Here is a 56,552-nt window from a genome sequence, read left to right on the forward strand (position 1 = left end):
CCGGAGCCGCGCCGATCCACCCCGGCGACCCGGGCTGGCAGTCCAAGTTCGACCGCGACGGCGACGGGATCGGCTGCGAGTAGCCGCCCCCTTCGCGAGAGTGCACTTTTGGCCCTTAAACCACCCGCTTAAGGGCCAAAAGTGCACTCTCGCGGAGTTCGCGAGGCGCGACTCAGAGGCGGGTGAGCTCGAAGAGGGCCGCCTGCTCGGGGGCGAGCAGCGGAGCGGGCAGGCCGACCTCGGCGAGCACGGTGCCGCTCAGGGTCTCCGACCCGTGCTGCAGCCAGGCCGGCGCGGCATCCTGGATCACGCGCGGCTCAATCGACGGCACGCCGGACTCCCCCGCCCCGGAAGGCTCAGCGCCCGGGTCGACTGCCCCGCCGATCGTCAGCGGCCGAACCGTGTACCGCGCGTCCGGGTCGAGCCCGGGGAACCGCAGCGAGGCAGGCAGTGCGGTCCGCGGCGCGGCGAGCGCGACGTACGCGAAGACAGCGGATGCCCCGTCCCCGGCCACGACGCCGTGCAGCTCGAGCGCGGGGTCCGACGCATCCGCGTGAACAACGACACCCGAGTGCAGCAGCGGACGAAGCCGTTTGTATTCCGCGATCCACCCGGCGACGGCCTCGAGCTCGCCGGCCGAGGCACGGGTGAGGTCCCACTCGATACCGGCGCTGCCGAAGAGCGCCGTCGCCAGCCGGAAGCCGAGCGACGCGGTGCGGCCCGTGGTGTGCGCGGTCGCGGCGCCGAGGTGCCCGCCGAGGTACTCCGGCGGCACGAGCACTCCGGTATACCGCTGGATCTGCTGCCGCTCGAGCGGATCGTTGGTGTCGCTCGTCCAGACCCGGTCGACGAGCGGAAGGATGCCGAGGTCGATCCGGGCCCCGCCCGAGGCGCAGGATTCGATCTCGAGTCCCGGGTGCGCGGCGCGCAGCGTGCCGAGCAGCCGGTAGACCGCCTCGGTCTGCCGGTGCGCCGAGCCTCCGAGGAGGTCACGGTTGTGGTCCCATTTCAGATAGGCGATCGGGTACTGGTCGAGCAGGGCCGTGAGGCGGGCGAGCACGTACGCGAAGGCATCCGGGTTGCCCAGGTCGAGCACCCGCTGGAACCGCCATTCGAGCGAGCCTGCTGCGCCGAGCACCCAGTCCGGATGCGCCCGCGCGAGCTCGGAGTCGAGGCTCACCATTTCCGGTTCGACCCAGAGCCCGAAGGAGAGACCCGCCGCGTGCACCCGCTCGACCAACGGGTGCAGGCCGCCCGGCCAGGTCACGGGGTCGACGAACCAGTCGCCGAGCGCGCGTTTGTCGTCGGTGCGGCCGGTGAACCAGCCGTCGTCGAGCACGAAGCGCTCGACCCCGACCCGCGCGGCCGCCTCGACGAGCCGGGTGAGCGTCGGCAGGTCGTGGTCGAAGTACACGGCCTCCCAGGTGTTGAGCACGACCGGGCGCGGGTCGTGGATCGTCGCCCACGACCGAATCCATGGATGCAGCCGCGCCGACAGCCCGTCGAGTCCGGTCGCCGAGTACGCGGCCACGGTCCAGGGTGAGGTGTAGCCGGCCCCGGCTGGCAGGGCCAGTTCCCCGGGGGCGAGCAGTTCGCCGCTGCCGAGGGTTGCGGCGCCGAGGGCCGAGCGCTCCGCCCAGACCCGCTTGTCGCCGCTCCAGGCGAGGTGCACCGCCCAGACCTCCCCGCGGCGGAACCCGAACCCGGCCACCCCGGCGACCGACAGGAACGGGTCGTCGTGGCCGGGCCGGCCGTGCCGGCTCTCGCGGCTCCAGACTCCGTGCGCGAGTCTCGTGCGCTGCGGACGGCGTTCGTGGCTCCACAGCCCGGTGAAATCGAGGAGTTCGCCGGCCCGGTCGGGTACGGGCAGGGTCATGTCGAGCGAGCCGAGTTCGAAGTCGGTGTCGCCCGTGTTGGTCAGGGTGTGCCGCACGCGCAGCACGCCCTCGACCGTGAGTTCAAGGTCGGTCGACACCGAGACGGATGCCGCGGCATCCGCCGTGTCGATCCGGAGCGAGCGCGCACCCCGGGGATGCACCGCCTCGAGCCGCAGCGCGAGATCCGCCGGCCGACCGGAACCGATCGAACCGGCAGAACCGGCAGAACCGGCGGAACCGGCGACGCCGCGCCGGAAGCCACTCAGCCCCGGCCGGCCGCTCCACCCTTCGGCGAACGTCGGCAGCAGCGAGAGCCGCAGGGGCACGTCGATCGAGCTCGGCGGGACCGCGGGAATCGCGGCATCGGCGAGCGCGGCCAGCTCGGGCCAGGAGAGGGCACCGAGGTCGGCGCCCCAGTGCACGATCGCGGGAACGGCCGTGCCGCGGGCGTCCAGCACAAGGCTGGTGCCCGCGGCACGGAGGTAGTACAGACCCGCCGGGGAGTCCGTCGACGGAGTGTGAGTCACGTGGATCGCTGCTAACTGCTCACACTGCGTGAACGGGTCGGTACGGATCGCTCCCGGGGAGCTGCTGGGAGAGCCCTACTTGTTGACGGGAATCGACTGCGCCGTCATGGCCGCAATCGTAGCCGTCTGGCCGGTCTTGAGGGCGTCGATCAGGGTGCCCTTCTTGGTGACCGCGGCCTTGAACCCGTCGGAGACGTCGTTGTACGTCTGCGTCATGGTCGGACCCCAGACGAAGTCGGGCGAGACCTGCGAGGACGCCTTCGAGAAGACGTCGTAGATGGCCTGGCCACCGTAGAAGTCGACTCCGGCCTTGAGCGCGGGCAGTTCCAGACCGGACTTGGCCGCCGGGTACAGGTTGGCGGACTTGTTCAGCAGGGTGAGCGCCTCATCGGAGGTGTTCAGCCAGAGCGCGAACTTCGCGGCCTCATAGGGGTGCTTCGATCCCTTGAAGACAGCAGTCGAGGAACCGCCCCAGTTACCGCTGGCCTTGTCGCCGGCGGCCCACTGCGGGGACTCGGCGACGGCCCACTTGCCGGCCGTGTCCGGTGCACCACTCGCGATGGAGTTGGCGCCCCAGGCGGCGGAGTTCCAGGTCCAGTCGCTGCCGGTGTTGTACGCGTTGTTCCACTCGTCGGTCCACGGCGGGTTGGTCGAGACGAGGTCCCGGTCGATCAGGTCCTGCCAGTACGCGGCGACCTTCGCCGTCGTCGGGTCGGTCAGGTTCACGGTCCAGTTGGTGCCGTCGTTCTTGAACCAGGTGCCACCGGCCTGCCAGACGAGTCCGGCGAACTGGTTGATGTCGCTCTGGGAGAAGTTGGTGATGTAGCCGCCGGTCGCGCGGATCTTCTCTGCGGCGGCGGTGTACTCGGCCCACGTGGTCGGGATGGCGATGTTGTTGGCCTTGAACAGGTCGGCGCGGTAGAACATGGCCATGGGGCCGGCGTCCTGCGGGATCGCGTACACCGCGTTGTCCTCGCCGAAGTTGACCTGTCCCCAGGTCCAGTCGACGAAGTCCTTCTTCGCGTCGAGCACGCCGGCACAGGAGGCGAGGTCGGTCAGGCCGTCCTGCACGCGGAAGTTCGGCAGCGCGTCATACTCGATCTGGCCGAGGTCGGGCGCGTTGCCGGCCTTGAGCTGGTTGAAGAAGTTCTGGTAGGTGCCGCCGTTGCCGTTGGGTCCGGTCTGCACCTTCACCTGGATGTCGGGGTTCGCCTTGTTCCACACGGCGACGGCGTCCTCCATGCCGGGGACCCAGGTGGTGAAGGTCAGGTCGACCTTGCCGGTCGACGGCGCACAGGCTGCGGCGGCGGTGCCGGAGCTTGTCGTCGAGGCGGAACAGCCGGTCAGCGCAACCGAAGCTGCGGCGAGCAAGGCAACGGCGACCGCTCTTTTCTTCATTCGCATGTGTCTTCTTCTTTTCTCTTGGGAAAGGAACCGTCCGGCATTCCGGGCGGGTGGTGCTGTGGGTGAAGCGGAGGTGAGGTGAGGGGGCTACTTGACCGAGCCGGCGCTGAGGCCGTTCCGCCAGAAGCGTTGGAGGAGCAGGAAGATGATGATCAGCGGGATGATCGACAGCAGCGCGCCGATCAGCACGTAGTCACGCAGCACGGGGATCTGGTTGACCTGCGAGTTCCAGCCGTAGAGCCCGAGCGTGACCGGGAACAGGGTCTCGTCGCGCAGCATGATCAACGGCAGGAAGAAGTTGTTCCAGATCGCGACGAACTGGAAGAGGAACACAGTGACCAGGGCGGGCACCATCATCCGCACCGAGACGGTGAAGAAGGTGCGCACCTCGCCGGCACCGTCGAGGCGGGCCGCCTCGATCAGTTCGTCCGGCACGCTCGCCGAGGCGTAGATGCGGGCGAGGTAGACCCCGAACGGGCTGACCAGGCTCGGCAGGAACACCGACCAGAACGTGTTGGTGAGGCTGATCTGGCTGAAGATCAGGAACAGCGGCAGCGCGAGCGCGGTTGCGGGCACGAGCACCCCGCCGAGCACGACGTTGAAGATCAGTTCGCGCCCGGGGAACCTGTACTTGGCGAGGGCGTACCCGCACATGCCGGCGATGATCGTTCCGACCAGGGCGCCGAGCCCGGCGTACAGCGCGCTGTTGAGCATCCACTTGAGGTAGACGCCGTCGCGGTAGCTGACCAGGGCGCCGATGTTCTGGAACAGGGAGAAGTCCGCGAACCAGAGCGGGTTCGTGCCGGTGAACTGGGCGCGATCCTTCGTGGCGGCGACCAGCAGCCACCAGACCGGCACCAGGAAGTAGAGCGTGAAGACGCCCATCACGATCATGGCGCTGGCCCGGGCGAACGGGTTCTCCCGCTGGGCACGTGGGGCCGAACCGGGGGTCGAGCGGATGCGACGGGCCGGCCGCACCGGGCCGGGGGTGGGGGTCAGGGTGCTCACTGGGCTTCCTTCCGCTGCGTGAACTTGAGGAATGTGAACGAGAGCACGAACGTGGCCAGGGCCAGCACCACCGAGAACGCGGCGGCGAGGTTGACGTTGGGGATCGACGACGTCGTGTACACGGTGAGGTTCGGCGTGAACGTGCTCGTCACGGCGGAGCTGAAGCTCCGGAACACCTGCGGCTCGGCGAGGAGCTGCAGGGTTCCGATGATGGAGAAGATCGCGGTGAGCACGATCGCGGGCATGATCAGTGGGATCTTCACCGACCAGGCGATCCGCAGCTGCCCGGCGCCGTCGAGACGGGCGGCCTCGTAGAGCTCGGTCGGGATGGCCAGGAGCGCCGAGTAGATGATGAGCATGTTGTAGCCGACGTAGACCCAGGTGACGACGTTCGCGATGGCCCAGAGCACGAGGTCCGCCGAGAGGAAGTTGATGTTCTGGGTGACCGCGCTGAACGGCGACAGGTTGGGTGAATAGAGGTAGCCCCACATGATCGCGGCGATGACGCCCGGTACCGCGTATGGCACGAAGAACGCGAGGCGGAAGAACTTCTTGCCGCGCACGAGCGGGGAGTCGAGCAGCAGCGCGAACAGCAGCGCGAGCCCGAGCATGATCGGCACCTGCACGGCGCCGAAGGCGAGCACCCGGCCGACGGACTGCCAGAACGGGCCGTTCTGGAAGACCAGGACGTACTGGCTGAGTCCGCCGAAGACCTCGGTCGCCGCGCCGAAGGTGCCCTCACGCTTGATCACGAGCAGGGATTCGTAGATCGCGTACCCGATCGGCACGAGGTAGAACAGGGAGAACAGGGCGCCGAAGGGGAGCACGAAGATCAGGATCGCGCGCTTGTGCTGCACCCGCGGCTTCGCCGGGCGGGGGCCGGGCCGGCCGGCGAGCCGGCGGGCCGTGCGGGTGTCGCCCGGGACATCCGTGAATCGGGCGGTGGAAGCACTCATGCTGCCGTGTCCTCTCTGATGACGCGCACGGCGCCGGCCGGTACGCGCACAATGCGGTCGACGGCGGCGTCGGTGACGAGTTCGTGCCCGCTGGCGGCGATCTCGATCTCGGCGTGGCCGTGGTTGATGACGAAAAGGTAGCTGTGCGTCGCATCGGCGCGACGCACGACCTCGATCGAGCCGTCCGATTCCGGGCCGAGCGCGGTGACCCGCGCGGCCTGGGCGACCGTGCGCATCACCCCGCGCAGGGCGTCGGGTTCGAGTGCGGTGGCGAGATACCAGGCGGTGCCCCGGCCGAAGCCGTTGCGGGTGATCGCCGGGACGCCGGGCAGGGGGCCGTCGCGGTAGCTCGCAACGGCGGTCGCGCCGTCGAGGCGCAGTCGCTCGGTCCAGAGGCCGGCAGTCGCCCCGGAGTCCAGGCTCAGCGTCCGGCCGGGGAGCAGCGGGGAGAACTCCTCGACACGGATGCCGAGCATCTCGCGGAACGCGCCGGGATAGCCGCCCGGGCGGACCCGGTCGTCCTCGTCGACGATGCCGCTGAAGAAGGTGACGAGCGCGTGCCCACCGTTCGCGACATAGTCGGCGAGACCGGCGGCATCCGCGTCGGTGACGAGGTAGAGGGTGGGCACGACGACGAGGCGGTAGCCGCTCAGGTCGGCGTCCGGGGCGATCACGTCGACCGTGATGCCGAGACGGTGCAGCGCGGTGTATGCGGCGTGCATCTGGCCGAGGTACTCGACCGACTGTGACGGCCGGGATTCGCCGTCCCCGGCCCACCAGGCCTCCCAGCTGAAGACGATCGCGGCATCGGCGATGACGCGGGTGCCTGCGATGTCGCCGAGCCGGTCCAGGATGCCGCCGAGGTCGACGACCTCGCGCCAGAGTTCGGTGTCGGTTCCGGCGTGGGGAACGAGCGCGGAGTGGAATTTCTCCGAGCCCTGCAGCGAGGCCCGCCACTGGAAGAAGCAGACCGCGTCCGCGCCGCGAGCGACGTGGGTGAGGGAGTTGCGGGTCAGCTCGCCCGGCGCCTTCGCGAGGTTGTGCGGCTGCCAGTTCACGGCACCGGTCGCCTGCTCCATCAGCAGCCACGGGGCCCCGCCGGCGAGCCCACGGGTGAGGTCCGCTGCGAAGGAGAGCTCGGTGACGGGGTCGCCGAGACGGTGGTCGAGGTAGTGGTCGTTGGCGACCACGTCGACCTCGGGCGCCCACTGCCAGTAGTCGAGGTTGCGGATGTGGGCAGTGACCATGAAGTTGGTGGTGACCGGCACCGCACTGTGGCGGCGGATGACGTCGCGTTCGCTGCGGTAGTAGTCGAGCAGCTCGTCGGAGCTGAACCGGTGGAAGTCGAGCACCTGGCCGGGGTTGCGGCTCGAGAGGGTGAGTCGCGGGGTGAGGATCTCGGACCAGTCGCCGTAGTGCTGGCTCCAGAACGAGGTACCCCAGGCTGCGTTCAGCGCGGCGATGGTGCCGTAGCGCGCCTGGAGCCAGCGCCGGAAGGCCAGCGTGCTGTCTTCGTCGTAGCAGAGCGCGTTGTGGCAGCCGAGTTCGTTGGACACGTGCCAGAGCGCGATCGCGGGGTGCCGGCCGTAGCGCTCGGCGACCTTCTCGACGAGGGCGAGGGCGTGCTCGCGGAACACCGGCGAACTCGGGCACCAGGCCTGGCGACCACCGGGGTAGCGGATGCTGCCGTCCTCGGTCTCCGGGAGGATCTCCGGGTGCAGCGTGGTCAGCCACGGCGGCGGCGAGGAGGTGCCGGTGCCGAGGTTGACCCGGATGCCGTTCGCGTGCAGGAGCTCGATGATCGTGTCGAGGTTGGCGAAGTCGTACTCCCCCGGCCTCGGCTCGATGTGTGACCAGCCGAAGATGTTGATCGCGACGAGGTCGACGCCGGCCGCGCGCATCAGCCGCATGTCCTCGGCCCAGGTCTCCGGGCCCCACTGCTCGGGGTTGTAGTCACACCCGTATGCGATGCCGTCGTGGGCGAACGGGACCGCGGATGCCGCCTCGTTCTGGACTGCTGCTCGCGCGTTCATCGGCTCCCTGACGTCGTTGGCACCGGCATCCGCCGGATGGTCTGTGAACGTGCACAGACCGGGTGGAAAAAAAGACCCTGCGGCCGATCTGTGAACGTACACAGAGTAAGTACGGATCGCGATCCGTGTCAAGGACCATTTCGCGAAACGGGCGATACAGTTATCGAATGGTGACCAATCCGGGGCGGCGCAAACGTGCCACGATCCACGATGTCGCCCTCGAGGCCGGGGTCTCCCGCGGCACGGTGAGCCGGGTCGTGAACGACGAACCCTACGTGTCCGCCGAGGCGCGGATCGCGATCGAGGCCGCCATCGAGAAGGTCGGCTACGTGCCGAACACCGCGGCCCGCAACCTCGTCATGCAGCGCTCGCAGGCGATCGGTTTCATCGTGCACGAACCGCACTCGCTCTTTCTGGAAGACCCCAATATCGGTGAGATCCTGCTCGGGGCCAACGCCGCGCTGTCCCTCGCCGACTTCCAGATGGTCTGCCTCATCATCGACTCCGAGAGGGACACCGACCGGGTCGCCCGGTACCTGAGCGGCGGCTTCGTCGACGGGGTCATCGTCGTGTCGGCCCGCAAGAATGACCCGATCACGCGCATTATCGAGAAGCTGGGACTGCCGTCGACGTTTGTCGGGCATCCGCCGGACCTGCGGCAATTGCCGTTCGTCGGCATCGACAACCGGAGCTCCGCACGCGCGATCACGGAGCGCCTGCTGGCCACCGGCCGCACGCGCGTGGGCATGATCGCCTCCGCCCTCGACCGCGACTCGGGAGCCGACCGGCTGGCCGGGTTCACGGATGCCCTCGGTCCCCTGTTCGACCCGGCCCTCGTGGCCCGGGTGCCGTTCTATGCGTATGCCGATGGTGTCGCGGGCATGCGCGCGCTGCTCGCCGCCGAGCCCGGACTCGATGGGGTGTTCGCGGCATCCGATGCCGTTGCTGCGGGCGCGCTCGAGGCGCTGCGCGAGGCCGGGCGCAGCGTGCCGGGGGACGTCGGCGTCGTCGGCTTCGACGACAGCGCCTGGGCGCTCCGGTGCCAGCCGTTGCTCTCGACCGTGCACCAACCGGCCGCCGGCCTCGGCGAGCGGGCTGCCGAATCGGTGCTGGCCCAGCTGCGCGGCGAGGAGCCAGAGCTCGGCGGCATCCTGCTCACCACCCCGATCGTCTGGCGCGACTCCGCCTGACCCGCCCTGCCCTGCCTTGCACCCGTCTGCCTCCCTCGCGAGAGTACGTTTTTGGCCCTTAACCCACGGGTTTAAGGGCCAAAAGTGTACTCTCGCGGGAGGTCATGGCCCGGTCCGTGGAGCGGGAGCGGGAGCGGGAGCGGGATCGGGAGCGGGATCGGGAGCGGGATCGGGAGCGGGAGGAGCGGGCGGCTAGCGACCGAGCCAGCCGCCGTCGACGGGGAGGATGATGCCGTTCACGTAGTCCGAGGCGGCGGAGGCGAGGAAGACCGTCGCTCCGGTGAGGTCGGCTGGGGTACCCCAGCGGGCGGCGGGGATCCGCTCGAGGATGGCCCCGGACCGGCCGGCGTCGTCCTGGAGGGCCTGGGTGTTGTCTGTTGCGAAATACCCGGGGGCGATGGCGTTGACGTTGACGCCGAGCGGCGCCCACTCGTTGGAGAGCGCCTTGGTGAGTCCGGCGATCGCAGACTTCGAAGCCGTGTACCCGGGCACGTTGAGCCCGCCCTGGAAGCTCAGCAGTGAGGCGGTGAAGATGATCTTGCCGTGGCCCTGCGCGATCATGGTGCGGCCGATCTCCCGGCTGAGCACGAACTGGCTCGAGAGGTTGACGGCGATCACGCGGTCCCACATCTCGTCCGAGTGTTCGGCGGCGGGGGCGCGCGCGATCGTGCCCGCGTTGTTGACGAGCACGTCGATCGGGCCGAGCGCGGTGATCTCGGCGGCGAGCGCGGCGACGGCGTCCCGGTCGGCGAAGTCGGCGTGCAGTGCGGTGAACCGGCGGCCGAGTGCGGTGACCGCGGTCTCGATCGCGCTGCCGCGCTCGGGCATTCTCGACGAAACGCCGACGATGTCCGCGCCGGCCTCGGCGAGTGCGACGGCCATGGCGAAGCCGATGCCGCGGCTCGCGCCGGTGACGACGGCGGTCTTGCCGCTGAGGTCGAAGAGGTTCAGAACACTCATGAGTGATTTCCTAACGTTGTGGTCGCGAATGCGCTTCCCTGGTAGCCGAGGGCCTGGGAGATGGCCGCCGCGGCCTTCAGTAGGGGGCCGAACATCGCCTCGATCTGCTCGTCGCTGTGCTCGATCGACAGCGTGGACACGCTGAGCCCGTAGCGGACGGTTCCGGTGTGGTCGAAGAGGGGCGCCGCGATGCAGGCGATTCCGGGCACGTTCTCGCCGCGGTCGCGGGCGGTGCCGCGCGAGCGCACGCCGGCGATCTCGCGGCGGAAGGCGTCCGGGTCGGTGATCGAGGCATCCGTGATGCGGGCGAGGCCGGCGCTCGCGATGATACGGTCGACGGTGTCGTCTGGGTAGCTCGCGAGGATGACCTTGCCGATGCCGGTGGTGTGCAGCGGGGCGGCATGGCCGACGCGGGAGGGCATTGTGTACGGTTTGCGGGAGTCGCTGCGCATCACGTAGACGATCGAGTCGCCGGCGAGGCAGCCGATGTGCACGGTGCAGTCCACGGTCGCGACGAGGTCGTCGACGAAGGGTTGGGCGATCGCGGAGATGTCGACGCCGGCGAGGGCGCGGCCGGCGATCGCCAGGATCGCCGGGCCCGGCAGATAGCTGCCGGCGGGGTCGGTCGCGAGGAACCTCTGGGTCACAAGGGTAGCGAGCAGGCGGTGCACGGTGGCCTTGGGCAGGCCTGTCGCGGCGACGACGTCCGAGAACCGCGGGTGCTCGAGGGCCGCCTCGAGCACGATGAGGGTGCGCTCGGCTGCGCCGGCAGGGGCGGCAGGGGCGGCAGGGGTGGCGACCCGGACGGCGGCGGGGGCCGACGGCATCCGCTCGCCGGCCAGGTCAGCAGTCATCAGGAAACGGCGGTGATGTCCACGGCGTCCATGTCGTCGAAGGACTGGTTCTCGCCGGCCATGGCCCAGATGAAGGAGTAGTTCGAGGTGCCGACGCCCGAGTGGATCGACCAGCTCGGCGCGATGGTCGCCTGGCGGTTGGCGACGATCAGGTGGCGGGTTTCGGTCGGCTCGCCCATCAGGTGCACGACGCGGGCGGCCTCGGGGAGGTCGAAGTAGAGGTAGGCCTCCATGCGGCGGTCGTGGGTGTGCGCGGGCATGGTGTTCCACATGCTGCCCTCGTGCAGGCTCGTCACGCCCATAACGACCTGGCAGCTGCGCACGCCGTTCTCGTGGATGTACTGGTTGAGCGTGCGGCGGTTCGAGGTCGACTGGTCGCCGAGCTCACGGACGATACCGGTTCCCGCGGGCACGAGCGTGGTCGGGTATTCGGTGTGGGCAGGCGCGGAGAAGATGTAGAACCGGGCGGAGTCTTCGGTCTCGGGCGCGGCGCTCGCACTGTCCGAGATGAATTCGACGACGGATGCCCCGCGGCCGATGTACAGGCACGATCCGTGTCCGAGGGCGAACGGCACGCCATCGACGACAACGGTTCCGGATCCGCCGACGTTGACGATCCCGGCCTCGCGGCGTTCGAAGAAGTGGTCGGTGCGCAGTTCGGGGAAGCTCTCGAGAGTGAGCGGGGCCGTGACGGGGCTGACCCCGACGAGGATGACCCGGTCTTCGTGGGAGTAGACGGCGCGCAGCTCGTCGTCGACGAAGAGGTCGGTGACGAGGAAGCGTTCGCGCAGCTCGGCGGTCGTCATTCCCCGGACTTCGGTCGGGCTGGTGGCATTGCGGATCTGCACGGAGACTCCTTGCGCTTCACGGCCCCAAAATGGAACTTAGTTCCATTCTGGGCGCTGGTGTGCCGTCAGTCAAACCGACCGCGGCCGTCAGACTGGTGCGACGAGCCTCGAACGGGGGCTCCGGCTGCGGCACGGCCAACCGATAGCCTGACGAGAGGTGCGCTGGTGAATCCCGTGGATGCCCAGCCGATGTCCCACGATCACCGATGAAGCGAGGACCGCATGCGCACCGGCGCAGGAACCGACACGACCTCCACTGCCGACGGGTCCACAGTGCGGTTCCCCGCGCGGTCCCGGAAACAGCGAACGTGGTTCTTCCTGACACTCGCTGTCGGTCTCGCGACTCTCCTTACCGCCGGGATCGGTATCCCGCTGACATCGGCCGAACACGATCGGGTCGTCGCCGAGAACACCAAGCGTGCGACCCTCGCGGGGACAGCCGCACGAGCCGTGAGCGAACTCGCGGCGCTGCGCACCGAAGTCGCCCTCTTCGTTCTCCCCTTGGATGACTTCGATAGGCGCCTGGTCGGTGTCGTCGACCCTGCCCTGATCGCACAGCTGAACGTCGCCCGAGACCGACTGGGGTTGGCCGCGCACGGCGGCTACCCCCGGGCGATCGCCGAAGCTCACTCCGTCGTCGTGCGACGGCTCCAGGCCATCGCGGAGGCGGAAGCCACCGCAGCGGAGACCGCGGTCGGCGTGCAGACCGCTGCCGATCAGAACGCCCGGGATGCTGTCACCGCGGCCGTTCTCAAACTGCGTGCCGCAGCAATCACCCACGGAGAACTGCCCAAGGCCTTCACCGCGGTCGTCGTCGCGAATGCCGCGCTGACGGCAAATCAGGCAGCCGCCGTGGCCGCGACCCAAGCCGCGGCCGAAGCCGCCGCCGCTGAAGCCGCGCGGGTCGCGGCAGCGACCGCCGCCCGGAATTCCGGTACTTCCCGGACTTCCGGTACTTCCCGGAGTTCCGGGTCGAGCGGAACCGGCAGTACCGGCGGCACGACGTCCGGCTCCCCTGGCATCCAGTTCCTGCCCCACCCCACCTTCCTGGACCCGCCCGTTGTCCACAACAACGCCAACTACCAATCCATGTGCCAGGGCGAGGCTTTCGACGACATCATGGTCGAGGGTGGCAGCTCGTACACCTTCGACTACGACTTCGCGTACTCATACATCGTCCAGATTGCCTTTGAGACGAAACAGTGGGACCTGACCGTCTTCGCCTGCCTCTGACACTGGCCGAAACGAGCCCGGAGTTACGCGGCCGCGGGTTCGCAACCGAAGAATTTGCAGGAGCCATGCCCACGCGTCAGGGGTGCAGCAGGGCGGCGAACTCGTGCTCGAGGAGCGCGCGGAGGGCGTCCAGGTCTGGGCAGGTGTCCGGGTCGGCGGCGAGGGTGACCTCGAGGCCGCCGGCGTAGGAGAGCACGGCGAACGACACCGTCACGTTTCCGGTGGGACCGGTCAGGGGCACGAGGCCGGTGACCGGGCACCCGAAGATCGCGAGAGGCTCCGCCGGCCCGCGCAGGTTGGTCACGAAGGTGTGGATCGCCCGCTGCCGGCTGATGAACCGCTGGAACAGTCCGAGCCGCGCGAGCAGCCGGAAGAACGGCCCGAGCAACGCCGTCGACGCGCCCGCGGGCGCGAGTTTCGCCGCCCTCGTGGCGGTGGCGACGGCATCCAGCCGAGTGAACGGATGCCCGACCCCGGGCACACGAATCGGAATCACCCCGCTCTGGTTCCCCAGTTCGCCCGCGGCAGCCTGGCGCCGACCCGAGAACGGCACCGACAACACGAAGGTCTCCTGCCGCTCCCCGCGCTGCTCGAGCAGCCCGTGCAGCGCGCCGCCGATCGCCGTGAGCACGACGTCGTTGACCGTGGCGTGGTGCGCGTGGCCGACCGCGAGCACACGCCCCAGGTCGAGCCGGATCGACACGAAGCGCCGCCGCGGCCCGGTCGGCACGTTGAGCGAGGTGCGGGCCAGGCGCGGGGCGCCGATCGATCCGCGCAAGGCGAGGAGGCCGCCGACCGCGCGCGCCAGCGAGGCCGGGAGGTGCGGCACCGCGCGAACCCTTCCCGCCCACGCGTCACGCGCGAGCGCCCCGACCGAGGGCATCCCACCAGAACCCTTTCGCGAAAGCGGGTGAATCGTCGTTATGGGCATCCCAGACCGACGATTCACCCGCTTTCGCGGCAGGGGATCCGCGGGGCGGTCGACGAGGCTCGCCATCACGGCGAGGCCGCCCATGCCGTCGGCGAGCACGTGGTGGAACACGATGATGAGCGCGGCGCGGTCGTCCGGTGAGGCCGGCGCACCCGCACCGACCCCGGTCACGAGCACCGCGACCCAGAGCGGCCGGGAACGCGACAGCCGCGTGCCGAGCAGCCCCGCGGCGATGTCGAGGACCGCCGCCTCTCCCCCGGGCGCCGGGCACACTCGCGAGGACAGATGCCGCGACACGTCGAAGTCGGGGTCGTCGACCCAGGCCGGCCGGCCGCATCCGATGGGCACGTCGATCAGACGTTGCCGCAGCCGCGGCACCCGGCGGATGCGGTCGGCGAGCACGCCGAGGGCCACCTCTGTGTCGAGGCCCGCACGAGTATCGAGAAACAGCACCGCTCCGACCTGCATGGGCGAGGATCCTCGTTCGGTGGCGAGCGACATCAGATCGTCCGCACTGACCCGATCGATGGGTGGCAGGGTGGGCATAGCGCCACGCTATACCCGCGGGGTCCGCAGCCCGAGCCGGATCAACGCGATCCCCGTCCAGACGAACCAGGCCCACATCAGCACGCCGAGGATGTCGGGCACGATCCAGTGGAGCGATGGCTGCCCTGGCAATACGGGCGCGGGCGAGGCGCGGGCGAGGCGCGGGCGAGGCGCTCCCGAACCGCCCCTAGGCTGGCGGGATGGCCGACTCCAGCTCCAGCCCAGCGCACAACGCCGGCCCACCGGCGCCGGCGGCACCACCGGCATCCGGTTTCGTCGCCGTATTCGGCCGGCGCCTGGAACGCCTCGATCGTTGGGCGGATGCGATCGGCATCGGTCGCAAGCGGCTGATCCTCCGCACGATGTGCCTGCTCCTCACCCTGGCCGGGCTGGCCATGCTGCTCGGCAAGGACCTCACCCCGCCCGACACCCTCGACGAGTACCTGCACCCGGCCAAGACCTCCGCAGACGAGTTCCTGATCCGCAACCTCTCCGTCGACTACACGCTCGACGCCGACGCGCAGGGCCACTCGCGGGCGAGCGTGCTCGAGACCGTCGATGGAATATTCGGCTCCGACTCAACGGCCACCGGCATCACCCGCTACCTGGTCGCCGAGAGCCGGGGCCATACCGTGCACACCACCGTGACCTCGGTGACGGATGCCGGGGGCACCGCCGTTCCGTTCACGGTCACCCGCAGCGGCGACACCTGGAAGATCTCCACCGACACCGGCGCGCGACTCGTCGGCGACCACCGATTCCTGATCCGTTACGTGCAGACCGAGCTGACCGATCATGTCCAGGACGCCCAGAACACCGCGTTCGAAGACAGCCTGAACTGGAGCGTGACGGGCGAACGCTGGTTGCAGGGAATAGGCGGCGTCGACGTGACCGTGCGCATGGACAAGGCCCTCGCGGCACACTTGACCGGAGAACCGAGCTGGGGCGTCGCCTGGGCGATCCTGGGCAGCACCGCCTCATTCGACCGGGTCGCCGACGACGATCCCCTCGCCCAGCCCGGGCAGGCGGTCTTCCACAACCGGGTGTTGTCCACGCTGCCACCGTTCGGCACGGTCTGGGTGGGGTTCCACTTCGCCGACGGCACCTTCATGCCCTCCGACCGCTCGCTACTCGAGTGGATGCGCCTGCTCGCGCCGTTCCTGCCGATCCTGGTGGGCGTCGGGCTGCTCCTGCTCGGGCTCCTCGCCCGGGCCACGGTGTGGCGGAATGCCTCCGGTCGCGGCATCGTCATCGCCGAGAGCACGCCCCAGGCGGGCGTCGACCTCATGCTCGCCTCACACATCCTGGGCCGGAGCCGCCGGTCGATCGTGGCTTCCCTGCTCGACCTGGCCGTGCGCGGCAACGTGCGACTGCTCCGGGTGAGCCCCGTGACCGACGGCAGGGTCGACGGCGGCAACGACGGCGCGAACTCCCCCGCCGGCCGGCACTGGTACGAGTTCGAATACGTGCATGAGGCGGCCCTGACCGACGCCGACAAGGACCTGCTCAACGCCGTCTTCGGCGACGCCCGCATCATCAGCACGAAGAGACGTCCCGCCAAACGCTCGATGCGACCCGTTCGCCTCGACGTGCGCGGCGGACTGCTGCGACCGGCATTCCGGCAACTGAGCCTGCGCGGCTGGCGCCGGTCCCTCGCGGAGGGCTACCGGCGGGTGCCGAACGGTTTCGTCAGGGACCTGCTGACCTGGGGCGTCATCGCGACGACCGCCCTGCAATGGGGTCTCTCCCGCCAACTCGCCTACGACGGCATCGAATCGCAGGCCTGGTTGCTGTTCTGGGTGAGCGTGGCGAGCGCCGCCGTCACCTTCAGCGCCTTCACGCTCGCCGTGACCCGCTACCCCCTGACCCGGAAGGGCGCCCTCGCCCGGGAGCACCTGCTCGGCCTGCGGGAGTACATCCGGGTCGCCGAGCAGCTCCGGATCAACTTCCTGCAAAGCCCGTCCGGCGCGCTGTACACCCAGCGCCGGGCATCCGTCGAGGTCGCCGACCTCAACGACCCGCTGCTCGCCTACGCCATTCTGTTCGGCCTGGAGCGTGGCTGGCGGCGCGAGCTCGACCTCGCGTCGGCCGGCGCGCTGCCCCGTGGCTGGTGGCTCCCGCGGGACCTTGACCGCACCCCCTGAACAGAGAGGCTCAGGGAATTCTGGCCGATCGGCGTGACAATTCCGCCGAAGAACCGTCTTACAGGTGACGGATGTCGCACGACGGTGACCGCCGAGCCTGCGGGGCGCTAGGCTTCCCGCACAGAACCCGGAGGACACCCCATGACAAACACAGAGCTGACGGATCCCGACGCGACCGGAAACGGAACCGCCCCGGACGCCCGGACCCGCCTGGCCGCGGTCGTCTACAACCCGATCAAGGTCGACCTTCCCGCGCTCAAGGCCTCCGTCGCCACCGAAGAGTCCGCCGCGGGCTGGCCGGAGACGCTCTGGTTCGAGACCTCGAAAGACGACCCGGGACAGGGCGCGGCCCGGCAAGCGATCGAGGCGGGCGCATCCGTCATCATCGTGGCGGGCGGCGACGGCACCGTGCGCGCGGTCGCCGAGGTCGTGCACGGCACCGATCGCGCGCTCGTCCTGCTGCCCTCCGGCACCGGGAACCTGCTCGCCCGCAACCTCAAACTCGCCCTCGACGATGCCGCAGGGTCGATCCGCTCGGCGTTCACCGGGACCGACCGCCCCATCGACGTGGGCATGATCGACATCCGGCGCGCCGACGGCACGGTCGACCGGCACGCCTACCTGGTGATGGCCGGTCTCGGCCTCGATGCCAAGATGCTCGCCAACACCGACGACGACCTCAAGGCGAAGGTCGGCTGGCTGGCCTACGTGAAGGCCCTCGTCGCCGTGGGGCAGGACCGGAATGACCTGCACTTCCGGTACAGCCTCGACAAGCAGCCCGCACAGTCCATGCGGGCCCACACGATCATGATCGGCAATTGCGGCCTGCTTCCGGCGGAGATCGTGTTGCTGCCCGACGCGGTCGTCGACGACGGTCATTTCGACATCGTCGTGCTCAAGCCGAAGGGCGTGCTCGGCTGGGTGCAGATCGTCTCCAAGGTGATCTGGGAGAACGGGGTGCTCAGCCGCACGCGCCTGGGGCGCCGGTTCCGGACAACGGATGTCGACGCCCTCAACTACGCGACCGGAACCGAGCTCGTGCTGCGCCTGCACCGGCAGGAGGAGATCGAGCTCGACGGCGACGAATTCGGCTCGGCCATCGCGTTCAAGACCTGGATCTCCCCGGGCGGCCTCACCGTGCGCGTGCCAGCCCCGGCTGCGTAGCCGTTACGGACGGAACCCGGCCTGCACCGGGTTCGCGGCCGCTGCGACGGAGACCGGAGCACCGGTGAAGCGCACCCGCACGGCGTCGCCGGGAGCGGGGTGCACGCGCACGCCGTGCTGCACCGAGACCTCGGCACCGTCGGCGAACCGCACCCGGGTGCGGCGAAGCGACCCGTGGAAGCTGGAAGCGGTGACGACGCCCGCCACCCCGTCCGCGGAGAGCTCGAGGTCTTCCGGCCGCACCGCGACGAGTACGGTCCCGTCCGCCTGCGACGGGTCGAGAAGGGGCAGCCGCGTGCCGTACAGCTCCGCGAATCCGTTGCGCACCATTCCGGTCAGCTGGTTGCTCAGGCCGACGAAATCGGCGATGAACGGCGAGACCGGCCGGGAGTAGAGGTCTTCGGGGGTACCGACCTGCTCGATCCGGCCGTCGCGCATGACTGCGACCCGGTCGGCGATCGCGAGCGCCTCATCCTGATCGTGCGTCACGAACAGGGTCGTGATGCCCAGCTCGGTCTGGATCCGCCGGATCTCCTCGCGCAGGGTCACCCGCACCTTGGCGTCGAGAGCGGAGAGCGGCTCGTCGAGCAGGAGCACCCGGGGTTCGGTGACCAGGGCGCGGGCCAGTGCGACCCGCTGCTGCTGACCGCCGGACAGCTGGTGGGCGAATCGGTCGTAGTGGTCCGCGAGGCCGACGAGGGCGAGGGCGTCCCCGGCTCGACGCCGGCGAGCCGCGGCGGCGACCCCGCGCATCCGCAGCCCGAATTCGACGTTCTCGCCCGCGCTCAGATGCGGGAACAGGGAGTAGGCCTGAAAGACCATGCCCATGTCGCGCCGGCTCGTCGGGAGGGTGGACACATCGACTCCGTCGACCAGGATGATGCCGGCATCCGTCGATTCGAGACCGGCGAGCGCCCGGAGTGCCGTGGTCTTGCCGCTTCCGCTCGGGCCGAGAAGCGCCACGAACTCGCCGGCGTGCAGGGTGAGGTCGAATCCGGCGAGGGCTCGGTGTCCCCCGAAATCCTTGGTGACGCCCGAGAATTCAACGACGGCTCCGTGGCGGTGCGTGGCTGCGCTCGACGACACCTCCGTCTGGGCAGCCTGACCGGAGGGAGCCGGCGCGGTGCTCCCGGTCGGCGTGTCCAGCGGGGTGTTGCTCGTGTTGCGGGTCATTGCCTGCCTCCGATGGGGCGGTGTCGTGGCGAGCGGGTGCGTTCGGCGCCCAGGCGGCCGATGAGAAGGAGCAGCAGGAACGCGAGGATCAGCGAAAGCAGGGACAGGATCACGGCCGTGTACGGGTCGGCCTTGCTGACCACGACGAGCGCGGTCTGCAGGTTCACCCGGCTCAGCAGCGACGCGATGGTGAATTCGCCGAGGACCACGGCGACCGCTATGAATGCGCCGGCCAGCAGGCCACGGCGCAGGTTGGGCAGAAGCACGCGGAACAGCACGCTCCCCCAGCCTGCTCCCAGGGTGCGGGCCGCCTCGCTCAGCGTGCGCACGTCAACGGCATCGAGGTTGGCCTGGATCGCCCGGTAGGCGTACGGCAGCACGATGATGCCGTATGCCAGGGACAGCGTCCAGACTCCGCTGCCGGCGAGCCGGGAGAGCACCGAGTAGACCGGCGCCAGTCCGACGACGAGGACGATCGCCGGGATGCTGATCGGCAGGATGCAGACGAATTCCAGCAGGCGTCGCAGCCGGGGAAAACGGATGTGCACCAGCAGCATCGTAGGCACGAGCAGCAGGAGCACGATCAGCACCGTTCCGACGGCCAGGCCGACCGAATTGCCGACGGCAACGAGCACCTGGCGGTACGGCCCGGTGAGACCGCCCTGGAACAGCGCGCTCCAGCGGGAGAAATCGTGGCCACCGGCCAGTCCCTTGCGGAGGGTGAACTCGACCATGGCCACGAACGGAATGACGAAGAGGAAACCGATCACACCCAGGATCAGGGCGCGCACGGCGCGCGAAGGAGCGTGCGCTACGCCCTCCCGCACGATCGGGCCGGTCACCGCTGCCACCGTGCGGCCCTCGATTGCAGGGCCGAATAGCCGGCCATGACGACCACCATCACCACGACCATCCCGAGGGCGAGCGCACCGGCCAGGTTCTCCCGGCCGAGCACCGTCTCGCTGGTCAGCGCCGACCGGATCTGCAGCGGCACGATCTGGGAGCCCTGGCTCGTGAGCGCCGCAGCGGTCGCATACGACGAGAACGCGTTCGCGAACAGCAAGAGGAGGCTGCCGAGGAAGGAGGGCGCGAGAACCGGGCCGGCGATCCTCAGCCAGTAGGAGGCGGTGCTCCCGCCCAGGGTGGCGTTGGCCTCGGCCCAGGTCGGTTTGAGGGCCTGGAGAGCGGGCATGAACGTGATGATCATCAGCGGCACCTGGAAGTAGAGGTAGGGCAGCACCAGCCCGGGCAATTCATAGAGCCAGACACCGCCCGCGAAGATGTCCAGGCCGAAGGTGTCGCGCAGGATGAGCGTGACCATGCCCTGGATGCCGATGGTGGCGACGAACGCGAAGGCCAGCATCACGCCGCCGAATTGGGCGAGGACTCCGCTGAGCGAATCGACCACCGTGCGGAGGGCCCCGTCCGGACGTGCGCCGAGCAGCCCGTAACACGCGATCGCGCCGACCAACGCGCCAAGCACCGCGGTGAGGGCGGACAACCACAGGGAATTGGCGAACGCGTTGAGCACCACGGGGTTACCGAGTGCCGCGACCGTCGCCAGGGTGAACGAGCCGGACTTGTCGAAGAATCCGGTACCGACGGCGATCAGCGTCGGCAGGGCGAGAAAGAGGAGCACGTAGACCGCGAACGGCAGCAGCCCGAAGGCTGCTGCCGTTGTGCGGGTGCTACTGGACAGCGGCGGCCCAGGTCGCGCCGAGCAGGGTAGCCGCGGCTGCGCTCTGCTCTTTGGTCGGGACCAGGGTCTCCGTGGGGGCCGTCGGAAGGGCGCCCAACAGTGCCGCGTCGATGGTGCCCGCGGCCGTCATCGCTTCGGCACGCGCAGGGCGTGCACCACCGGCGAGCCAGAGGTTCTGGCCTTCGTCGCTGTAGAGGAACTCCTGCCACAGCCGGGCTGCGGCGGGGTGCGGGGCGTCCTTGCTCACGGCCTGGTTGTAGTACCCGGCGTAGCCGGTGCCCGGGAACACGACGACCTTCCAGTTGCGCTGACCGGCGAGCTTGGTGCCGTAGCCGACATTGAGGTAGTCCCAGTCGAAGACGACAGGGGTCTCGCCGGAAGCGATCGTGGCCGGGGTCGGGTCGATCTTGACGAAGTTGCCCGCGGCGTTGAGCTTGGTGAAGAAGTCGATTCCGGGCTGGAAGTTGTCGACGGTGCCACCGTTCTGCACGGTCGCCATCCCGACGGCGGCGAACGCGGCCCCGGCCTGGGTCGGGTCGCCGTTGATGGCGACCTTGCCCTTGTAGGCTGCGCCGAGCAGGTCGCTCAGCTGCGTCGGCGCCGGGACGGCGTCGGGGTCATAGCCGACGGCCAGGTATCCGCCGTAGTCGCCGGTGTAGAGCCCGGTGGCTTCCTTGAGGGCGTCGGGGATATCGGCCCAGGTGGCCACCTTGTACGGGGCGAACCGGTCGGTACTGGACAGGGCGACGGCCAGGCCCAGGTCGAAGACGTCTGGCGCGGTGTCCTGCCCCTTCAGAGTGTCTGCCGCCTGGATTTCCTCGGCGCTCGAGCCGTCCGGGGAGGCTTCGTTGATCGTGATCTCGGGGTACTTCTTCGAGAACGCGTCGAGCACGGCGCCGTAGTTCGCCCAGTCGCGAGGGAGGGCGATGACGTTGAGGTTGCCTTCCGCCTTGGCTGCGTTCTCGAGGGCCGGCAGGTCGCCGAATGCGCTCAGGCTGGTGGCTGTTGCGGCATCGGTGGTGGCGGTTCCGCTCGCGGCCGTTCCGGAGCATCCGGTGAGGCCGATCGCAAGCACGGCCGTGGCAGCCAGGGATGTGATCAGGGTGCGTGGGGTGATCAATTTTCCTCCGTCTGACCAGCAGCGAGAGGCCGCACACGCATCGGCGCGCGCAGTTCGTTGCCGCGGTGCTGGTCACCGAGAGACTAAAAGTCGTTCTTGACGGGACTGCGAAACGCTCCTGAACAGCTCATGAATGCTCGGAGCCACGTTTCCCTCCGCACGGAACGACTCCCGCACTCACCGCCGCGAGCGCGCGAACACGGTGCGCAGCGAGACCCGCTTGGTGTATTCGACCGAGCCGTAGCGGAACAGCTGCACCGCGAGCCGGAGCACGATTCCGCCGAGCAGGAAGAGTTCCGCGATGACGATGCCGGACTCCAGGGGGCTCAGCGAGCCCAGTCCGTTCCGGAGCATCGCCGTCACCGGCGCGGAATACGGGAAGAACGTGAAGAGCTGCACGATCAGCGCGTGCGGATCGGACACCACGAGCGACACCGCGTAGAGGGGCACGAAAACGAGCGCCATCACGATGCCGAAGACCTGGCTGGCCTCCTTGGCGGTGGGCATGATCGCCCCGGCGGCGACGAGGGTGCCCATGAACAGGGTGAACCCACCGATCAGGAGCAGGGCGCCGACGACCATCTGGCCGGGGTTGACGATGAGCTGGGAGAGGTCGACGTCGGGCAGGCTCAGCGAGGTGCGGAAGAAGAGGTAGCCGACCAGCACCGGCAGGATGAACACGAGCATTTGCACGATCCCGATGACGAACAGGGAGATGATCTTGCCCATGATGAGGGTCGTCGGGTTGAGGGTGGTCAGGATCATCTCGGTGACCCGGTTCTCCTTCTCCTCGAGGGTGCTCGTGAGCATCTGGTTGCCGAGCATCACGATCACGACGTAGAAGATCAGCAGGAAGAGCAGGGGGGCGACGGCACCGAGGATACCGCCGGAGACCGCACCGTCCTTATAGGTGATCGCATCGACCTGGAAGGAGCCCCTCGCCAGCCCGGTCAGCGTCGGGTCACCGACCTTCGCCTGCGCGCTGGCGACCATCAACTGGGTCGCCACCGAGGAGTACTTGCCGTTGTCGAAGATGCCGACATCGGCGCCGTAGACCGTGGTGGCTTCCTTCGTCGGTTCGGCCGGGTAGGAGAAGTAGGCCGCCGATGTGCCCGACTTCACGTCCGTGATCGCCTGGTCGGGGTCGGCGGCGAGGGTGCCCCCGAACGCGGTGGCGATGGCCGGGTCGATGTAACCGGATGCGTCGCTGTAGGTGAACCGGAGGGTCGCGTCCTTCTGCGAGTCGACTTTGCTCTCCGTGGAGGTGTTGGACAGCACGATGAGCGCGATCACGATGCCGATCACCACCGGCACGAGCAGGGTCGTGAGCCAGAACTGCTTCTTCTTGAGCGTGCGGGTCACTTCGAACGAGACGACGGTGCCGAGATTGTGCCGAGCCATGGTCTACTCCCCCGCCGTTCCGTTACGTTCACCGGCAGTAGCGCCGGCGTTCTGGTCGCCGGGGTTCTGATCACCGGTGTTCTGGTCACCATAGACGGCGACGAAGATGTCGTCGAGGGAGGGACGACCGGCGGTGAACTCGCGAACGGTCACCCCCGCATCCATCAGTTCGCGCAGGATGACGGCCTCGTCGATCGGGCCGGTCACGGTCAGTTCGGCGTAGCTGCTCTCGCGCCGGGTGACCGTGTAGTGCGGAGAGTCGGGGATCTCGCCGGAGTAGCGGACCCGGACCACGGTTCCGCCGTACTGGTCCTGCACGTCCTCGACGGTGCCGTAGGCCTCGGCCTCACCGTTCTTCAGGAGCACGATCCGGTCGCAGAGGCGCTCGACCTCTTCCATCTGGTGGGTGACCATCAGCACGGTGGCGCCGGCGCGTTTCTGGTCTTCGATGATGTCCATCAGAAGTTTGCGGTTGACCGGGTCGAAGCCCTTGGTCGGCTCGTCGAGGATGAGCAGCTCCGGGTCGTTCATGATCGTGACGCCGAGCTGCACCTTCTGCTGCTGGCCGCCCGACAGTTTGTCGAGCCGCACCTTCGCCTTATCGGCCAGCGCGACCCGTTCGAGATACTGCAGCGACCAGGAGTGCGCGTTCGATCGGCTGAGTCCCTTGAGGCGCCCGAAATAGGTCATCACGTCGATGACGGATTCCTTCTTGTACAGGCCGCGTTCCTCGGGCAGGTAGCCGAGGGTGGCGCCGTCCTCGGGGCTGAACGGCTTCCCGTTGATGTGCAGCAGACCGGCGGTGGGCTGGTAGATCCCGAGCAGCGCGCGGATGGTGGTGGTCTTGCCGGATCCGTTGGACCCGAGGAACCCGAAGGTCTCGCCCCGGTTGATGTCGAAGGACAGGTCGCGGATCACGGTGGTGCGGCCGAAGTCCATCCGGAAGTTGCTGATGTGCACGAGCGGCTCAGTTTCCGACCGCGAGTCCTTCCGCGGAACAGCCTGCTGATCGGGCTTATCAAGTGAAGAAAGAAGTGAAGACGCCATGCCGAAGATCCCCCCAGTTTCGTTACCACGACGTTACACCGGAGGGGCCTGCGCGCGTCAGTGGCCGTGCGCTCCGGCCGGTGCGTCGGCATCCGCGCCCTCGACCGCCGGCGTGCGGCGGATGAAGAACGCCGCTGGGATCGCGAACAGCGAGATCACGGCGCCGCAGAGGAAGGCCGCGTGGATCCCTGCGCTCGTTGCGGTCACCGCGGTCACACCGGTGGCCAGCTGCGACGCGGCGACGGAGGCCATCACCGTCACGAACAGTGCGGTGCCGAACGCGCCCGCGAGTTGCTGAATTGTGCCGACCATGGCGCTGCCGTGCGAGTAGAGCTCGGGGCGCACAGCCGCCAGCCCCGCGGTGAACAGCGGAGTGAAGAGCAGGGCGAGGCCGAGGCTCAGGGTTACGTGCGCAGCGACGACCATCCAGGGCGCGCTGCGCTCGTTCAACAGGGTCATCCCCCAGAACACCGCGCTCACGATCACCGAGCCGGTGACGAGGAGCCGGGTGGGGCCCGACCGGTCGTAGAGCCGTCCCACGAGCGGCGCGAGCAGGCCCATCACGAGCCCCCCGGGCAGCAGCATCAGCCCGGTGGTGAGCGTGTCGAGGCCGAGCACGGTCTGAATGTAGATCGGCAGCAGGATGATGGTCCCGAAGAGGGCCATCATGCTGATCGCCATCATCACGATCGCGAAGGTGAAGGTGCGCGAGCGGAAGGTGCGCAGGTCGAGCAGGGCGCGGTTGCGCTTCTGCAGGGACAGCTGACGCAGGATGAACGCCGTGAGGCCGAGAGCGCCGACGGCGAGCGGCAGCCAGCCGGACACCGAGCCGATGCCGCCGCCCGCCGCGCCCAGGTTGCTCAGCCCGTAGACGAGCCCACCGAAGCCGAGCGCGGAGAGGATCACCGAGAGCACGTCGATCGGGGTCTTGGTCGGTGTCGTGACGTTCTTCATCAGGATGCCGCCGACGACGAGCGCGGTCAGGGCGATCGGCAGCACGAGGATGAACATCCAGCGCCAGTCGAGCACGCTCAGGATCGCGCCGGAAATGGTCGGACCGATCGCCGGTGCGACCGAGATCACGATGGAGATGTTGCCCATCATCCGGCCGAGGTGCGCCGCGGGCACGAGGGTCATCACGGTTGTGAGCAGCAGCGGGAACATGATCGCCGTTCCGGTCGCCTGCACCACCCGGGCGACGAGCAGCACGGTGAAGCCGGGCGCGAGCGCAGCGATGAGCGTTCCGGTGCTGAACAGGGTCATCGCGGCGATGAACACCGGCCGGGTGTTGTAGCGCTGCAGCAGGAACCCCGTGATCGGGATGACCACGGCCATCGTGAGCATGAACGCGCTCGTGAGCCACTGGGCTGCGCTCGCGGAGATGTTGAGGTCTTCCATCAGCCGCGGCAGGGCCACACCCATGATCGTCTCGTTCAGGATCACGACGAAGGTGGAGATGAGGAGCAGGGTGATGACGAGGCGGTTGCGCACGCCGAGGGCAGCCTCGGCCGCGGATGCCGCGGCATCCGCCCCCGGTGAACCGTGGTTCGTGTTCTCGTGTGTGGTGGTGGCGGTGGCGATTTCAGCCATGTGAAGGTCCCGTCGAGAAGTGCGGTCAAGATGTTGGGGCGGTGCAGCTATTGAAACTCAAACCACTGACACCGCCCGATTGTTCCGGTGAAGCGGAACTCCGTAGGACGGAGTTCCGTTTCACCGGTCACCGATAGGGCGTGGTCATCCGGTAGCGGAGCAGGTCCGCGTGCTGGCGCTCGAGAGCCCTCTCGCGTTCCTCGCGTACGAGCCGGACGGCCTCCCAGTCGACGGCGGCGACCGGGCGCTGCACCCGCGGCCGACGTCCCCACCGGATCAGGGCGACGCCGAGGTGCAGCGCCAGGCGATCGATTCGGCCGAGGGGACGCAGGTTGCGGTCAGCGGATGCGCGTTCGGATCCGGAGTGCGGGTCCGGTTCGGGCTGCGGGTGCAGCGGGTGGTCGTGGCGACCGGCAGTGGTCGACAGCGTTGTGGTCATGAGAGTGAGCCTCACTGTGGCGGTGCCCAGAACGGATGCGGAGGCATCCGTCGAGTGCACCGGCGGGGCCGCCGAGGCGGCGCAAAAAGGGACGTCGTCAGGAGTGCGACGTCAGGGAACGGGATTGATCCCGGGGCGCGGAAAGCGCTGGCTGCGTGCGCACATCGAGGGCGTCACCACCGCAGAACCGGTGGCGGAAACTCGCGCCGGTCAGGCGGTGAAGACGCCGACGAGGCCGACGGCGAGGCAGTTCACTGCGGGAATGTTGGACTGAATCATGGGACGGCTCCTCTCGTCGTGTGGCGTAGCTGCCACGGTACCCGTCTCCCGCACGATCGCGCAAGGGAATCGAGCAAGGTGACCTCAACCCGCGGCCTCAGTCCTCGGCAAGGCCCAGCTGCCGCAGAAGCCGGGGAAAGTCCGTGGCGAGCGCATTCCAGACGATCTGATAGTCGGTGTTCGCGTAGTCGTGGGCGAGATAGTTTCGCATTGCACGCAACTCTGCCCAGGCCACCTCCGGGTGTTTCTCCCGGTACTCAGCCGGGAGCCGCTCGACCGCGGTTTGCAGGTCGATCACTATGGCCTTGGCCGCGAGCTGCTGGGTGCGGTCCGCCCGGTCGAAGAAGACGTCTCGTCCGCGAGCAGTGATGAGGCGCGCGTGACGCACAAGGTCGCGGATGTCCGCGAGCAGCGCATCCGTTCGGTCGAATTCGTGGGTCATCGGGTCACGCTCACAGCGGCACCGCCTCGGCGACGGCACGATCGCGGATGCTGCCCTCGGCCCGGTCGCTCATGACGTCCACCCGCACGCCGAGAAGGTGTTCAAGATCGAGGACCAGGCCCGCCGCATCGAGGATTGAGGCCTCGGGCGCGAATGCGACGAGGAGGTCGATGTCGCTGCCGACGGCATCCGTGCCCCGGGCGATGCTCCCGAAGACCCGCACATTGCCGGCGCGGCGGCGTGCGGCCAGCTCGATCACGCGCTCGCGCCCCCGCTGCAGAACGACCGATGGTCGCTCGGCGGTCGCGGCCATGATGCGGGCGAGGGTTTCGGGGCGCGGCTGCACCCGACCGGACTCATAGGCGGAGAGATTCGGCTGCGGCACGTCGGCGCGCACGGCGAGCTGGCTCTGCGAGAGCCCGGCGCGCGTGCGTGCCTCGAGAATGCTCTCCGCTGTGTTCATGCACGGATTATAGCTCGCAGCTATACGACCTCCGCGAGCCCGGTCCCGTCGCCTCCCCGATTCAGCCCTTGGCGAGCCGGCCGCTATAGCCTGCGTCAGCCCTGCGGGTCCGCGCCCTTCCGCTTTCGGAACGCGATCATGTTCATCCGGCTGCCGCAGCGCGCACTGCAGAAGCGCTTGGACCCGTTGCGCGAGAGGTCGAGGATCAGGCCGGCGCAGTCATCCGCTTCGCAGGTGCGCAGCCGCTGCATCTCGTCCATCCGGATCACGTCCATCAGGGCCAGCGAGGCTTCCACGCGCAGGCGTTCGCCGAGCGGGGCGTCGGGCGTGGTCGCGTGCAGGTGCCAGTCGGACGCGTCGTGCCGGGCGAGGTACGGCAGGGCCCGGGCCTCGGCGAGCATGGCGTTGACCTGGAGCGCGGCGGTGTCGCGGTCGCGGGTCCAGACGAGCCGCACCTCGTCGCGGGCGCGCAGCACGTCGAGTCGCTCGCGCTCGTCGCCGTCGATGCGGCCGGAGAAGGGATACCCGGCGAGGAAGTCCGCGAGCTGGTCGAGGGTCGCGAGCTCATCCGTGCCGCTCCGGGAGGCCGCGGGATCGGTGTTGCCAAGGTCGACCGCGAACTCGAGCGACTCCACGGTGTCATGGGCAAACTGCATGTTGACTCCTTACCCGACCATCGCCTAACGTTATGGTCATACCCAATAGTAGACCGTAACGCTGTGCGCGCAGCGGTGCGCGTGACAGAAGTCGGAAGCCGAGCCGGCAGCAGAAGGAGCCCCCATGAAGATCTCGTCCCCCTCCGCGGGTCTCGTCGTGGCGGTCATCGGCTCGCTCTCCTTCGGCACCTCCGGCGCGTTCATCAAGCCCCTGCTCGAGGCCGGCTGGTCCCCGAGCGCCGCCGTCACCGCACGCGTGCTCGTCGGCGGGCTCGTGCTGCTGCCACTCGCCCTGGTCTCGCTGCGCGGATCCTGGCCCGCCCTGTGGCGCGCACGGTGGCGCGTGCTCGCGATGGCCCTCGCCGGCGTCTCGGCCACCCAATTCTTCTACTTCGCCGCGATCCAGACCATTCCCGTGGCCACGGCCGCGCTCATCGAACTCCTCGCGCCGCTGCTCCTGGTCGGCGTCGTGTGGGTGATGACCCGGCGCATCCCGCACGCCCTGGTCCTGGTCGGGTCGCTGTTCGCCGTCGGCGGGCTCGTGCTCGTGGTCGGCCCCGGCGCGATTCGCGCGGTCGACCCGCTCGGCCTCGCCTTCGCCGCCTGTGCCATGGTCGGCTGCGCGATCTACTTCGTGATCGCCGCCCGCCCGAGCGACGGGCTGCCTCCGGTCGGGTTCGCGGCCGCGGGACTCGTGCTCGGCGGCCTCGTACTCGGCGGGTTGGGCGTCACCGGCGTTCTCCCCCTCTCCGCGACGTTCGGCCCGGTGCCGCTCGCGGGCACCGCCCTGCCGTGGTGGGTGCCGCTCGTCATCGTCGCGGTCGTCAGCACCGCGCTCGCCTACGTCGCCGGCATCACCTCGGCCGAGGTCCTCGGGTCGCGGCTCGCCTCCTTCGTCTCGCTGCTCGAGGTCGTCTTCGCGGCCCTGTTCGCCTGGCTGCTGCTCGGCGAACAGCTCACGCCCCTCCAGCTCCTCGGCGGCGCGCTCATCCTCGGCGGCATCGCGGCCGTGCGTGCGGCCGGCTCCGAAAACGCCGTTCCCGCCACGCTCGAACCGCTCATCCCGGTACCCCTCATGGACGCCGGGGTCGTCGAGCCGGCGACGGCCCTCGACAGGTAGGTCCCCGCAGCGCCCGCTCTGCGGGCACCGCCCGTCGGGCCTAGAGTTCCTTCCGCCGGAAGGCGGCGACCGCGAGCGCGACCAGGGCTGCGGCCAGCAGCAGCGCCGTGCACACCGGCCAGAACGTTTCGACGGACTTGCCGAGCGCGAGCGACGTCGGCACGCCGGTCAGCGCCGCCGGTGAATAGGTGCCGAGGGGCGTCCACAGTGCGGCGATCGACACGAGCGCATACGCGCCCAGCCCGGCACCGGCGGCCCCGGCCGTGGGGCTGATCACCACGGAGAGCAGCGTCATCAGGGCGACGAACAGGATGCCGAACACCAGCCAGGCGAGCGACGCCGACCAGAGCGCCCCGCCGGGCGCCTCCCCGAACACGATCGCCGTCCCGCCCCAGGTGACGAGCGTGCCCGCGACTACGAGCATCGCGAGGAACGCCGAATGGACGGTCGCCTTCGCGAGGATGAACGCGCCACGCGACACCGGTTTGGTCAGCACGAGCACCGCAGTGCCGCTCCGTCGCTCCGACGACACGATGCCGCCGTAGACGATGATCAGCGCGAACAGCACGATCTGGGACAGGTTCTTGATCCAGCCCGTGTAGGCGTCGGCATACGTCGGGTCCGGGAGCGTGAACTGCCCGAGCTGGTCCGAGGCGACCGCCCGCAGGATCTCCGGCGTGAACCGGGCCATCACCGGACCGGTCAGCGCGAAGAACAGCACGATGCCCGGGAGCACCCAGAGTCGCCAGGTCCGCACGATCTCGAGGACCTCCTTGCGCGCGAACGCTGCGAATCCCCTCATCGGGTCCCCCCTCCGACCAGGCTGACGAAGACGTCCTCGAGGCCGAGCTCACCGGCATCCATGCGGCACAGACCGGTGTGCCGGTTGGCGACCAGCACCGGGATGGCCCGGCGGGCCGCGTCCATGTCGGTGACGGTGATTTCGAGGGCGCCGGTGGGCCCCACGGCAACGGATGTCGCCCACGGCTCGCGGGAGATGTCTTCCGCGAGGCCGCCCGCGGCATCCGTGACCTCGAGGATCACCTTGCGCTCGGCGTAGCGGGACGTGAGCTCCTGGATCGGACCGTGCGCGACCACACGCCCGTGGTCGAGAATGGCGACGGTGTCGCAGACCCGCTCGACGTCGGCGAGGATATGCGTCGAGAAGAATACGGTGGTCCGCCCGCGCAGTGAGCTGAGCATCTCGAGCACGTCGCGGCGTCCCATCGGGTCGAGGGCGCTCGTCGGCTCGTCGAGGAGCAGCAGCTGCGGCGCGTTGATCAACGCCTGGGCGACCCCGAGGCGCTGCTTCATGCCGCGGGAGTACCCGCCGATCGCGATGGTCACGTCGGTCAGTCCGGCGAGTCCGAGAAGCATGCCGACACGTTCATCCAGGGTGCGCCGGTCGATCGCGAAGAGCCGGCCGACGAACCGGAGGAATTCCTCGGCGGTCATCCAGTCGTAGAAGCCGGGCACGTCGGGCAGGAAGCCGATCCGAGCGCGGATCGAGTCGTCGACCGCCGTGACGTCGCGGCCGAGGATCTGCACGCCGCCGCTCGTCGGCCGGGCGAGCCCGGTCAGCATCCGGAGCAGCGTCGTCTTGCCGGCTCCGTTCGGGCCGAGAAACCCGAAGATCGAGCCTTCCTCGACCTCGAGGTCGACGTTGTCCAGCGCCCGGTGCTCGCCGTAGGTCTTGGTCAGGCCGCTGGTGCGGATCGCGAGACTCATCGCGGGCCGGCTTCACTCCGTGGCTCGGTGCCCGGCTGCCCGGCGGCGTCGTTGCGTGACCCGTACAAGGAGTCGGCAACCGCGTCGGGGCTGATCGCGGGCGGCCGGGGTGCCGACGCTGCCGCGTCCAGCACGGCCGGCTTCCGGCCCACGACCAGGTAGAGGATGGCGCCGAGCAGGTTGGCGAGCAGGATCACGGCCAGCCACACCCACTTGTTGCCGGTGAGAACCCGGTCGGCGGGCCGCCGGTACAGGTCGACGAGCGCGATGACGTCGAGGGTGACCTGCACGACCCCCATCACCGCGATGACGATCCACACCCACCCGGGGAGTGACGACAAAGGCATATTCATGACACGGAACCCTTCTTCGAGGCCGACGCGAAGTCGCGGCGCTGTTCAGCGGCGCGACCGCTCCGGGAAACACCCACGAGCAACCCCAACGGCAGCACGAGCACGAGGAACAGTCCGATCCAGGTCGGCCACATTCCGGCGCCGCCCTGCACCGCGAAGAGGGTCTGCACGAGGCAGACGAGCGCGACGAGCGCAAGCGCGAAGCTCCCGGCGGATGCGGCGACCCGGCTCCACGCGGCACGCCGGGCGAGGTGCACCCAGGCTGCGACGAGAAGCGGCAGCAGCACGAACCCGCTCAGAAGCAGGAGGTTGGCGGTGCGGCTCGAGTAGCCGTCCGGCTCGCCGGTGAGTCCCCAGTGCGAGGGGACGGTTTCGGGCAGGTGGGCCCAGGTCACGGCCGCGAGGGTTGCGAACGCGACCCCGGCGAGAACTGGTGCGGCGAGCGTCGCCGTGATCACCCACGCGGGCGCCTCGGCGAACGGCTCGTCCTCGTCGTCCGGCCGGATCAGGTGCGCCCGCACGGCGAGCGCGGCGAAGTTGACCGTCCAGCCGATGCCGAGCGCCTTCGGCACGAGGATGCTCGGGTCGCTCGGGTCCCACGACCGGCTCGCGAAGCGCTCCGATGTGGGCTGCCGGGTGTCGTAGGGGACGCCGAGGAACCGGCCCGCCCGGTGGGTGCGCGGCAGTCCCCCGTTGGTGAGGTCCCGGGGACCGCGAGTGGCGGCATCCGTGCCCCCGTCGTCGTCGACGCCGGAGTCGAAACCACGGTCGGTGTCGAAGTCGGAGTCGGGATCGTCGGCCGCATAGGCGCCCGCGAGCGCCTCGGGCTCGCCCAGCTCGGCGAGCACCCGGCGCACCGCGTCGTCGCTACGATCGGTCCCGTCGAGGCGATGCTCGACGTGGGCTAGCAGCTCGGCGAGGGAGTCCGCGTCGATGTCGATGCGCAGTCGCGCCGCCGCGGCGCGCAGGTGGTCGAAGTAGGCGTCGACCAGCGCGGTTGCCCCGGCGGGCGGGAGCCCGTCGCCGGGCAGCGCTTCGGAGTGGTCACGCATGGGTCGCGTCCTTTCCCAGGAGGTCGGTCATGTCGGCGCTCATCGCGGTCCACACCTTCGTCATCGCTACGAAGGCCCGCTCGCCCGCGGGCGACAGCCGGTAGTACTTGCGCGGCGGGCCGACGGGCGATTCCTGCCACTCCGAGGTGATCAGGCCGGTCTTCTTCAGCCGATTCAGCAGCGGGTACGCTGTGCCGGCGCTGATGGCGAGGCCCGGGTACTGGACGAGCCGGTCGACGATCTCGGCGCCGTAGGCCTCGCCCCGGTGCAGCAGGGCGAGCACGGCGAGCTCGACCACGCCCTTGCGCAGTTGAGACGGAATCGCCTCGCCCTCGATCGCCATGGTCCCGCCTCGCGTCCTGTACCGTGTCACACCCGGTTGCTTGTTATGCCAACTACAAGGTAACACACGTTACCGCCGCGAGCGGATGCCGGCCGACAGCTGGGTCTCGACGCCCGGCGGATGCGACCACTCCCGCCGGCCTCGCCCTGCGCCCCTAGCTCTCCGGGTCGTACCCGAACGCGCGGAGCTCCTGCGCGCACCGGCAGGCCACCGCGATCCTCCGCGCCCACTCGACCGCATCCTCCCGCGTCGGCAGTTCCAGCACGGTGAACCCGCCCGTGAGGTCGGAGCCCGGATAGAGCTCAGCGCTCAAGACGCCATCGGCGGCAACGAGCACCGGAGCGACGCCCTCGTCGATCCCCCCGCCGAAGACCCAGACGCCGGCGGCCTTCGCCTCCGCGACGACGGCATGGGAGTCGACGACAACGACCGGGAACTCCTCATCCGTGACTACCATCGCGTCGCTCGGGAAGGAGATGAGGTACTTGGTCATGAATCGGCGACCTCATCGGCGTCGTCCAGCCGGAAGCCGACCTTGAGCGTCACCTGGAAGTGGTGGATCACGCCGTCCTCCACATGCCCGCGGGTGCCCACCACCTCGAACCAGTCCACGTTGCGCAGCGTGCGGGTCGCGCGCTCGAGTCCGCTGCGGATGGCCGCATCCGTTCCGTCCGGCGACGTCCCGACAATCTCCGTGACGCGGTACGTGTGATTCGTCATCGCTTGTTCCCTCCACCTTCGTGCCGAACCCGCGGCGTCCTCGCCTCAGGTTCTCCGACCATAGCCCGCGAGCAACGAGCCTTCAACGGCGTGGCCACGGGCATCCCCCGACGCCACCGCGAACGCACCCGACCCACACCACGCCCGCCCAGCACAGACCACGAGCGCCGCGTCGTGCGGAGCATCGGCCCGGGTGTTCAGATACTCGACACTCTCCGCGACCGGCCGTTCGTGCGCTCTAGCATCGGTCTCGATAGTTCGGACCAAGGCGTGACGGGTTGTTCTGGCGCCCAGACCGCAGCGGATCCACCGAGTGAGGTATCGAGAGAGGCAACGACCATGCGCGAAGAAATCTACTGGCTAGTGACCTGCGACGTGAAGCCGGGCAAGTTCCAGGACTTCACCGAAGCAATCGAGCCGCTCGTGGCAGCGACGAAGGCCGAAGAGGGCTCGCTCATCTACGACTACAGCGTCAACGACGACGAGACCGTGGTGCACATTCTTGAAATGTATCGAGACTCAGAGGCTGTCGTCAGCCACGTCACGACGGTCTTCCCCCAGTTCGCCGAGCGCTTCCTCGACGGCGTCGACATCACGGGCTTCGTCGTGTTCGGCACACCGGATGCCGCGGCGAAGGAAATCCTCGACGGCTTCGGCTCGACCTACATGCGACCCTTCTCCGGTTTCACGCGCAAGGAGTCGCTCGTCAGCTAGCCACGGGCCATGGCCTTCGCCAGTGACTCCCGGCAGAATGGAGGCGAGATGAGCGACTCCCACACCGACTCATACCGCGTCCTCACCTCCGGCGCCTACGGGCAGCGCGCCAGCGAGTCCGCCGGAGAGAGTCCGACCTAGGCGCGGGGCAGGGTCTTCACGAACCCGAGAACGACGGCGGCGGTGATGTCCGGCTGCTGGGCCTGGGGGTAGTGGCCGGCGTCGGCGACCATCACGACCGAGCCGTGGAGGGCATCCGCTACGAATCGCGCTTCGGCGGCCGGGTCCTTGAAGTCGGGGTCCTTGTCGCCCATGATGACGAGCGTGGGGGCGGTCACCGCACTGAGCTTCGCCTCGGCGGGGTCGTGGGTGGTCTGCTGGGTGGTGAGCGAGAAGGCCTTTCCGTACGACTTGCGCTTCAGGCTGGCGATGACCGCCGTGCGGTACTCCTCGAAGTCGGCGGGCTTGCGGCCGGCGTAGAGGGTGGGCATGTAGCTCTTCCACATCGGCGCGATCCAGAGCGGGGCCATCATCACGCGGAACAGCCCGCGGGTGAACACGTTCGATGGCGGGTTCCGCACGAAGGGGCCGACCAGGACCAGACCGTCGACCTGGGCGGGATGCTCCGCGGCGACGATCACGGCGGCCCCGGCGGCCAGGGAGTTACCGACGATCACCGCCGGCCGGCCGAGCTGTGCGATCAGGGCCTGGATGTCGCTCGCGGTTTCGATGTCTCCGTAGCCGGAGAAGGTGGTGTCGCTGTCGCCGTGCCCACGGAGGTCGGTGGTGACCACCGTGTAGCCTGCGGCGACGAGCGCCGGGGTCAGGAAGCGATAGGAGGACCGCAACTCACCCATGCCGGGCACGAGTACGAGAAGTGGTCCGGCGCCCTGGAGGTCATAGGCGATGCGCCCCTCGGGGCGGGCGAGGTACTGAGTCGACGAGGCAGAAGCTGCAGTGGAGGAGGTCATGCAGCTACTATGCATCCCCTTTTGGCTAGTGTCAATAGCCAAATCAGAAAAGCGGATGCTTCACGCATGCCGGTCAGGGCGCGTCGCCTACGCCTCGGGTTGGCTATTGACACTAGCCAAAAGGCAGGTCATCCTTAGCCCTATGGAAACAGCATCCGCTTTCGTTCGACGACCTCTCAGCGCCAGGGCCGGAGCACGGACCCGTGCCTAGGGTCGGGCTCACCCGCGACCGGGTGGCGGAAGAGGCGGCCGTGATGGCCGATGAAGTCGGCCTCAACTCGCTCACCCTCGCCGCACTGGCCGCGCGCCTCGGCGTTCGCCAGCCATCCCTCTACAAGCACATCGACTCGATGGCCGGCCTCCACCGCGACATCGCCGTGCACGCCAAACGCGACATGGGCGAGGTGCTCGCGCGGGCCTCCGTCGGTCGCTCCGGCCCCGACGCCATTTCCGCCATGTCCCGGGCGTATCGGCAGTGGGCGCTGCAGCACCCCGCCCGCTATGAGGCCGCCAACCGGATGCCCGCCCCGGGCGACCTCGAGGACGAAGCCGTGTCGCTCGCGGTCATTCAGCTGATAACCGACGTGCTCACCGCGTACCACCTCGAGGGCGACGACGCCATCGATGCGATCCGCGCCTTCCGTTCCACCCTGCACGGGTTCATCTCGTTCGAAACCGGCGGGTCCTTCGCCATGAGCGCAGACATCAACCGGAGCTTCGAACGCCTGATCCACGGCTTCATCGTCGCCCTCACCCAGTGGACGGACACCAGCACCCCGCAGCCCGGCCGGTAAAGCACTGTACGACCACACGGACGCCTGTCGCACGCGCGACCGTCGGCGCCAACTGATCGACTCGTCGCTCCCCAGGCCCGCACCGATCTCCTTAGCCCTAGCCCGATCAGGTGGTCCTGCATGATTCGGGTACGCCCGAATCAGACGTCCACAGATCAGCCGTCCGCTGAGTAGTTCGGCTGCGGTTAGGCTCGTCGGCATGGTCCGTGTCGTCTTTATGTGTGGCCCGGCCGGTTCAGGTAAGTCCACGGTTGCACGCGCGCTCGAGGCCGACGGTATGGCAAGGCTGAGTTTCGATGAGGAGGCCTGGCGTCGTGGCATTCACTCCCAGCCCCTGGCCGAGGAAGTCCGGCTCGAGATCGAAAGCCACCTGCGCCAGCGACTTCTCGACCTGGTGAGGTCGCAGGCGGATGTGGTGCTGGACTACTCCTTCTGGTCCCGACGGATGCGCGACGACTATCGCGCCCTCCTCCGGCCGCTGGGTGTCGAGCCGGAGACGATCTACTTGGCGACGCCGCGAAAACTGGCCCTGGCTCGTGTCCGTGCGCGGGCGGGACACGAAGCGAATTGCGTTCAGCTGACAGACGACCTGGCTGCCGCCTACTTCGATAACTTCGAGGTCCCCACCTCCGACGAGGGACCCTTGACCGTCGTCGCATAGGCTCGACGCCGCGACGCTTACCGCGCGCGATAGCCGTCCGCGCGCTGATCCACCCTGAGGATTATGACCCGGGCCTCATCCTCGTGGATGTCGTTAAGCACCCGGTACGGACCTCGGCGGGCACTCCACGAACCGGTGAGCTCGCGCTCAAGTGGTTTCCCGACGCGGCGGGGGGATTTAGCGAGATGACCGTAGCTGAACTCGACGATCGCCGGCACGATACGCGGAGGAAAGGTCGGCATATCGCAACACGGCCGTGCGTACGAGCACATCCGCGTCCAGGCCGGTGTGGGAGCCACGCCCGCGCCGGTTTCCGCAGCCCGCGCCCGCCGTTTCGGGCGCGGCCCGCCGAAACGGGCGCCGGCGCCAGCGCGCACGGATGCGTCCGCGAGCCGGACCTCCCCCGGTCGCGCCCCAGCCCGCTCACGGCCAGGTCGGGAGCGGCGCGGGGACTCCCCGCGCATGGATGTCCGACCGGGCTATCGAGACGTGGCCGCGTTCCGTGCGGCGAGGCGTGCGAAGGCTTCGGTCAGTTCCGGCGGGCCGACCACGTCGATGTCGGTGTCGAAACGGTTGAGGGAGGCGGCGAGGGCGACCCAGGACCAGGATCCGGCGGTGAACCGGCACTGGTCGGGGCCGAGGGACTCGACGACGCCATCGCCGGCGAACGGGAGAACGGCACGAGCGTCAAGGTGCAGCACGACCGTTCCTGTGCACGGCCACGCGTTCGCCTCGGCGGAGCCTTTGAAGCGGGCGGAGACGTAGCCCTTCGCGTCGCCGCCCGGGAGCTCGCGCGGGCTGAAGCGGGGTGCCGTCGGGGTGCGCGGGGTGACGCGGTCGGCGCGGAAGATCCGCCAGTCGTCGCGCTCGAGGTCCCACGCGACGAGGTACCACCGGCCGTGGGAGGTGACGAGGTGGTGCGGCTCGACCCGGCGAGGGTGCCTCGGTTCGGTGCCGTCGGCGCCCGGCTCCGCGCTCGCGTAGTCGAACCGGAGCACCTCGCGGGCGCGGACCGCCGCGGAGAGGGCGATGAGGACATCCGCTGAGACCTCAACAGCGGGGCCGTCGCCCGGGCGCGGGACGGTCGTGAAGTCGAGGGCGTCCAGGCGGTGGCGCAGCCGGGACGGGATCACCTGCCGCACCGTGGTGAGCGCCCGCAGGGCCGCCTCTTCGATCCCCGCTCCAGTGACGGTGGCCATCTGGAGGGCCACGGCCAGCGCGACGACCTGGTCGTCGTCGAAGAGGAGTGGCGGCAGCTCGCTTCCGGCGTCGAGCCGGTAGCCGCCGTCCGGGCCCATGGTCGCCTGGATGCGGTAGCCCAGCTGGCGCAGGCGGTCGACGTCGCGGCGCACCGTGCGGTGGCTGATGCCCAGCCGTTCGGCGAGCAGGGCGCCGGGCCAGTCGCGCCGGGTCTGCAGCAGCGACAGCAGATTCAGCAGCCGCGCGGTGGTCGTCGTCATGCGTCGATCGTAGTTCGAGTTGAGGACCGAAACTGTCCTAGACGGATGCCAGAGTGACCGTTGTCGGGACCCGCCCGGCACCGTTCACTAGGAGCAGACATGAGCATCACGACCACCACCCACCTCAACTTCCACGGCGACGCCCGAGCCGCGCTCGGCTTCTACCAGTCCGTCTTCGGCGGCCAGGTCACCATCGCGACCTACGGCGACTTCGGGATGCCCCAGGACGCCCCCGGGGCCGCGAACGTCGTCTTCGGGCAGGTCGAAACTGAGGCTGGCTTCCGGGTGATGGCGTACGACATCCCCGGCCAGACGGCCGGCTCGGCCGGCACGGCGAGCGCGGCCGGCTCGACCCGCCGCGAGAACGGCGTCACCCTCACCAACCAGCCGTTCTTCGTCTCCGTCCGCGGCGACACCCTCGACGAAGTACAGGGGTACTGGGCTGCGCTCTCCGCCGGCGCGTCGATCGTGGAGCCGCTCGCGGCATCCGCCTGGAGCCCCGGATTCGGCATGCTCACCGACGCGTTCGGCGTGACCTGGATCCTCGACGTGGCCGCCGCGTACACCGCCTACACCGCCTAACCGCCGGTAGCGCAGCTGCGGTGCGGTTTGGTCCGTGCCGCCCCGCGCGACCTGGGGCGATCGACAGCACCATGAAGACACTCCTCAACGTCATCCCGCTCGTCACGCCGAATCGCGCATCTCCCCCTATGCTTCAATCAACCGTCTTCTACGGTTCCAGGGCCCTCGTCCTTTAAGGCGAGGCCAAGTGTGGATATGTGCCACGCGAGCAATCTTTCCTACAAGGAGCTCGCCGTGACGGCCGTCTGCACCAAGATCAAGTACCCAACTCAAGGAGCCGCGGCTCACAGTCTTCGAGCCATCGTTGCGCGCGATGCCGGGGTCAAGCCCAAGATTCCGGTCGCCGTCTACATCTGTGCGGCCTGCCAGGCCTGGCATCTCACCTCGAAGAGGCCGTCGGGAGCCAAGCGAAAGTGGCTCGTCGCCGTGAATTGCGGGGTCGTGTCTGGTGTGCCCCGGGCGGGAAACTGCCAGTGAACTCGCGCTTTCGCATTTGCCATAGGCTGACATCAAGACGGTACTCGGGGGTCGAGCACTGCAATCGGGGGACGTCATGAGAGTCATCACACGATCAGCAATTAGCGCAGCGGCAATCCTTCTGGTTCTCACGGGGTGCGCGGCAACCGACGGCGAATCGCCTGGCGCGAGCCCAACGCCGACTGTGGAGTCTGCACCCAAGATCGACCCGGGTCCTGTGGCGTTGACGAATGACACGGCCGCCACCCGCTACCGGTCCATCGTTTGCCCGAATAATGTGGCTTCCGGCGCATTGACGGACGCCTTCACTGCTGGCAAGGACGAGTACTTCGCCGGCGGGGCTCCAGACGTAGCAGCTGTCGTCGCTGCCGCCAGTACCGGAGTGGCAACTCATCGCCAAGCGATGGAGCAGCTGGACGACACCTACTTCACGTGGCCAAAGCTCGTGGCGCCGCAGATCGCATACGTCCGATCAAGCTACATGGCAGAACTCGCTTGGCTCGCGGCGGTTGCCGGCGCTGGCACCTACGAGGCTGCATACTCGAGCACCTACCCGGCGGCAACGCCAGAACAACAGGCAGCCGGCCAGGAGATCCGCTATCAGCTAGGTCTGGCCGCAGACACGAACGGTAGCTGCGTCGGTTACGAAGATGGACTGACTAAGCTCACCACGGAGAAGAGCGAGCGCGACGCAGCACTCGCAGAGCAAGGGTAGGCGCCCCCCAAGTTGGCACAGCAGTGCCTGCCATCAGCGCACGGATGTCGGTCGCACCCGACACTGTCGCCGCAGGTGTTCGAGAGACACCGACCGATCGAGCTATCAGAGCGTGTGGCGAGCCGGGCGGCTCCGGGCGATTCCGACCAGCACGAGGGCGCCCGCCACAGCCGTGAGGGTGACCCCGGCGACGGTGACGCCGGTTTGGAACGCGGCCGCCTGGTCCGCGCTCCAGTTCGACGCCGAGATGTTGCCGGTGAAGAGCGCCGCGAGGATGGTGCCGGTCACGGCGATCCCGACCCCGGTGGCGACCTGGCTCGACGTGTCCACGAGGGCAGCGCCGATCGTGGTGCGGTTCTTCGGCAGGCCCCGCATGACGTTCGTGCCGGCGACCACGCCGACCACGCGCATCCCGGCTGCGACGAGCGCGAGGGAGAGGGCGACCCAGACGTAGCCGAAGCGACTCCCTGCCGCGAAGACGGCGAGGCCCAGCACCACGGCTGCCGCGCTCATCCAGGCTGCGCGGTCCATCCCGAACTTGTTCACGAAGGGCCCGACGAGGCGGCCGCCGCCGAGCAGCACGATGACCTGGGGAAGCATGCCGATTGCGGCCAGGGCCGGCGGCCAGCCCCAGGCGAACTGGAGCTGCAGGGTCACCATGTAGCTGAGGCCGGAGATCGCGAGGCCCGAAGCGGCTTTGTAAACGAGTCCGCTGGAGACGAGGGGCAAGGCAATGAGCTTCAAGTCCAGAAGGGGGTACCGGGCTGTTCGCTCGCGGACGACGAAGAGGATCGCAGCGATTACGGCACCGGCGGTCGCCGCCCAGGGGGTCCAGGAGCCGCCGCCCTCCCCCACGAACAGCGTCGGAGCCACGAGCGCCAGCACGATTGTGGCGGTGCCGAGAAGGGCCCCCGCGATGTCCAGCGGGTCGCGGTGGAGTTCGGCGGGAAGGTCCCGGGCGATGCCGATCCGGATGCCGATGAACGCGAGCACAGCAATGGGAGCGTTGATCAGCAACAGCACCTGCCACGGAGCGACGGCGAGGATGAAGCCGCCGACGGTCGGGCCGAACGCCAGACCCACCAGCCCGACCGTGGAGATGAGGGTGATCGCCCGGACGCGCAGGTGTTCATCGTCGAAGAGCCGGAACGCCAGGGCCATGGAGCCCGGGGTAGTCATGGCGGCGGCGATGCCCATGGCGACCCGCACGGCGATGAGCTGTTCGGTCGTCGTGACGAGGGCGGTGGCCAGACTCGCGAGACCCAGCACCGCCAGGCCGATCAGCATCACCCGTCGGCGGCCGAACCGGTCGGCGATGGCGCTGAACAGCAGCATCAGCCCGCCGAAGACGACCGCATACGCGCCCGTGACCCACTGCAGTGCGGTGGTCGACGCGTCCAGTTCACGCCCGATGGTGGGGAGCGCGACGTTGAGGATCGAGTTGTCGAGCATCTCGAACAGGAACACCGCGGACAACCCGGCGAGCGCCACGGCTGCGGCCCTGAGGGTCTGGGGGCGATGGCGATCCGACGACACTCGAGAATCACCGGTCGGGTTCGGTAGCTCGTTCTGGTTGCTCATATCCATCTCTCCACGTGGGGAGAAGTGGCTGCTCGATGAGCAACGTATGAGCGCGGGCAGAGCCCCGCGGTTTTACTTCCGGTGCAGCCACACTAGCGACCCGGGTTCTGGAATGGCAACTCGACGCGTCAGCGGTGACGTCCCGCCGGCACGACCTTCCGCCTCGCCGCGCCGAGCTTACGATTCGCGAAGGGGCGAGCGCCGAACGTGAGCACAAAGTGGTCGATGAGAGCCGCCTCGACCTCCTCGGGGTCCTCGTCTCCCGTCTCCAGCCAGGCGACGAGCAGCTCAGCGCTGCCGGCGAGCTGCCACACGTAGCGGCCTCCCCAGTGCCCCACCTTCTCGCCCGCGCCGTGGCGCCGATACTCGGTCAGCCGCTTCCGCAGACCCCGTTTGCCCTTCGCCCCGGCGCCGGCCTTCCCGATATAGAGCACGGATGCCGCGTCGAGCCACGCCTCCGCCAGGAGCGCGTTCGACACGGTCGGGTTTCGTTCCTTGAATCTCCCGGCCGGGCTCGTCTCGAGGAAGTCCGGGCTGCGATCGTCCTCACGGAGAACCAGGTAGACGCCCGGCGATGCGGGCAGGCTCGCAGCGGCCAGATCAGCGAACCGCACGAAGCCCGTGAAGCCCGCGTTTTCGAGCCCGAGTCGCGTCCAGTCCATCTCCCCAGTCTGGCGCATCGGTCACCGAGCGCCCGCCGGGCGTGGCCTGGTCGCCGGCACGCCCGCGCGCCGCAGCCCCCGAAACAACCGAGCTCACCGGCACACAGTGTGCGCGACCTGAGAGACTTGAACGATCATGAGGACTCTCCTGAACATCATCTGGTTCGTGCTCTCGGGCTTCTGGCTGTTCCTCGGCTACATGCTGGCCGCACTGATCATGTTCGTGCTCATCATCACCATCCCCTGGGGAATCGCCGCCGCCCGCATCGGCGTCTACGCCCTCTGGCCGTTCGGCAAGACCGTCGTCTCCACGCCGAACGCCGGCCTCGGGTCCTTCCTCGGCAACGTGCTCTGGGTGGTGCTGGTCGGCTGGTGGATCGCCCTGACCCACCTCACCACCGGCATCGCGCTCTGCATTACGATCATCGGCATCCCGATGGGAATCGCCAACTTCAAGCTGATCCCGGTCGCGCTCCTGCCCCTCGGCAAGGCGATCGTCGACCTGCCGTAGGTCTCGCCGGTTGCCCGGGAGAAACCGCGCCTCTCGAGCGGTTGCGCCCTTCGAAGCGTCGCCTATACGGGCACAGCCGGCATCAGGAATGCTACCGGCAGCACGGTCGAAGGTTCCCCGATACCCACCGTCAAAAGCCTCAGCTCAAACGCGAGGAAGACGCGCGCTGATCTGAAAGCACCCGGGGAGACGTGTAAGGGGCGATGTCGCCTCGGAATTCACCGATCTACATATATCACGAGCGGAACGTATCCAGCGCGAGCACCTAGCGCTTCTTCGCGGCGGCCTTCTCGTTCTGGGCGGCAAACCGGGCGGCATGCGCGGCCTTGCGGGCGCGCTCGGCGTCGCGGTCCTTGACGCGGATCTGCTCCTCGCGCACCTCGAACTGGGTGGCGCGCTCGGTGACGAGCCACGCCGGCGGCTGCTGCAGCAACGCGAGGATCTCGGCGCTTGTCAGCGGCTCGGTGACCTTGCCGCGCGCGAGCCCGGAGATCGAGACGCCGAGCTTCGCAGCGACGACCTGCTTGGGGTGCGGGCCGTTGGCGCGCAACAGGGCGAGCCACTCCGGCGGGTTCGTGTCGAGTTCGGTGAGCTCGGTGCGCGAGATCAGGGTGTTCTGGAACTCCTCGGGGGCTGCCTCGAGCAGAATCCCGAGCTTCTGGGCCGCCGTTGCGGGCTTCATGGTCTGGGTCTTCTTCTCGCTCATCAGTCCAGCCTACTCGTCAACGCACAGTCCTTTCGATCCGACCAAGACTCGTGGGTCCGCCTTTCATCGGGCCGACAAAACGAGTTCCAACAGATAGCGTCGAGCGAGCAGAACTGGAGGGCGATTTTAGCTGGACACGTTTGACCACCGATAGGCTTCGGAAAGTCACAGCATTTGGCCATTCGCGAAAGATCAAGAGCCGAACGGCCATCTGCCATCGAACAACAAATCTGGGAGTTTAGTCTTGACCGCGTCCGTTGCACAGATCATCCAAGTTCTCCGCAGCTACTCGAATGTCGTGCTGGAAGGTCCCCCGGGAACTGGCAAGACTCGAATGGTTTCCCAGATCGCTGAAACATGGAGTGCGAATACTGGTCGGAGCCTGGGGGGCGACGCCTCCGGCGAATGGGCCACCGTTTTCCACCCGAGCACGAGTTATGAGGATTTCATCGAAGGCGTGCGGGCTACCGCAAAAAACGACGGAGAACTCGGTGACTTCGAGCTTGTGGATGGATTTCTCAAAAATATCGCCGCCCTGGCCTATTTATCACCAGGCCTTGATTTTCTGGTCCTTCTTGACGAATTGAATCGCGCAAACGTGTCCCGCGTTTTGGGAGACGCCATGCTTCCGATGGAATCTGAGCGACGCGACCGCTGGAACCCGACCGAGGAAGTTTGGGAGGGTGGCGCTAAAGTGACTCTTCCTTATTCGCGCGAGCTTTTCTCTCTTCCTTCAAACTTGTATTTTCTTGCGACGATGAATACCACGGATCGTTCAGTTGCGGGTCTTGACGCGGCTCTGCGGAGACGTTTCGCATTCATTCCTATGGCGCCTCTGCCATCGAAGGATCTCCTCGAGGCAATCGCCGAAATTCACGGCCAGGAGCTTGCGAACTTGATGGCACCAACCGTCGAGATCGTCTCCGCCGTGAATGAGTCTCTCTTGAGCCCTTTCTTAGGCGCAGACTTCCTCGTCGGGCAGTCGTTCTTGTTCGCCGCCGCAAAGAACGCAAATGTTGACCTCAACATCGCACTTTCCGACGAACTCTTGGAACTCAAGGAAGAGCTCAACGACGCACAGACCCTCGATGGGCGTGCGATACTCGATGCATTTTGGGTGGAAATGGGTGCCGGGACTGGCGGTTCGCGAAACCAAATCGACCTCTCGCTTGCCGGACGGGCCGATCCCAACCACGGCTCTGCCGCTCTTTTCTTCCAAGACATGATCCCGGTGAATTCGAGTTTCACAATCGAATGGGACGGTCAAGACTACTTAGACAATGACTTCACGCTCTATAAAGGACAGAATTCGAACGGAACGTGGCGACTCAATTTGACCGGCAAGTCATCGTCCGGGGCTAAATTGAGCGCTCTGTCTAGGTCAAATTTTCCGCGGCGCGCCTTGGTCTTCTTGCGCACGGGAGAAGCTACCTTCACAATGAAGTCGTTCCCACTCCCAGACATGGAATACCTGGCGACTTGGGGTGCAGCAGACACAGCCAAGGCATCAACCCGCCGTTTCGGGCATCTAGATCTGAATCATGATGTTCCCGAGGTTAATGTCCTTCCGAGGCTCGCAACGTCATGGTTGTACTCAATCGGACCTCAACTAATAGAGCTAGCCGGTTTCCACGGATCTGAGGCGATCCTGGTCAGCGAAGAACGTGAGGCTTGGGTCCGAAGCCGACCGACCCTCAATGAGGCCGTCCTGGAGAGCGCGATATCTGTTGGAATTAGATTTGACGTATATCTAGCGACACTTGGTTTGCGCTTTACTTCATCAGGACTTGGGCTTGCTCGAGTAGTGCGATTGGAGGAAGTGGCGGGAATTGGGATCGGAAAAAGCTCGGTGGGTGTGGCCACCATGGCGGCTTAGATGTCTATCATGGGCTCTCGGAGCGTCACATTGCAGGCGTCGGCTTCAGGTATTCGATCCGGGGTGTGTGTATCAAGCCGGAAAGGTCTCAGTGTCGTAGTCGTCGTTCTTCCCAAACTATGGCGCCACCGGCCGCCAGTCGTGCATACGGCAAGCTGGCCGGAGTCCAAAGGCCTGTATGTAGCGACTCTTCACGAAGGCGACTATTTGACGGTGGCTTCGCATGAGCGGGTGGCATCTCTCCTGCAAGAGATGACTGTACGAAGTTCCTTGTCAGCCGTGGCAGACATTTCGTCTACCCTAATCTCGCCGAGTGTTGCTCCGGAGAAGCTCTTGCGCGTCCCGAGTACCGGGGATCTATCGAATCTAGGGGCACTGCTTCGGCTAGGTGCAAAGTCGATCCGGATACGACCGGGGTCCTTGAAAGATGTAAGCGAGAGTTCGCCCCTCTTCAAAGCATTTGCCATGCAGCAACTTGTTCATCAGATTGAACAACTTGCTTCGAACGTCACGAGGTCCTACTCGGAGGCGTCTGAGTTCAGCGCAGTCCTGCGAGGCCGGTTGGATATCGCAAAGTTGCCACGATTGCAGGCTTCGGGAATTGCTGTCCTGCCAGTCGTTTACGACGAGCTAGAGGCGGGAACCCCCACTCAACGGATTGTGATGTCTGCTCTAGAACTTTGCGCCGGGGCTAGCGATCCCCTAACAGAGATGCTGCGGCTTTCTCTGGGTAATGTGGCGGAAAAGGCGGCGACTTTGCGACGTGCATTGTCGGATATCCCTTCATACACCCGGAAAGAAGCGGTACAACGTCTCAACCGCCATCGTCTTGGTAGGAGTGAGCGCCTATGGAAGGACGCCGCACACACCGCTGGAATTGTGCTCCAAGAGAAAGATATGTATTTCGCGCATTCCACAGAATCAACAGAATCGCTCGAGCTATCGTTCCTCACCAATCATCTCTGGGAAGACATCCTGGAGACTGCGATGACGCAGAAGTGGAATGATGCAACCATAGTTCGGCCAGGGGCCGTGTCGGCAGATTCAGTCACGGTTGTCGCGCCTTGGAAGAGCCTAAAAGGGGGACGCGATGATTCATTGCCGGATTACGTAGTAAGTAGTGAGTCCAGCGTCTGGTGCGGAGACGCAAAGTACAAAGTGCTTCGTGGTCCTCCCGACCGTAGCGACCAGTATCAGATCTATTCCTATAGTCACCTTGTGCAATTGCAGGCTAGTTTGACAGACGCTACGCCTGTTGCCGTCCCAAGCCGGGTCGCTCTACTCTTTCCCACGAACGGAGATCCAAGCCTTGATACATACGAAAGACAGGCGGCCGGCAAAAATTCATCCGATATGACGTTGCTCGATATCGTAAAACTCCCCTTTCCAATGCCTCGCGACCTAGAAGACTCGCGTTGTTGGATGGTTTACATGAATTCTGTCTGTAGCGCACTTCCCGCGAGGTCCTAGATATTCGCAACACTCTTTCCCATCGCCAAGGACGGCAATTCTTCAACGCGACCAAACCCACCATGTATGAGAGTTTCAATTTCTTCTTCAGGAATGTCGTTGGGGAGTGACCGAGCGAATCCGGCAAGGTCCTCAGGCCGAAATCCGTATGCCCAGGCAACCAACACGTCAAGTTCGCGAAGCACCCGGCGCCTTTCAACGGACGGAAGGACTCCTCCTCCCGATTCAAAACCCAGGGTTGAGAATAAGCTGTCGAACCGCGCATCTTGCCGGTATAGAGATTGAACGCGTCGAGTGACGTGTGCTGCCGCCGAGCCGAGTTCACCTGAGAAGATGACTTCGACCCGCCATCTGTCTCGATCGGGAACGTTCATCTGCTTCACCACTGTTGGCGTCACGTCGATACCTGGAATCTTGAGCCTAAGAAGCCAGTCAAAAGTAATGCTGTTGAAGACAGCAAGGACCAGGGGCAAAAGCTTCAAGTCGTCCGGGAATTGCACTATTTGGATCGATTGGATTGTAGGAATTGTCGGCAACAAAGTCGCCAGCATTGTTCTACGATTCGATCGAGACGTTGCATTTCGCCATGCAACCGAAAAGGGCTCCGAATACGAGGCGGACACTCGTTTCCATTCCGAAACATCTGCCCACCATCTAGGTTCGACTTCAAAATCCGGGCTGAGTTCGTCTGTGGTGGAGACCAGGTTTGCACGCGTCTTCGCGGACCATCGTGTCTCCCCGGCAACGCCGGACCACGTCGAGAATCGAGCACTGTATTGCTCAATCATCCGGCCCTCCCACACACCTAGCCGGCCCACACCTTCGTCACGGTGAATGCTCTCGCTATGGTTGGTCAGGTGTAGCAACCTACCGAACCTAGCTTCTGGGTATGTGTCGTCGAAAGAAGGATTCCGGCCCGATACAAATTCCACGCGTGCCATGTCGTCCGCTGCAAGCACTGGCAGAGCTCCAGTTATGGGATTTAGCTGCATTCGGACTTTGTCAGTAACCTCCAACAACCTCCAATCCTCTGCGAGATCACCGGCTTGGGTCAAGTCCGCGGCGACCCTGGGCAGGCCTGCGCCAGCAGCCGTTATCAAGAGGCCAAATCGCTCTCTACCGTCAATCGGAAAGATTCGACGAGTATTGGTGAATTCCCAATATTGCTTTAGACGGCGACTTGCAATCATGTCCTGGTACAGCTTTGAATGGCCAGGGGTAGTGACTAGGGAACTCTTGACGAGTAACGCAACTGTCCCCAGACGCAGCACCCTAGATTCAGCAAGTTCGGTAAACAAAGCGTGGGTATATAACTCACCTGTCGCAGATTTTGCAAACCGTTGGTCGGCACGTATTAAACGCGAGGCCACAGCAATGGACTTCTTATGCTCCTCATATAGCGCCATCAGCGACGGATGAGTCGCCTCGAGAGAATCCATCGCCAGGGCGCGTTGTGCTGCTCGTTGCTGGCCAGCGATTTCGGGTGCCAAACCGGCAAAGAACGCACGTTGCTCGAGACGAAGCCGCTCCCATGGTGGATTTCCAACCACGATGTCCAAAGGCGAACCATCGGGCACCGAGAACGCCTCATCCCAAACCAGTCCCTTGATAAAGAGATCGAGCTTCCGGCCCCGTGGTTCTTGAAGGGCATCTGACCGTTCCAATAGAGAATTCCCCCAGCGAACCACAGGCGATACCAGGTGTGCCTCATGGGCCGGGACTCGGCACAGAATCATGGCTCGCGAAACCGCGAGCGCCAGAGGATTGACGTCTGTCAGTTCAAGGCCATTTATGGCTCGGAGGAGGTGCTCACCGCCACGTTCGCCGGAATACAAGACCTCACGTTCGATCATTGCGATCCATTCAGAGGCAAACACGCCTCCGCCCACCGAAAGATCAGCGACGCGCGCTTTGGAGAGCTCACCCAGACGAGTAGGGTCACCTTCCTTCGGAAGAACGCCAAGGGTTGATACGAGGTATTGATTCGCCGCACGGACCACGACTTGTCGTGCCAGTGCAGGAGGCGTGAACCAAGCTCCGCTGGCGCGTCGGCCGTATTCCCTTTGTGAAAGCGATTTGTCTCGCCAATCAATTGCCGCGAGGGCCTCGAAAAGAGTCATGAGCGGAATGTTCGTCGCGCCGACAAAGCCAACGAGTTCATCAAGTTCGCGCACAGATTCGCCGTTCACTGGGTGAACGAAGAGGGGATCCTCGGGCTCGAAGACGTCTTCAAGGTCACGAAGTATCCCACTCAACGAAGTCCGGCAAGGCCATCCTTGATGCCGGCGTAGCTGCCGGTGGATACCTGCGGCCGTCGCTGCAGCCACGACCTCAAAAGTCAGAGCGGCAGACTCAAATGGTGTCTCCCTGGGTTCGAATACTCCAGACGTACGACGACTGGCGAGGTCAACGACCTGTCCAACCGCAGAAAGGACAGCTGCAAGCTCAGAGTTACCTCTCACGACGGGAGCAAGCGACGTGACAACGCAAGATCGCTAGCCGTGAGACTAACGATTGGTCGGCGGAGGAATACTTGGTTATGAATTGTTGGAAACCTTCCCGTCAGCCAATCGCGCAGGAACACACCTAAATAGTCCCGCGCGCGATCTGCATCGCAGACCGCTTCCAGTTGAGCCAAGACCTCTGAGATCGACACCATCGTTGGCGACCATTGGCGGTCCACCCTAAAGCCCGCTTGAGTAACGATTTCGGAGTGTAGCTCGTATTCGATGTATTTTCGCATCGTAAATTTGGCGTAGGGAAGAGCGGCAAGTAGACGTGCGCTGACGACCTCTGGATGCACCTGATATTTCTGCGCAATCGCCTCGATGGGCCCCTCGACGGCGATGCGAGATCTAATCCGTCCTGCATAGTCAAGCGCCGGAGAGATCAACAGTGAGTATTCATAGTCCAGTTGATCGTCCGACAAAGCGAATGGCAGCTTGGGCATCCATGCCGCAGGAACTCCGACAAATCTCCGCAATGAATCGTTGACGGAATTGGACACGAGAAGGAGCTGTCGCACCCGAGTTTCCACCATGCCTTCGACTACAAGGCGTTCCGTCTCATTCTCAACGTCGAGCCTCATGGCAAGGATCGCTCTCTGGACGAGATCAGTCCTCGGAGACGAAGAGAGGAAGCTTGACGAGGTAATGGATCGAGTCTCCTTCTTCCTCTTTTGACCGACAGCCACGGCAGCTAGTTGGGCCAATTGGGGATCATCCGCTAGTGCTTTCGAGAACGGCAATTTACCCAGGTAGCCGGCCGCCAACGTCAACTTCGGGTTGGTAGACGCGAGAACCGCGCTTGCCAGGCGGCTGTTCAATACGGCCAAATGCGACATGGGGTCACCGTCTGTGACGAGAATGCCGGGGCCAGCGGCCATGAATACAGCCTCAGAACGCTTGAGACGTACGTTCAGTCCGCGCGTGCCGGTGTCGGACCACACTAATTGGGCGGAACGAGCGAACTGAGGGTTTCTTAGTGCGGAACCACTTTGGGATCTGATTCTGGACCCATCTATTCCCCAATTGACCATGTAGTAGTTCAAACCCCACCATTTGCAATAGCCCCCTCCCTTGCTCGCAGGAACCCATCCTTCTTGGCCGGCCGGCACTTCCCATGCAAACCGCACCAGGGTGCTGTTGTCTCCTGTCGAGGTGCCCTGCATCGGCCGGCCGTGGGCCGAATAGATTGAGGAACTCTGTACATCGAGTAGGCCATTGAATTCATGGGAGCGTCCGCCACGATCACGAGTCTCACCAGGATGCAACTTCACTGCGCCATCACGATCGCCACGAAGCGCGGCGATCTTCTCGGCGCGCTTGAATAAGTCCAGGCTTAGCTCCGGCCGTCTCCAATGACCGGTCGTCGATTGCTGAACCGCGCGAAGTATTGTCAAGTGAACGCGAGTCTTATCTCCGCTGATCGCACGGAATGCTTGAGAGCCAAGGTTCACTGAATCTTCAACAATGCACCGCTTCATTACCTCGTGCCTAAGCTGCGAAAATAGACTTAGATGAACGATCGTAGCCTGATGAACCAGACCGATGACGTCGCCGTACTGAGTGTTTTCGCTTAGCGCCAATACGAACGCGGCACATAGATCAGTTCCCGCGCTCGGCCACCAATTCGCCAGGTTGATTCGCATTTCCTCGCCCATCAACCTGCGGCCCAGAAACGGCGGATTTGTCAAAATAATGAGCCGCTGACCTGAACGCCGTGTAGTTAACTTGATTAACAATTCGGGCTGCAGACTTCCGCCGGAAATTGAAGAATCGCCAAAGATACCCGTGGGTTTCGCTGCCACTTGCCCATCGAGGCGACTGGCCTCAATCCAGACCGCAATCGAAGCCAATTGAGCGAGCTCCTCGTCCAGGTCATAGCCGCGCAATCGACCGACAGCGATCGCGGAAGCACTTTCTCTAAAGTGGGCTCCCAGCTGGATGTTCAGCAGCACAATCCGGCGAAGTGCAGCTAGGAGAAAGTTCCCTCCCCCAACCGCTGGATCCAAGATCACGTCTATATCGCGGGCGTCCGGGAGGCACCCCTCCACGAGCCAGTCGACCATGTACTTGTCGGTGAGGAATTGCGTTACCGCTAGCGTTCCCTCCAAGTCGAACTTTGAGCCTTCCAGATGCGCTTCACGGCTCGCTGCGTTCCTCTTAGCTCGCCCAAAATTCTGATACATATCGCCGAGGAACTCAGGCGGCACGGAGTCCCCCCGGCCGAAAAGTTCGCCGAGAAGGCGCCGACCTTCGCTGGACTTCGAGAGAACTGCTATGCCGAGTCTTGCGCGTGCCGCAACTTCTGGAAAGACAGATCCGAGGGTATCTATTCGACCGTTCCAATGGGCAATTCGATCAACTGTGGGATCAAAGGTCATGGCAGCCGAAAACAACGATGTCACACATTGCGAATCACCACCGAAGTAGGCGTGGAGCTGCCAGGCAAGCTCCAAGTCCCCGATCCTGACGGTTTCGGCATTCTTCGCCTGTAGGTCCGGGTACTCAACTTCGCTGAAAGACTCTCCCTGCAGCTCAATTCTCAATTTGCACCTCAAAATCTCATGTTGATCATTGGCGGAGTCTATGACGGACTGCCGACGTCTTCCCCCCGCCAGCCAGTGGCAGCGACACTCTCGACCAGGATGCTTATCGAGACGGCACTTCTGAGGTTCGTTGCAGCATTCGCCTCAACGGTTCACTGGGCCACAGTTCACTGGGCCGCCAAGCACATCAACACAGTCTCCCTCACAATCGGACTCTTTCCTCGCCACCAGCGCATGGACCCGGCAGCTAGACACAGCTCGATCGGACCCCAAAATGACTCGTAAGGAAACAAACGATTCCATTCTGTGTGGTCATACTTCACATAGAATTCAGCATCGGCGGCTGGGCGTGGGTAACCAACGAGCTCAACATCGGCACTCGCGTACCTTCGCCACGCTATCGTCTTGGTCGGCTACCGCCGATGCTCACCGGCGGCTGCAGGCGATTTGAACACCACCCTGCGCAGGGTCGTGCCCACACTCTTCCTTGTTCTCGATCCGGCCTTCAGACTCTCCGTCTAGGTGCAATGGCCGGGCAGCACGCGCGCCACCCTCTGCTGGGAGCCGGAACCCTGTCCTCTGAGACGGGCGATCAGCCGCAGTCTCGCGCCGGCGCCGCCCTCTCAAGAGCTCCAGGTCCGAGCCCCAAGCTCATCAGCTCCCGAATCGGAGATGACATTGCTAGCACTGACGGCACTCTCAGATACCGGAGGTCCTCACAGTGCGCGATATGCCGGACGAGGTGCCGCGCCACATCAAGATCCGCGCGGCCTCACAGTCCATCAGGCTTTTCGAGATTCAGTTCAGACTCGGGATCGCACTCAATATCGCAATCTGCTCGACGACGACAATCTAACGCTGAAAAGTCAACTGTCCACGCGGTTCGACACGCGACCCGCGGTCTTCACGTTCCTTCGAGCGGACTGACCTGATTCATCTCCGTAATGGGCTCAAGCCATGCACCGGCGTTAGTGTCTAATCTAGGATGACCGTTGCAAGGGGGCGCATTGTCTTTTCAAACACCTGTGACCATTGAAGATGTGCTCTCGCGGATTCACCAGAAGCAATACCTCCTTCCCGCGATTCAACGTGAGTTCGTTTGGAAGCAAGACCAAGTCCTTGCGCTCGTCGATAGCCTGATGAGGAAGTACCCGATTGGGTCGTTCCTCCTTTGGGACGTTAACGCGCTTTCCGCGCAAGACTACGTGTTTTATGACTTCATAACGGACTACCACGAGCAGAGGGCGCCCTTCGCGACGAAGGCCGCAGTACCCGCTTCGCATGGAGTGACAGCGGTGCTTGACGGACAACAGCGCCTGACTGCGCTCAACATCGCTGTCTACGGATCGCATGCGGAGAAGAAGAAACGAGCCTGGTCGTCAAGCCCAGACGCATTTCCAAGAAAGCGCGTCTATCTGAATCTTGCCGAAAGCCCGGATCACGAGGAGTTGGGCTTCGAATTCGATCTTCGTTTTCTGACTGACGCCGAGGCAGTGCGCGGTGAAGACGGGGTCGATAGGTGGTTTGCGCTGAGAGATGCTCTCGACCTCGCCGACGCTGGTCCGGCTATCATTGCGGTGCTCGCGCGCAGAAATGTTCCCGTGGACGGCGGCTTTGAACGTCTCTATCGACTCTATGAAGCTCTTCGTGTCACGAAGCCGATCAACTGGTATCTCGAGTCAAGCCAGGACTCCAACAAGGTCCTCGACATCTTCGTACGGGTAAACAGCGGCGGCACCACGCTGTCTTATTCCGATCTCCTGCTCTCCATGGCGACCAATCAGTGGGAAACTCGTGACGCTCGCGAAGACGTGCGCGAGCTCGTGCAGGAGGTAAACCTGGGTGGTTCTCGCGACTTCAATTTCTCCCGCGATGCGATCTTGAAGACAGCACTCATGATTTCGGGCCTAAGCGTCGCTTTCCGCGTTTCGAACTTCACCCGAAAGAATATGGCCACAGTTGAAGCCGAGTGGCCAATCATTCAAACGGCTACGCTGAACGCCGCCATTCTCCTTCGACAGTTCGGCTACAGCGCCCGCACGATCTCAGCAGACAGCGTCATGATCGTGCTCGCCTACTATCTTGCCAAGAACTCATTTGGATCGCATTACCTCGAGTCGACTGCGACGGCAAGAGACCGACTTCTCGTCAGGAACTGGTTGGCACGATCATTGCTCAAGCCAGGCATATGGGGTTCTGGTCTCGATACACTTCTGACGCGCATTCGCTCGGCGATCGATGAGAACCCTCTCGGGACCTTCCCTGTCAAAGAGATCGAACGCGAGATGGCAGCAATGGGCAAGAGCATCACCTTCGAGCAATCCGACCTTGACGACGTATTAGACACTAAATACGGATCGGGACGAGCGTTCGCAGCCTTATCTCTCCTCTACCCGGGCCTCGACTTTACTAAAGAATTCCACCAGGACCATATCTACCCGAAGTCGCGATTCACGGACCGCAAACTGGTTGATGCAGGCGTCTCGATGGAGCTGATCGACGACTACCAGTCGAGATTCAATCTCCTTCCCAATCTTCAGCTCCTGAGCGGCGTGGTGAACGTGGAAAAACTTGACTCTCTGCCAGAAGACTGGGTCAGGCGAGCCTTCCCCAGCTCGGATCAGCGAAGAACCTACTTGACTGATAACGACCTCGACGGACTGTCGCTGAGCTTGCCAGATTTTGTCGAGACCTACACGGTCCGCAGAGAACGAATGCGAGAGCGGCTGCTGGCTGTTCTCGGTAGCTAGGTTTACCGGTTGGCTTCCCTTCACGAGGAGCGCGAGCAGATCGCAGTTAGTCGTCGTGGGGATACTCCGGATCGGCTGTCTTCAAGGCAGGTACGGGCCGAGAACGCGGGCCGTGGTGAGCACGAGCTTGCGATCGATGTACTCGTAGGCCGGCATCAGCTCGGTCGCGCCGCTGCTGGTGTGGATCACGCCGGCTGCGTCGAAGATGGCGATCGGCTCAGGGCCGCGCAGCAGCGCCCAGAACGGCTGGAAGAAGTGGATGCTGCGACCTGTCGCCACCAGCTGCTCGTTCACCGCCAGCACGTAGGCGTCGCGGGCCGCGATCGCGGTGGGGAACGGCCGGAAGTAGGCGCAGTCGGGGTCGTCGTCGGGATTCATCGGCGCCGGCACCGCGTACCAGTCGTTCCGGTCGTCGACCGCGGCGGCGAGCGCGCTGGCGATCACCCGGTCGGTGAGCGAGCGTGGCGTGGTGACCGGGGTGGCCTTGGGGATGCCGAGCCCAGACGCCACCTCGATGCGCTTCACGGTCTCGTGCGGGCTCACGGCCGCCATCATCTCGATCCAGCTGATGCGGTTCACCACCCCGTTGACCAGGAACTTGCAGCCGCTCACGAGATCCCACTGGATGCTCATGCTGTCCTGCTCGTCGTGCACCATGACCAGGCGCCCCTCACCGGGCACCTCCCGGCCCGAGATGCGCAGGTGCGGATGCCGCCGCACCAGTTCGCTGGCGATCCACCACAGCTGCGCGGTGAGGAACCGGTCGGCGGGCGGGTTGTACTCCTCGTAGCCGTCTCCCCCGCCCTCGCCGTCGTCGTCGTGGGTCACGAAGTTGTTGCCGGAATCGTTGGATGCCGCGTCGCTCATGCTGGTTACTCCTCGGTGGTCGTGGTCAGGGGTGCGGCGGCAGCGGTTGGTGCTGCTGCCGCGTGATCGGTCGCGCTCAGCCGCGTGATGGCCTCCCGGAGAAACCGCTTCGGTGCCGCCGCGGGAAGGACCGCAATGACGTCGGCGATCGCCCGCTTGATCGGCACGGCTCGGTGCCGGGCCGCGTACAGCGCGGCGACCGAGGGGGTGCGGCTCTCCGCCTGCGCGCAGTGCAGCAACACTGTGTGGCCCTCGGCCCGCAGCGCGGCGAGGGCGTTCACGGTGTCGAGAAGCACGACGTCGAGATTGGGGTTCTGCGCGGGGTCGTCCTTGTCGATCAGGCGCACCTCGAGGCGGTGACGGATGCGCGCGGGCACCTGCTCGGTGCCGACCCGGCAGAGCGAAACGACCGCGTCGATGTCGTCGGGCAGGGTGTCGAGGGCTCCCGCGGCGCCGAGCCAGATGTGGTCGTCGTGCGGGTGGCGCACGAGGGTCGACACGTCGCCGAGGTAGGCGTAGTCGTGGCGTTGGGCCGCCGCGTCGGCGATGGCGTGCTGGTCGCCGCTGGCTCGAGCGCCGAGGCGCACCAGGTCCTGGACGTCCAGGCCGGGCCAGCCGTGCACGATCCGTCGCCAGGGGGCGGGAACCGCGGAGGCACCCCAGCGTGCGCCGAGCAGCCCGCCGGCGATGGCCGCCACGGTGTCGGTGTCACGTCCGCCCCGCACCGCAGTTTCCAGGGCAAGGCGGAGGTGTGTCGCATCCGTCGCCTCGGTGTGACTGATGGCCGACCAGGCACCCTGCAGCGCCTCGACGACCCAGCCGTTGCGGGCGAAGTGAGACGGGAGGCTGGTTTCGGCCACCGCGAACCGGGATTCCCACAGGCCTCGCCGGTCGGCGGGCAGCGCGGGTAGGCCGACCCGCACGTCGAGGTCGCCCTCGAGCACCGCGTGCCGAATGGCGAGGCACCAGAGCACGCAGGCGTCGCCGGCATCCGTCTCGTAGTGGGTGAGGTCGCTGACCAGGCGGGCCGCCTCGGCGAGCGCCGCCGGGTCGTCGAGATAGGCGAGCGCGACCGGGGCTGTGCGCATGAGCGAGCCGTTGCCGGCGCTGCGCCCGTTGCGGTCGTGGTGGGCCTTCGCCACCACACGCACCGCGGATGCCGTGGGCTCGGTCCTCGAGAGCACCGCCCGCAGCTGGATCCCCACGTCGGGCGCGGTTCGGGCCCAGCCGACCCACTGGGCGACGATGCCGTCGAGCACGGCCTCGTCGCGGAGGTCGAGTCCCGCGGCGGCGGCCCGGGCGAGGGGAACGGCCATGGAGGTGTCGTCGGTCCACTCGCCGGGGGCCCAGCCGAAACCGGTGCCGCCCTTCATCGACACCGGGGTGTCGGCGTGCAGCGGCGGCC

General features: G+C 66.3%; 52 protein-coding genes (1 of these 52 running past the window's edge). 15 read left to right on the top strand and 37 right to left on the bottom strand.

The annotated features are described in order from the left end of the window. Positions 1 to 14 precede the first annotated feature (14 nt). A complete protein-coding gene (locus E3O50_RS18270) occupies positions 15 to 83 on the top strand; it encodes an excalibur calcium-binding domain-containing protein (protein WP_241980946.1) in 69 nt (22 codons plus the stop codon). 89 nt (positions 84 to 172) lie between these two features. Here E3O50_RS18270 and E3O50_RS18275 read toward each other — a convergent pair whose 3' ends face one another. The 5 genes from E3O50_RS18275 to E3O50_RS18295 form a co-directional block, all read right to left on the bottom strand. Next, positions 173 to 2,404 (bottom strand): alpha-galactosidase, encoded by a 2,232-nt coding sequence (locus E3O50_RS18275; protein ID WP_166790992.1) that lies wholly within the window; start codon positions 2,402 to 2,404, stop codon positions 173 to 175. A gap of 75 nt (positions 2,405 to 2,479) precedes the next feature. Further along, entirely contained in the window at positions 2,480 to 3,808 is a 1,329-nt protein-coding gene (locus E3O50_RS18280; protein WP_198413644.1) for an extracellular solute-binding protein, read from the bottom strand. A gap of 87 nt (positions 3,809 to 3,895) precedes the next feature. Then, on the bottom strand, positions 3,896 to 4,702 hold the full coding sequence (locus E3O50_RS18285) for a carbohydrate ABC transporter permease (protein WP_134446013.1): 807 nt from the start codon (positions 4,700 to 4,702) through the stop codon (positions 3,896 to 3,898). A gap of 110 nt (positions 4,703 to 4,812) precedes the next feature. After that, positions 4,813 to 5,772: a sugar ABC transporter permease gene (locus E3O50_RS18290; protein ID WP_134445948.1), complete on the bottom strand. Its 960-nt coding sequence runs from the start codon at positions 5,770 to 5,772 to the stop codon at positions 4,813 to 4,815. Further along, entirely contained in the window at positions 5,769 to 7,805 is a 2,037-nt protein-coding gene (locus E3O50_RS18295) for a beta-galactosidase (RefSeq protein ID WP_134559613.1), read from the bottom strand. The genes E3O50_RS18290 and E3O50_RS18295 overlap by 4 nt, the downstream gene beginning before the upstream one ends. Positions 7,806 to 7,972: 167 nt before the next feature. On the opposite strand from E3O50_RS18295, the gene E3O50_RS18300 reads away from it, so the two are divergent. Then, positions 7,973 to 8,995 (top strand): LacI family DNA-binding transcriptional regulator, encoded by a 1,023-nt coding sequence (locus E3O50_RS18300; protein ID WP_134445950.1) that lies wholly within the window; start codon positions 7,973 to 7,975, stop codon positions 8,993 to 8,995. A gap of 192 nt (positions 8,996 to 9,187) precedes the next feature. Here the strand turns inward: E3O50_RS18300 and E3O50_RS18305 are convergent, their stop codons facing one another. From E3O50_RS18305 to kduI, 3 genes are read right to left on the bottom strand one after another with little or no spacing between them, the layout of a single operon-like run. Next, positions 9,188 to 9,955: an SDR family NAD(P)-dependent oxidoreductase gene (locus E3O50_RS18305; RefSeq protein WP_174774625.1), complete on the bottom strand. Its 768-nt coding sequence runs from the start codon at positions 9,953 to 9,955 to the stop codon at positions 9,188 to 9,190. Continuing rightward, entirely contained in the window at positions 9,952 to 10,809 is an 858-nt protein-coding gene (locus tag E3O50_RS18310) for an IclR family transcriptional regulator (RefSeq protein ID WP_198413645.1), read from the bottom strand. The genes E3O50_RS18305 and E3O50_RS18310 overlap by 4 nt, the downstream gene beginning before the upstream one ends. Then, positions 10,809 to 11,657, bottom strand: coding sequence for a 5-dehydro-4-deoxy-D-glucuronate isomerase (kduI, locus tag E3O50_RS18315; RefSeq protein WP_134445951.1), 849 nt, complete (start codon positions 11,655 to 11,657; stop codon positions 10,809 to 10,811). The genes E3O50_RS18310 and kduI overlap by 1 nt, the downstream gene beginning before the upstream one ends. A 222-nt stretch (positions 11,658 to 11,879) precedes the next feature. Between kduI and E3O50_RS18320 the strand changes: the two genes are divergently transcribed. Beyond that, the gene (locus tag E3O50_RS18320; protein ID WP_134559615.1) at positions 11,880 to 12,890 is read left to right on the top strand and encodes a hypothetical protein; all 1,011 of its coding nucleotides are present in this window, start codon (positions 11,880 to 11,882) and stop codon (positions 12,888 to 12,890) included. Between the two features lie 76 nt (positions 12,891 to 12,966). Here E3O50_RS18320 and E3O50_RS18325 read toward each other — a convergent pair whose 3' ends face one another. Both E3O50_RS18325 and E3O50_RS19875 read right to left on the bottom strand, forming a co-directional pair. Beyond that, positions 12,967 to 14,367 carry a wax ester/triacylglycerol synthase domain-containing protein gene (locus tag E3O50_RS18325; RefSeq protein WP_134559617.1) on the bottom strand — a complete coding sequence of 467 codons (1,401 nt, stop codon included), beginning with the start codon at positions 14,365 to 14,367 and terminating at the stop codon, positions 12,967 to 12,969. A 9-nt stretch (positions 14,368 to 14,376) separates the two neighbouring features. Continuing rightward, positions 14,377 to 14,499 (bottom strand): hypothetical protein, encoded by a 123-nt coding sequence (locus tag E3O50_RS19875; protein WP_277870855.1) that lies wholly within the window; start codon positions 14,497 to 14,499, stop codon positions 14,377 to 14,379. A 68-nt stretch (positions 14,500 to 14,567) separates the two neighbouring features. Here E3O50_RS19875 and E3O50_RS18330 point away from each other — a divergent pair, with 68 nt between their 5' ends. Continuing rightward, positions 14,568 to 16,511 (top strand): DUF2207 domain-containing protein, encoded by a 1,944-nt coding sequence (locus E3O50_RS18330; RefSeq protein ID WP_134559619.1) that lies wholly within the window; start codon positions 14,568 to 14,570, stop codon positions 16,509 to 16,511. Positions 16,512 to 16,652: 141 nt separating this feature from the next. After that, complete coding sequence (locus tag E3O50_RS18335; RefSeq protein ID WP_134559621.1) at positions 16,653 to 17,675, top strand: diacylglycerol kinase family protein; 1,023 nt, start codon at positions 16,653 to 16,655, stop codon at positions 17,673 to 17,675. Between the two features lie 3 nt (positions 17,676 to 17,678). On the opposite strand, the gene E3O50_RS18340 is transcribed toward E3O50_RS18335, so the two are convergent. The 11 genes from E3O50_RS18340 to E3O50_RS18390 all read right to left on the bottom strand — a co-directional run bounded on the left by E3O50_RS18340 (position 17,679) and on the right by E3O50_RS18390 (position 27,984). Beyond that, entirely contained in the window at positions 17,679 to 18,848 is a 1,170-nt protein-coding gene (locus E3O50_RS18340) for an ABC transporter ATP-binding protein (RefSeq protein ID WP_134559622.1), read from the bottom strand. Further along, on the bottom strand, positions 18,845 to 19,690 hold the full coding sequence (locus E3O50_RS18345) for an ABC transporter permease subunit (RefSeq protein WP_241975406.1): 846 nt from the start codon (positions 19,688 to 19,690) through the stop codon (positions 18,845 to 18,847). The genes E3O50_RS18340 and E3O50_RS18345 overlap by 4 nt, the downstream gene beginning before the upstream one ends. Then, a complete protein-coding gene (locus E3O50_RS18350; RefSeq protein WP_134445957.1) occupies positions 19,687 to 20,547 on the bottom strand; it encodes an ABC transporter permease in 861 nt (286 codons plus the stop codon). The genes E3O50_RS18345 and E3O50_RS18350 overlap by 4 nt, the downstream gene beginning before the upstream one ends. After that, on the bottom strand, positions 20,537 to 21,667 hold the full coding sequence (locus tag E3O50_RS18355) for an extracellular solute-binding protein (protein WP_134559624.1): 1,131 nt from the start codon (positions 21,665 to 21,667) through the stop codon (positions 20,537 to 20,539). Before E3O50_RS18355 ends, E3O50_RS18350 begins: the two co-directional genes overlap by 11 nt. Positions 21,668 to 21,844: 177 nt before the next feature. Further along, entirely contained in the window at positions 21,845 to 23,068 is a 1,224-nt protein-coding gene (locus tag E3O50_RS18360) for an ABC transporter permease (protein ID WP_134559626.1), read from the bottom strand. A gap of 3 nt (positions 23,069 to 23,071) precedes the next feature. Beyond that, positions 23,072 to 24,007, bottom strand: a complete 936-nt coding sequence (locus E3O50_RS18365; RefSeq protein WP_134446017.1) for an ATP-binding cassette domain-containing protein — start codon at positions 24,005 to 24,007, stop codon at positions 23,072 to 23,074. Between the two features lie 165 nt (positions 24,008 to 24,172). Next, complete coding sequence (locus E3O50_RS18370) at positions 24,173 to 25,705, bottom strand: MDR family MFS transporter (RefSeq protein ID WP_134559628.1); 1,533 nt, start codon at positions 25,703 to 25,705, stop codon at positions 24,173 to 24,175. A 127-nt stretch (positions 25,706 to 25,832) separates the two neighbouring features. After that, positions 25,833 to 26,144 (bottom strand): hypothetical protein, encoded by a 312-nt coding sequence (locus E3O50_RS18375; RefSeq protein WP_134445961.1) that lies wholly within the window; start codon positions 26,142 to 26,144, stop codon positions 25,833 to 25,835. A gap of 376 nt (positions 26,145 to 26,520) precedes the next feature. Further along, positions 26,521 to 26,865 (bottom strand): HepT-like ribonuclease domain-containing protein, encoded by a 345-nt coding sequence (locus E3O50_RS18380; protein WP_134445962.1) that lies wholly within the window; start codon positions 26,863 to 26,865, stop codon positions 26,521 to 26,523. Between the two features lie 10 nt (positions 26,866 to 26,875). After that, positions 26,876 to 27,328, bottom strand: a complete 453-nt coding sequence (locus E3O50_RS18385) for an XRE family transcriptional regulator (protein WP_134445963.1) — start codon at positions 27,326 to 27,328, stop codon at positions 26,876 to 26,878. Between the two features lie 95 nt (positions 27,329 to 27,423). After that, a complete protein-coding gene (locus tag E3O50_RS18390) occupies positions 27,424 to 27,984 on the bottom strand; it encodes a CGNR zinc finger domain-containing protein (protein ID WP_134445964.1) in 561 nt (186 codons plus the stop codon). 124 nt (positions 27,985 to 28,108) lie between these two features. On the opposite strand from E3O50_RS18390, the gene E3O50_RS18395 reads away from it, so the two are divergent. Next, the gene (locus E3O50_RS18395; RefSeq protein WP_134445965.1) at positions 28,109 to 29,104 is read left to right on the top strand and encodes a DMT family transporter; all 996 of its coding nucleotides are present in this window, start codon (positions 28,109 to 28,111) and stop codon (positions 29,102 to 29,104) included. A gap of 40 nt (positions 29,105 to 29,144) precedes the next feature. On the opposite strand, the gene E3O50_RS18400 is transcribed toward E3O50_RS18395, so the two are convergent. The 7 genes from E3O50_RS18400 to E3O50_RS18430 all read right to left on the bottom strand — a co-directional run bounded on the left by E3O50_RS18400 (position 29,145) and on the right by E3O50_RS18430 (position 33,300). After that, positions 29,145 to 29,906 (bottom strand): ABC transporter permease, encoded by a 762-nt coding sequence (locus E3O50_RS18400; protein WP_134559630.1) that lies wholly within the window; start codon positions 29,904 to 29,906, stop codon positions 29,145 to 29,147. Continuing rightward, positions 29,903 to 30,832, bottom strand: coding sequence for an ABC transporter ATP-binding protein (locus E3O50_RS18405; RefSeq protein ID WP_134559632.1), 930 nt, complete (start codon positions 30,830 to 30,832; stop codon positions 29,903 to 29,905). The genes E3O50_RS18400 and E3O50_RS18405 overlap by 4 nt, the downstream gene beginning before the upstream one ends. Next, positions 30,829 to 31,185 carry a PLD nuclease N-terminal domain-containing protein gene (locus E3O50_RS18410; protein ID WP_134559634.1) on the bottom strand — a complete coding sequence of 119 codons (357 nt, stop codon included), beginning with the start codon at positions 31,183 to 31,185 and terminating at the stop codon, positions 30,829 to 30,831. The genes E3O50_RS18405 and E3O50_RS18410 overlap by 4 nt, the downstream gene beginning before the upstream one ends. Continuing rightward, positions 31,182 to 32,237: a DUF1648 domain-containing protein gene (locus E3O50_RS18415; RefSeq protein ID WP_134559636.1), complete on the bottom strand. Its 1,056-nt coding sequence runs from the start codon at positions 32,235 to 32,237 to the stop codon at positions 31,182 to 31,184. Before E3O50_RS18415 ends, E3O50_RS18410 begins: the two co-directional genes overlap by 4 nt. Beyond that, positions 32,230 to 32,580, bottom strand: coding sequence for a PadR family transcriptional regulator (locus E3O50_RS18420; RefSeq protein ID WP_134445969.1), 351 nt, complete (start codon positions 32,578 to 32,580; stop codon positions 32,230 to 32,232). Before E3O50_RS18420 ends, E3O50_RS18415 begins: the two co-directional genes overlap by 8 nt. A gap of 154 nt (positions 32,581 to 32,734) precedes the next feature. Then, a complete protein-coding gene (locus E3O50_RS18425; protein ID WP_134559638.1) occupies positions 32,735 to 33,073 on the bottom strand; it encodes a transcription initiation protein in 339 nt (112 codons plus the stop codon). Beyond that, on the bottom strand, positions 33,070 to 33,300 hold the full coding sequence (locus E3O50_RS18430) for a dodecin (protein ID WP_134445971.1): 231 nt from the start codon (positions 33,298 to 33,300) through the stop codon (positions 33,070 to 33,072). The genes E3O50_RS18425 and E3O50_RS18430 overlap by 4 nt, the downstream gene beginning before the upstream one ends. Before the next feature lie 339 nt (positions 33,301 to 33,639). Here E3O50_RS18430 and E3O50_RS18435 point away from each other — a divergent pair, with 339 nt between their 5' ends. Continuing rightward, positions 33,640 to 34,014, top strand: a complete 375-nt coding sequence (locus tag E3O50_RS18435) for an antibiotic biosynthesis monooxygenase (protein ID WP_134445972.1) — start codon at positions 33,640 to 33,642, stop codon at positions 34,012 to 34,014. 137 nt (positions 34,015 to 34,151) lie between these two features. Here the strand turns inward: E3O50_RS18435 and E3O50_RS18440 are convergent, their stop codons facing one another. Then, on the bottom strand, positions 34,152 to 34,985 hold the full coding sequence (locus E3O50_RS18440) for an alpha/beta hydrolase (protein ID WP_134559640.1): 834 nt from the start codon (positions 34,983 to 34,985) through the stop codon (positions 34,152 to 34,154). 203 nt (positions 34,986 to 35,188) lie between these two features. Between E3O50_RS18440 and E3O50_RS18445 the strand changes: the two genes are divergently transcribed. Together E3O50_RS18445 and E3O50_RS18450 are read left to right on the top strand one after the other, a co-directional pair. Further along, complete coding sequence (locus tag E3O50_RS18445; RefSeq protein WP_134559642.1) at positions 35,189 to 35,779, top strand: TetR-like C-terminal domain-containing protein; 591 nt, start codon at positions 35,189 to 35,191, stop codon at positions 35,777 to 35,779. Positions 35,780 to 35,978: 199 nt separating this feature from the next. Then, positions 35,979 to 36,440, top strand: a complete 462-nt coding sequence (locus E3O50_RS18450; protein WP_198413372.1) for an ATP-binding protein — start codon at positions 35,979 to 35,981, stop codon at positions 36,438 to 36,440. Between the two features lie 479 nt (positions 36,441 to 36,919). On the opposite strand, the gene E3O50_RS18460 is transcribed toward E3O50_RS18450, so the two are convergent. Next, complete coding sequence (locus tag E3O50_RS18460) at positions 36,920 to 37,900, bottom strand: WYL domain-containing protein (protein WP_134558372.1); 981 nt, start codon at positions 37,898 to 37,900, stop codon at positions 36,920 to 36,922. A gap of 99 nt (positions 37,901 to 37,999) precedes the next feature. On the opposite strand from E3O50_RS18460, the gene E3O50_RS18465 reads away from it, so the two are divergent. The 3 genes from E3O50_RS18465 (at position 38,000) to E3O50_RS18475 (ending at position 39,674) form a co-directional block, all read left to right on the top strand. Beyond that, the gene (locus E3O50_RS18465) at positions 38,000 to 38,482 is read left to right on the top strand and encodes a VOC family protein (RefSeq protein WP_134558373.1); all 483 of its coding nucleotides are present in this window, start codon (positions 38,000 to 38,002) and stop codon (positions 38,480 to 38,482) included. Between the two features lie 234 nt (positions 38,483 to 38,716). Then, the gene (locus E3O50_RS18470; RefSeq protein ID WP_134558374.1) at positions 38,717 to 38,959 is read left to right on the top strand and encodes a hypothetical protein; all 243 of its coding nucleotides are present in this window, start codon (positions 38,717 to 38,719) and stop codon (positions 38,957 to 38,959) included. Positions 38,960 to 39,035: 76 nt separating this feature from the next. Continuing rightward, positions 39,036 to 39,674, top strand: coding sequence for a hypothetical protein (locus E3O50_RS18475; protein ID WP_134558375.1), 639 nt, complete (start codon positions 39,036 to 39,038; stop codon positions 39,672 to 39,674). A 105-nt stretch (positions 39,675 to 39,779) separates the two neighbouring features. On the opposite strand, the gene E3O50_RS18480 is transcribed toward E3O50_RS18475, so the two are convergent. Next, positions 39,780 to 41,255 (bottom strand): MFS transporter, encoded by a 1,476-nt coding sequence (locus E3O50_RS18480; RefSeq protein WP_134558376.1) that lies wholly within the window; start codon positions 41,253 to 41,255, stop codon positions 39,780 to 39,782. 128 nt (positions 41,256 to 41,383) lie between these two features. Further along, positions 41,384 to 41,917 (bottom strand): hypothetical protein, encoded by a 534-nt coding sequence (locus E3O50_RS18485; protein ID WP_134558377.1) that lies wholly within the window; start codon positions 41,915 to 41,917, stop codon positions 41,384 to 41,386. 136 nt (positions 41,918 to 42,053) lie between these two features. Here E3O50_RS18485 and E3O50_RS18490 point away from each other — a divergent pair, with 136 nt between their 5' ends. Then, entirely contained in the window at positions 42,054 to 42,428 is a 375-nt protein-coding gene (locus E3O50_RS18490; RefSeq protein ID WP_134558378.1) for a YccF domain-containing protein, read from the top strand. 265 nt (positions 42,429 to 42,693) lie between these two features. Here E3O50_RS18490 and E3O50_RS18495 read toward each other — a convergent pair whose 3' ends face one another. Next, complete coding sequence (locus E3O50_RS18495) at positions 42,694 to 43,134, bottom strand: DUF5997 family protein (protein ID WP_134558379.1); 441 nt, start codon at positions 43,132 to 43,134, stop codon at positions 42,694 to 42,696. A 298-nt stretch (positions 43,135 to 43,432) separates the two neighbouring features. Here E3O50_RS18495 and E3O50_RS18500 point away from each other — a divergent pair, with 298 nt between their 5' ends. Next, the gene (locus tag E3O50_RS18500; RefSeq protein WP_277870828.1) at positions 43,433 to 45,010 is read left to right on the top strand and encodes an AAA family ATPase; all 1,578 of its coding nucleotides are present in this window, start codon (positions 43,433 to 43,435) and stop codon (positions 45,008 to 45,010) included. 1,466 nt (positions 45,011 to 46,476) lie between these two features. Here the strand turns inward: E3O50_RS18500 and E3O50_RS18510 are convergent. Both E3O50_RS18510 and E3O50_RS18515 read right to left on the bottom strand, forming a co-directional pair. Then, entirely contained in the window at positions 46,477 to 48,807 is a 2,331-nt protein-coding gene (locus E3O50_RS18510) for a hypothetical protein (RefSeq protein WP_134558382.1), read from the bottom strand. 131 nt (positions 48,808 to 48,938) lie between these two features. Then, positions 48,939 to 51,530 (bottom strand): DNA methyltransferase, encoded by a 2,592-nt coding sequence (locus E3O50_RS18515; RefSeq protein ID WP_134558383.1) that lies wholly within the window; start codon positions 51,528 to 51,530, stop codon positions 48,939 to 48,941. Between the two features lie 1,025 nt (positions 51,531 to 52,555). On the opposite strand from E3O50_RS18515, the gene E3O50_RS18520 reads away from it, so the two are divergent. Continuing rightward, positions 52,556 to 54,280: a DUF262 domain-containing protein gene (locus tag E3O50_RS18520; RefSeq protein WP_198413594.1), complete on the top strand. Its 1,725-nt coding sequence runs from the start codon at positions 52,556 to 52,558 to the stop codon at positions 54,278 to 54,280. An 81-nt stretch (positions 54,281 to 54,361) separates the two neighbouring features. Here the strand turns inward: E3O50_RS18520 and E3O50_RS18525 are convergent, their stop codons facing one another. Further along, positions 54,362 to 55,147, bottom strand: coding sequence for a hypothetical protein (locus E3O50_RS18525; RefSeq protein ID WP_134558384.1), 786 nt, complete (start codon positions 55,145 to 55,147; stop codon positions 54,362 to 54,364). A gap of 5 nt (positions 55,148 to 55,152) precedes the next feature. Next, positions 55,153 to 56,552, bottom strand: partial view of an ADP-ribosylglycohydrolase family protein gene (locus E3O50_RS18530; RefSeq protein ID WP_134558385.1) — the 3' portion only. Its footprint extends 91 nt past the window's final position; the window shows 1,400 of its 1,491 coding nt (coding positions 92–1,491); its start codon lies off the right edge, out of view; it ends in the stop codon at positions 55,153 to 55,155.

The organism is Cryobacterium sp. MDB1-18-1, from assembly GCF_004402735.1.
Taxonomy (GTDB): domain Bacteria; phylum Actinomycetota; class Actinomycetes; order Actinomycetales; family Microbacteriaceae; genus Cryobacterium; species Cryobacterium glucosi.

Bases quoted from the DNA above. Each gene is read 5' to 3' on its own strand.
- E3O50_RS18280 (WP_198413644.1), bottom strand. From the start codon at position 3,808: ATGCGAATGAAGAAAAGAGCGGTCGCCGTTGCCTTGCTCGCCGCAGCT.
- E3O50_RS18285 (WP_134446013.1), bottom strand. From the start codon at position 4,702: ATGATCGTGATGGGCGTCTTCACGCTCTACTTCCTGGTGCCGGTCTGG.
- E3O50_RS18290 (WP_134445948.1), bottom strand. From the start codon at position 5,772: ATGAGTGCTTCCACCGCCCGATTCACGGATGTCCCGGGCGACACCCGC.
- E3O50_RS18295 (WP_134559613.1), bottom strand. From the start codon at position 7,805: ATGAACGCGCGAGCAGCAGTCCAGAACGAGGCGGCATCCGCGGTCCCG.
- E3O50_RS18300 (WP_134445950.1), top strand. From the start codon at position 7,973: ATGGTGACCAATCCGGGGCGGCGCAAACGTGCCACGATCCACGATGTC.
- E3O50_RS18305 (WP_174774625.1), bottom strand. From the start codon at position 9,955: ATGAGTGTTCTGAACCTCTTCGACCTCAGCGGCAAGACCGCCGTCGTC.
- E3O50_RS18310 (WP_198413645.1), bottom strand. From the start codon at position 10,809: ATGACTGCTGACCTGGCCGGCGAGCGGATGCCGTCGGCCCCCGCCGCC.
- E3O50_RS18320 (WP_134559615.1), top strand. From the start codon at position 11,880: ATGCGCACCGGCGCAGGAACCGACACGACCTCCACTGCCGACGGGTCC.
- E3O50_RS18325 (WP_134559617.1), bottom strand. From the start codon at position 14,367: ATGCCCACCCTGCCACCCATCGATCGGGTCAGTGCGGACGATCTGATG.
- E3O50_RS18330 (WP_134559619.1), top strand. From the start codon at position 14,568: ATGGCCGACTCCAGCTCCAGCCCAGCGCACAACGCCGGCCCACCGGCG.
- E3O50_RS18335 (WP_134559621.1), top strand. From the start codon at position 16,653: ATGACAAACACAGAGCTGACGGATCCCGACGCGACCGGAAACGGAACC.
- E3O50_RS18340 (WP_134559622.1), bottom strand. From the start codon at position 18,848: ATGACCCGCAACACGAGCAACACCCCGCTGGACACGCCGACCGGGAGC.
- E3O50_RS18360 (WP_134559626.1), bottom strand. From the start codon at position 23,068: ATGGCTCGGCACAATCTCGGCACCGTCGTCTCGTTCGAAGTGACCCGC.
- E3O50_RS18365 (WP_134446017.1), bottom strand. From the start codon at position 24,007: ATGGACTTCGGCCGCACCACCGTGATCCGCGACCTGTCCTTCGACATC.
- E3O50_RS18370 (WP_134559628.1), bottom strand. From the start codon at position 25,705: ATGGCTGAAATCGCCACCGCCACCACCACACACGAGAACACGAACCAC.
- E3O50_RS18375 (WP_134445961.1), bottom strand. From the start codon at position 26,144: ATGACCACAACGCTGTCGACCACTGCCGGTCGCCACGACCACCCGCTG.
- E3O50_RS18380 (WP_134445962.1), bottom strand. From the start codon at position 26,865: ATGACCCACGAATTCGACCGAACGGATGCGCTGCTCGCGGACATCCGC.
- E3O50_RS18385 (WP_134445963.1), bottom strand. From the start codon at position 27,328: ATGAACACAGCGGAGAGCATTCTCGAGGCACGCACGCGCGCCGGGCTC.
- E3O50_RS18390 (WP_134445964.1), bottom strand. From the start codon at position 27,984: ATGCAGTTTGCCCATGACACCGTGGAGTCGCTCGAGTTCGCGGTCGAC.
- E3O50_RS18395 (WP_134445965.1), top strand. From the start codon at position 28,109: ATGAAGATCTCGTCCCCCTCCGCGGGTCTCGTCGTGGCGGTCATCGGC.
- E3O50_RS18400 (WP_134559630.1), bottom strand. From the start codon at position 29,906: ATGAGGGGATTCGCAGCGTTCGCGCGCAAGGAGGTCCTCGAGATCGTG.
- E3O50_RS18405 (WP_134559632.1), bottom strand. From the start codon at position 30,832: ATGAGTCTCGCGATCCGCACCAGCGGCCTGACCAAGACCTACGGCGAG.
- E3O50_RS18410 (WP_134559634.1), bottom strand. From the start codon at position 31,185: ATGAATATGCCTTTGTCGTCACTCCCCGGGTGGGTGTGGATCGTCATC.
- E3O50_RS18415 (WP_134559636.1), bottom strand. From the start codon at position 32,237: ATGCGTGACCACTCCGAAGCGCTGCCCGGCGACGGGCTCCCGCCCGCC.
- E3O50_RS18420 (WP_134445969.1), bottom strand. From the start codon at position 32,580: ATGGCGATCGAGGGCGAGGCGATTCCGTCTCAACTGCGCAAGGGCGTG.
- E3O50_RS18425 (WP_134559638.1), bottom strand. From the start codon at position 33,073: ATGACCAAGTACCTCATCTCCTTCCCGAGCGACGCGATGGTAGTCACG.
- E3O50_RS18430 (WP_134445971.1), bottom strand. From the start codon at position 33,300: ATGACGAATCACACGTACCGCGTCACGGAGATTGTCGGGACGTCGCCG.
- E3O50_RS18435 (WP_134445972.1), top strand. From the start codon at position 33,640: ATGCGCGAAGAAATCTACTGGCTAGTGACCTGCGACGTGAAGCCGGGC.
- E3O50_RS18440 (WP_134559640.1), bottom strand. From the start codon at position 34,985: ATGACCTCCTCCACTGCAGCTTCTGCCTCGTCGACTCAGTACCTCGCC.
- E3O50_RS18450 (WP_198413372.1), top strand. From the start codon at position 35,979: ATGGTCCGTGTCGTCTTTATGTGTGGCCCGGCCGGTTCAGGTAAGTCC.
- E3O50_RS18460 (WP_134558372.1), bottom strand. From the start codon at position 37,900: ATGACGACGACCACCGCGCGGCTGCTGAATCTGCTGTCGCTGCTGCAG.
- E3O50_RS18465 (WP_134558373.1), top strand. From the start codon at position 38,000: ATGAGCATCACGACCACCACCCACCTCAACTTCCACGGCGACGCCCGA.
- E3O50_RS18475 (WP_134558375.1), top strand. From the start codon at position 39,036: ATGAGAGTCATCACACGATCAGCAATTAGCGCAGCGGCAATCCTTCTG.
- E3O50_RS18480 (WP_134558376.1), bottom strand. From the start codon at position 41,255: ATGAGCAACCAGAACGAGCTACCGAACCCGACCGGTGATTCTCGAGTG.
- E3O50_RS18485 (WP_134558377.1), bottom strand. From the start codon at position 41,917: ATGGACTGGACGCGACTCGGGCTCGAAAACGCGGGCTTCACGGGCTTC.
- E3O50_RS18490 (WP_134558378.1), top strand. From the start codon at position 42,054: ATGAGGACTCTCCTGAACATCATCTGGTTCGTGCTCTCGGGCTTCTGG.
- E3O50_RS18495 (WP_134558379.1), bottom strand. From the start codon at position 43,134: ATGAGCGAGAAGAAGACCCAGACCATGAAGCCCGCAACGGCGGCCCAG.
- E3O50_RS18525 (WP_134558384.1), bottom strand. From the start codon at position 55,147: ATGAGCGACGCGGCATCCAACGATTCCGGCAACAACTTCGTGACCCAC.